The following is a 55,338-nucleotide window of genomic DNA, read 5'->3' on the forward strand; positions in this document are numbered from 1 at the left end:
TCATTCATAAGATCATAGATTAGAGACCAATACTCGTACGCGCCAACAACGTCATATTTTCCGTAACGATCAAAATAGATCGAATCATCACCTACGTGGTTAAACACCCCGTCCATGATCAGATGCATGTCGCGCTTCTCAAGCTCTTTTGTGAATGCCTCAAATTCTTCAGGTGTACCGAACAATGGGTCGATATCCTTCCAATCCGTTGCATCGTATTTATGGTTCGATGCAGCTTCTGCGATCGGATTGAGGTAAATCGTATTAACACCTAACGATTCGATGTAATCTAGCTTTTCATGAATCCCTTTCACGTCACCGCCAAAGAAATCATTGCTCCAGATTCCATCGCCTTCATATCCAGAACGATCAGCTAATCTCGGATTATCAGGTAGCTCATCCCATTCTTTATGTTCGATCGGCTCATCACCACGTGCATATTTCTTTGCATCATCGTTCTTCTCATTTCCGTTATAAAAACGATCAGGGAAAATTTGATATACGACTGCTTCCTTCATCCAATCAGGCGTTTTGAAGCCAGGGTCAAACACAGTTAGTTGATACAGTTCTGCGTTTGCATCGGTCGCTTTTCCTTTCGATCCCTGCTGTGTATCTTCACCATACTCAGCTTTTGCCGCACCATCACGTACAATAAACTTGTAGCCATAAAGACCTTTGACTTCTGGCTTTACGTCTGCCTCAAAAAAGTCCATTCCGTCAGAAGTCGCCGCTTTTTCCATCGGAACAAGCTTACTTGTACCCGTATTTTGATTCTTGATATACAATTCTGCTTTTGTTAGATCATCCTTTTTGGCTGAAAGACGAAGCGTAACGGTTTCGCCTTCCTTTACAGCACCAAACGGAGCTCGGTATGTTTCTTCCCAGGAGTTATGTAGAAGTTTTTCTTTGTTGATCGCTCCATCAGAACCCTCAGGGCTATAATCAGAACTAACATTTTTCGTTTCAGCGTTAAATTGGAACGTGATCGTTGCATCAGCAATAACGTTTAGTGCAACGTTATTCGAAGGATACTCTTCGCCCCAGTCGCTTCCTAACACAACTTTGTATTCATAGTTTCCTTTTGGAACATCTGCAGTGTATGTGTAAATGTTATCGAAATTATCATCGGTGAATAACGCAGTCGATGTTTTCGGACTCCACTCATCTCCAGCATCGATCGCAGGCTGGATAGAACCTACTAATCTCGGTTGTTTTTCATCGGAAATCTTACTGTAAAAAGTGGAATCTGCTATTGCATGCGTACCATCATGGTAATAGAACGTTACTTTCGATGCTTCAGAAAGCTCTAGCGGAATGTTTCCTCCATCTTTCCCATAGCTCTCCCCCCAAGATTGATTGATCGCAATCTTGTATTCATACTTACCAGCAGGAAGCTCTGCCGTAAATTCATAGAATCCATCCCCTTTGTCTTCCATGATCGTTTCAGATGCATCAGGCTTCCAATCCGCTTCTACACCTAGCTCATCTTGGAGATCACCGACTAGTGTAACGGTACGTTTCGCATCCACATCGCCGATTTGAAATTCGCTGTTCTCTCCTCCATTAGAATTGAGAGGATCCTTCATCCATTCGCCATCGACGATAAACTTGTACTGGTGCATTCCGTTCGATAGATCATCGACTTTAAGGCTCCAGACATCTCCCTCACCTTTCGTCATCTCAAGAGCGCCGTTTTCCCAATCTGTAAAATCACCAGCGACTTTGACAGACGTCTTGCTACCGTCTCCCTGATAGTTGAACGTTGCGCTCGATCCTTCGATTACCGGACTCGTAAGCGTTGCAGCTTCGACACCCGGCATTGCTCCGGCCAGCAACTGCAACACGAGTACGATTGCTAGCGACAAAGAAAGCCGTTTTCGATTACGCCGTTTCATCGATATCCCCCTTTAATTTGAATATACAGTTTGTGAAACCGTTTGCACAAAAACGTTAGTGAAATCGATTGCGCAAAGTTGCACAAAAACCATCTCACTAAATAAGCAAACGCTTTCAAACTTATGATGCCACAGGTTTGGCAGGTAATCAACTCCTTTTGGTTAAATGTGCTAATTTTCATACATTTCGATAGGTAATTCGTCTGGATCTTGAAAAAAGGTGAACCGCTTCCCTGTTAACTCGTCTACTCTAATTTCTTCAACGCTAGTGACACCTTTCCTTCTAAGCTCCTGTGCAGCCCATTCGATGTCGTCCACTTCAAATGCAATATGCCGAAGTCCACGTGCTTCCGGATAGCTTGGGCGCAGAGGAGCGGAATTGAAGGAGAACAGTTCGATTCGCGTATGCTCTCCAACCGCTAGATCAAGTTTGTATGACTCTCTTTCGTTCCGGTACGTTTCTTCTAATACCGTTAATCCCAGTACATTCACATAAAAATCTTTCGAGCGTTGATAATCTGAACATATGATGGCAACATGGTGTACCTTTTTAAACATCTTCGATCACCTCTATACTAACTTAGCGACGGTTCGTTCTTACGTCAAGCTACAGAAGTGACTCCGCTCCATCAACGTACATCGCTGTTCCCGTCACATGACTGGATGCATCTGAAATGAGAAAATAAACGACATCAGCGACTTGTTCAGGCTTTCCTGCTTTTTCTTCTAACGGGTGGCTACCTTCTGGATACTCTACAGGTATTTCAATTTCTTTAACACTTTCCTTTTGATCCGTATTTTCATCGATATTGGTTTCGATCGCTCCAGGACAAATCGCGTTCACTCTTATGTTATAGTTCGCTAGTTCAAGCGCAGCCATCTTCATAAACGCAACTTGCCCTGCCTTCGATGTGCTGTATGCAGACATCCCGAAGTTCGAGAACGTTCGATTTCCATTGATCGAACTTGTGATGACCATACTCCCTCCGTGCTTCTTCATATATGGAACAGTATGCTTCACCATGAGAAACGTACTTCTCAAGTTCGTTTGAATCGTTTGATCCCAATTGTCTACACTCATTTCTTCAATCGGTTGAAGCGTCCCGTTGATTCCAGCATTGTTAAAGAGATAATCGATCGCACCAGTTTTTTCGCTTACTTCTTGAAGCTTACTGACAACCTGGTCTTCATCAGACACATCGACTTCATATGCGAACGCCTCACCGCCTAGGGAGATGATCTCCTCTTTTACTTCTTCTGCACGACTTTCTTCTACATCGAACAAACAAACTGTGATGCCTTCCTTTGCGAACCGCTTTGCAGCTGCTGCTCCAATACCAGATCCGCCACCTGTAATCACCGCAATTTTCTTCATGAATTTCCCTCCTCGTCTTCCTTCTATACCCATTCTTTCGGTGGGTCAGTCTAAAAACATCACTAGTGTTCTTTCGTGTTTCAACGGTACTTTTTAAGAAATGACAAAAAAAGTTGTTTTAGCTTTCAAAAAACAACAAATTTCTTACCATTTTCGGACTATGATAGATGTATAACATCATTCGTTTACATAGGTCTAAAGTATCAGGTATCCTCCAGAAAAAAGGCACCCTACTTTGAAAGAAGTAGATCGCAAAGTTATCAGATCTAAGGGAGGCGTAAGATGTTTCCTAAGATGGCTGAACTACCTGGGAACATAGAGGAGGAGTGAGGATGGAAACAAGTGAAAAAGTGAGGCTCGATGAGGAATGGGTATTTCTAATTCTTACTGCGAAGGAATTAGGATTATCAGTGGAAGAGGTGAAAGCGTTTATTAAAAAGGAGGAAATAGTCAGGGATTCGAAGGAATGAGTGGAGGGCGATTAACGCTTTTGTTCTATTTACGGAACATACCCATACTGATATAATATTTAGTAACTGAGTATGATGTTGACGTATGGGAGGGTAAGACATGATAGGAGAGCAAGTAAAGAAGTATCGATTACGTAAAGGCCTCTCACTTTCAGAATTAGCTGAACGCGCTAGTGTAGCAAAATCCTATTTGAGTTCAATCGAACGAAACATACAATCTAACCCTTCTATTCAATTTTTGGAGAAGATTTCAGGAGTATTAGATGTTTCCGTAGAGGTACTTCTTCAAGGAGATAACCTCATCCATCAAAGCGAGTTGGATTCAGAGTGGAAAAAGCTTGTTAAAGAAGCGATGAATTCGGGAGTTAGTAAAGAACAATTCAAAGAATTTCTAGAGTTTAACAAGTGGCGTGCAAAGCAAGGAAGCGACAAATAATCGATCTGACACGGGAGCCTTAGGTGAAGGCTCTTTTTATTATGATTTACAGTAAAAAGAGCCAGTAGGCATGATAGAGTAATATCGCAGTATAAAGAACAATTGCGACGTTCAACAGCCATCTTATTAACCGCGTTTGAAAGTCATTCTTTATGCTTCCCATAAACACAAGTAAGATCGACATTATGATCTTAAAACATAGAAAGACAGATGGATGGATACTAAATAATAGGTTCATCAGTGGATTCGCTTCTTCTATCACGTTGTTCTGTACGCCCCAGTATGTAATGACGCCATCGATGAAATTACAGCATGCCAAATAGTACATGATGGATTGAAGGGAAGACCGTGTATCCCTACTCATTCTGAGTTCGAGGAAATGATCTGATTCTTAATAATTTCACTTAATTCGTTATAAAGTTTCCGCTCGTCCTCAAAAAGCCACCTTCTATTTTCCTCCTGCAATTCGAGCTCCTTAATCTTATTAAGAATAAAGTCTAAGTCACAGCGCCCTTTGTATTCATCGTTAATATAAAGTTTGCCGGTCCTTTCATCGAGTGCAACGACTTTGACTCTCTTCTCTGTGATGTACGATACAAACGTGCGATCTCCAAGCTTGATCATCTAAATTCCCCCTTATTTTTTTGAGGAATTATCGAGGAATTGTCTAATCTCTTCCTTACTTAGCCCTAACTTCTTCGCTTTCGAAATAAGGTTGATCCACTCTAAGTCCAATTTTTCTCCACCATACGCTCTCATTTTCAACCTCCTTACTTTTTTCTCCATAATCCGACATTATAAAGAACGTTTTGTTCTTTATTTAGAATATAACTCTAATATAATCCTATCAGATCGATTGTAAAAGACTGAAAATTCTTTATTTTATTTGTGTTTAGGTGGAAAACCTAGCCTTTTCTAACCTATGCTTTATTTTTCTTATAATTCCATATATTAACGTTTTTAACTTAAGACTTTTGTTCTGTTTACAGAACATGATGTTCTTGATAAAATTGAATTATCAAATACTAACAAAGTTGAGGTATTGGGGATGATAGGTGAAAAGATTAAGCTTTACCGAAATCGCATGGGACTGTCATTAACTGAATTAGCGAAGCGAGCTGGGGTAGCAAAATCATACCTCAGTTCAATCGAGCGCAATCAACAGGCCAACCCCTCCATACAATTCCTCGAAAAAATCGCGGCTGTATTAAAGGTGCCTATGGATGTGTTCATTCATGAAGATGAATTCGAAGAAAGAGAACCCAATCTAGATCCTGAATGGCAGTCGTTGATCGAAGAAGCGATGCGGTCTGGCATCACGAAAGAAGACTTTGAGGAATTTCTCGAGTTTAGGAAGTGGCAATTAAACAAGAAAGGCTAATGAAAAACTCCCGCCTGGAGTGGACGGGAGTTTAACAACTTATTCAGCAGAATTCTCAGAGTTAGTGGATCCGTTGTTCGAAGCAGGTTCTTCCGTATTACTTCCGTTAGTGGTCGTATTATTGTTTCCTTCTTCTTCTCCACCGCTACAAGCAGTGATGAGCATAACAGCTAGAAACGAAGTTGCAATTTTGGCCATGAATTTCTTATTCATTATCAAAATTCCTCCCTAACCAAGTTTGACCGCGGCTACTGAATAAGCGGTTGACCAAATCATAACAACAAAATTCTCCCATGTGTGGCAATTAACAGAGTCTCAATAAAGCCTTTAAATGCTTAACAAAATCGCACAACGTTTTTACAATTGAACTAAAAAAAGCACCTCGAAATTCGAGATGCTTGAAAGATCGTTATTTGAGGGCAAACATGATTTCCGCTTCCGCAGCAACTTCACCATCGACCGTCGCTGTCGCTTTTCCTTTGCCCATAGGTCCTTTAATACGGATGATCTCAACTTCTAAGCGGAGCTGATCACCTGGCTTAACTTGTCTCTTAAAGCGGCATTTATCGATGCCTGTAAAGAAAGCAAGCTTCCCTTGGTTCTCTTCCTTCTTAAGCATAGCAACCGCACCGACCTGCGCAAGTGCTTCTACAATTAAAACACCTGGCATGACAGGGTAATCAGGAAAGTGACCGTTGAAAAATTCTTCGTTGGCTGTAACGTTCTTAATTCCGATCGCTCTCACTTCTTCCTCTACTTCAACGATCTTGTCGACAAGTAGAAAAGGATAGCGATGTGGAATGATCGATTTGATATCTTGAATGTCCATCATCACGAGTGCTCCCTTCTTTTACTCCGTTTCTTTCTTAACAATATCAGAGATCTTCACCCAGGTCTCTTTTTTGAAGACGTCTCCCGGGCTTCCTTCTCCGATCACCCCGTATCCAATCATAGCTCCTGCAGCCAGTGAAAAGGCAAGAAGGAGTACAACGAGAATAAGGCGCAGCCAAATCGGGATCAACCGAATTCTAGGCATACGCTCTTTTATTTTCTTATTCTTTGTCTTTTTCTCCTCATCATTCATGTTGATTTCTGAGGTTTCATTTACGTTTTCATGGTTGTTCGCCATCATGATAACACCCTTACGAATAGTTTCCGTTACCTAAGAACTTCCGATAAGTTAGACTAGTTTCTTTTTAGCGATTTTGTCCATATGTTCTAGCATTAAGCCTGTCCCTTTTGCAACGCAGCTCATTGGTTCTTCAGCAACTAATACAGGAACCATCAATTCTTCAGCAAACAATTGATCGATTCCATGAAGAAGCGCGCCTCCACCTGTCATGATCACGCCGCGATCGATGATATCTGCCGAAAGTTCAGGAGGAGTACGTTCAAGAACGCTTTTCGCTGCCATCACCATATGAGAGATCGGTTCTTGTAACGCCTGCTGAATTTCATCAGATTTCACTGTAATGGTTCTAGGAAGTCCAGTAACCATGTCACGTCCGCGTATGTCGAGCTCTTCTTTCCGACCACCTGGAAATACCGTTGCAACATTGATCTTGATCTGTTCTGCCGTTCGTTCACCGATCAATAGCTTGTACTCTTTCTTGATATAGTCTAAGATCTCGTAATCGAACTTGTCCCCTGCCATCTTAATGGAAGAGGCGGTGACGATATCGCCCATCGATAGTACTGCGATATCAGTCGTCCCACCGCCTATATCCACTACCATATTTCCGCTCGGTTGGAAGATATCCATTCCAGCACCAATTGCGGCAACCTTTGGCTCTTCTTCTAGGAAAATTTGTTTCCCACCGCTTTTTTCAGCAGCTTCTTTGATCGCTTTTTTCTCAACCGATGTGATGTTCGTCGGTGTACAAATTAAAATACGCGGCTTCGATAAAAAGCTTTTCACATTGATCTTGTTCAAGAAATGTCTAAGCATCACTTCTGTAATATCGAAGTCAGCGATGACCCCATCCTTCAATGGACGGGTAGGAACGATGTTTCCAGGCGTCCGGCCTACCATCTGCCTTGCTTCTTCACCTACGGCAAGTGCTTTACCCGTTGTGGTGTCGATCGCTACAACAGAAGGCTCATCAAGGACAATCCCTTTTCCCTTTAAATAAATCAGTACGTTCGCAGTACCTAAGTCAATCCCTATATCACGTGATAACATGATCTATCCTCCCTGTGTTCAATCACTCATCTATAGTTCCATTCCTAGTATGTATAGAGTTCATATCCATTAGTATATTGTATCACAAAAGTGAACATGGAAGAAAAAGATTTAGAAAAAATTGTCGTTTTTCACCTATTTTACAGCTTCTTCCTTCTCAGTATCCTTTCTATATTTTATTCTAGTCGCTTCCCCGCCTCGAAGGTGTCGTATCGATTTATGATACTCAAGAATTTCTTTCACCTCGTTGGCCAGGTCAGGATTGATTTCTGGGAGTCTTTCAGTAAGGTCTTTATGGACGGTGCTTTTTGACACTCCAAATTCTTTGGCGATCACCCTCACCGTTTTCTTCGTCTCCACGATGTAATTTCCAATCTTGATGGTTCGCTCTTTGATGTAATCGTGCACACCACTCGCCTCCCTAAATTGGATGTGAGAGATGCGAAATGAGACTGATAAAGTGATCATGCTACGAAGCTCAAGTCATCAAGTCGATCTACATGATGTCAGGAGAATTGTGTACAAGAATACTTCGAAGCCTTACCACAACTTCTCACCTCTGCCCCTCATTTACTAAGTTTTGTAACATTTTATTAGGGGTTGGATAGTTATATACCAAAAAGTCAAGAGGGACAAGTGATTTTATTAAATTTTCTTTAAAATAATAGCCAATATCTGTTGAGTAGTGGTTGATATACGCTGCAGGTGCTCGCTTTAGCTGGGCGGGCGTTGAGCCACCTACGAAGACCTATGCGCCTCTGGGGTATCACCTGTCCCGCTAGTCCCGCAGAAGGCGAGCACCTTCCGCTCAAATCAACTTTGAAGTATCGTATTAACAAGTTTTCTTCAATCTTCTAAGCACATCTATAGAAAAGATAATAAAAATAAAAAGCCCCGGATACCATTGTATCCGGGGCTAGCACGTTAAATGACTTCATCATCTTTCCATACTTCGCCATCTTTGTACTTCAATTGTTCAGGGTATCTTAGGTCCAACACCTCTTCTTGCGTTTTCTGTGATGGTGGGGCTGTGCTTAGTGAAACAATGATATTCGTTAAGAAAGCAGCTACCGCGCCGAACACGCCTGCTCCTGTGTCAATGATTCCAAATACTGTAACTCCACCAAACTTCGCAAGGAAGATATACGTTAAGGTTACGAGAAGGCCCACAATCATTCCAGAAATAACTCCATATGCATTTGCACGTTTCCACCATACTCCTAATATGAGCGCAGGGAAGAACGTACCAGAAGCGAGCGCAAACGCCCAGGCAACGATTTGAGTGATTACCCCAGGTGGATTCAACGCTACAAGGCCTGCTACGATCGTTGCGATCAGAATCGACCAGCGTGCGACGGCCATACGCTTCTTCTCAGAGGCATTCGGATTAATAATACGGAAATAGATATCATGTGAAAAGGATGAAGAAATGGCCATCAGAAGGCCGCCTGCGGTTGAAAGAGCTGCAGCCATCGCCCCAGCAGCTACAAGGCCGATCACAAAGATTCCTAAATTTGCGATTTCCGGAGTAGCCATAACAACAATGTCATTACTGATGGCAATTTCTTGCCACTGAAGAATGCCATCAGAGTTTCCGTCTGCCATACTGAGTAAGCCTGTGTTGATCCATTTCTCAGTCCAGCCAGGTAAGTTATCGATCGGACTACCCGCTACTTGTTTCATCAAGATGAAGCGAGAAAAAGCAGCGTACGCTGGTGCTGAGAGATAGAGTAATCCGATGAACAACAGTGCCCATGCACCACTCCATCGAGCAGCTTTCATCGTCGATACAGTATAAAAACGGACGATGACGTGCGGTAATCCTGCTGTTCCGGCCATCAAACTAAACATCAGTGCGAGAAACTGCCACTTTGAACCGGTATCGAAAGGCGTAAAATATTCCGAAATTCCGAGCTCCCGATCGAGTTCTCCTAATTCAGATACGATGTTTCCGTAACTTAACCATGGTAGTGGATTGTTCGTGATTTGAAGAGACATGAAGATGATCGGAACAAGATAGGCAATGATCAAGATGATGTACTGAGCTACCTGAGTCCAGGTAATCCCTTTCATCCCGCCCATCGTTGCGTAGATTGCAATGATTACGACCCCGATCATAACGCCAATCTTCGCATCTACTTCAAAAAGTCTTCCGATAACAACGCCTGAACCTGCGAGCTGACCGATCGAGTATGTAAAACTGATGATAATTGTTGCGATCGCCGCAATAACGAGTGCTGTTTTACTTTGAAACCGATCTCCGATGAACTCTGGAACTGTGTATCGCCCAGATTTACGGAGTTGAGGTGCTAATAGAAATGTTAGAAGCAAATAGCCGCCTGTCCAGCCCATGATGTAAGCAAGTCCATCATAGCCGAGTACCATAACGGTTCCTGCTAAACCGATGAATGAAGCTGCACTCATCCAGTCAGCGCCGATCGCCATCCCATTATAGACCGATGGAACCCCACGACCCGCTACGAAAAATTCTGACGTTTGCTTAGCTCTATTGTAAACGGCTATTCCAATATACAATCCAAACGAGGCAATAATAAGTAGTAATGATACTAGAAACTGAGAATCCATTCATATCCTCCCTCTTATTGACTAAATGTTTGTCCCTTTACATTCTTACTCTTTTTCTCTACTAGATTGTATTTCTCATCGATACGGTCGCATATGTAAGCGTTAACAAATAATAGAATAATAAACACGACGATCGAACCTTGAGCACCCATGAAATAATGCAGTGGAAAGCCGTTGAACGTATACTGCGCTAGCGTTTCAGCAATCAAGACCATGCCGAACGAGACGGTCAACCAAATGATTAATAGAACAGTGGTCAGACGAAATATAGCTTTTATATAAGCATCTGCAGTCTTTTTATCAATCTTCTTCACTCTACTTCCACCTCCAATTATTTTAAGTTAAAAATAAGTTCCACAGTTTCTCCAAAACCTAGAGGAACTCTGGCAATCTCAACAATGAGATAAACACCCAATAGGCCGATGGGCATCAGTAAAAATAGAGGCTTTCTTTTCTGAACAGTAACGACGATACTGATCAATACCGCGACGATAAAAACGTATAAAATGGCAGTCTCTCCTTTCGTCTAAATTATCTGAATATTTAAATCATATTTTTCATTATCAAGTTATTACTCCTATAAGTCAAGATTAATTTTCCACAAATCTTCCAATCGTTCATGAATATCCTACATAAAACCACCTCCTATTTCCCGGGAAAGGTCGATTAATGTTGAAAATATTCATTGATAACAGAGAAAAAACCCCCGATCGCTCGGAGGCCTGTTTCTTATTGAGAGTCTTTTGACCCTTTTTCATTGTTGGTGTTTGAGTCTTTCGAACCTTTTTCATCTGCATCTTCTGTGTCTTTTGAACCTTTTTCTTCAGCTGCGTCTTTTTCAGCTTCCTCTTCAGCGTCTTTCTCAGAGTCTACTCCCTGATTTCCTTCTGAAGCAGAAGGATTTGTTACAGGGTTACCAGCTTTCTCTTCACTATCCTGTACTTCTACAGCAGAGGATGGTTGGTTGAATACATCAAGCGGGTTAACTGGTGTACCGTCTTTACGTACTTCAAAATGTACATGTACGCCAGCATCAGTGTCGAATGTGTTCGTTCCAGCTGTACCTAACTCATCACCTTGCTTCACTTTGTCGCCTTCAGCAACTTCAAGCTTATCAAGAGACTCATAAACAGTTACAACACCATCTGCATGTTCGATGTGTACAACGTTACCAAGCAACTGATCTTTTTCTGCTTTCACAACTTTACCACTCATTGCAGCAACGACTTCAAAACTTGCTCCATCTTCTTTCGCATAGTCGATTCCTGAATTCTGATAGTAGGTATTATTATAGAATACGAGAGCAGCTTTTTGTTCGTCAGTGCTAGCTTCAGCGTCGTAATATTGCTTTTGAACAAATACGCCACTATCTTCAGAAGCAGGTACTTTAAAGACTTCAGAATCTCCTAGAACCGGGACAGACTTTTCATCAGCATCATAGGCACTTCTGTCAGAATCAATACCACTCAAGTCACGGGGCTCTTCTGCATTTTCTTGACCGCCTTGCATCCAAAGCACTGCTGTTAGTACTAGTGCTGCGAATCCAAGGTATACTGCTGGATAAATCCAACGCTTTCTAGCTAGCTTTTGCCATTTAGAAGCGCTTTTTTCAATAGGATGAGATTTTTTGTTTTCATCTCCCATTTATCATCACCTCAGCAACCATTGTTGTCAGGTTACAAGGTTTCTATACACATTCCTGAAAAAATATCTATTTATTTTTCGACAAGTCCGTTATTTTTATGCATTTTCTTTTCATTTTCTCAAAATACGCCGTCCTGACAAGCAAAAAACCGCATTGCTGCGGCTTTTAACGGTGTGCTGTTAAGTTTTCAACATAGCGGCCCATCTCACTGATCGCCACACCTTTATAGTAGTGTTTCACGATTTCATCGTAGTCTCTTCCTTCTTCAGCCATTCCATTCGCACCATATTGACTCATTCCAACGCCGTGTCCATAGCCTTTCGTCGTGACAAAAATTCGATCTCCAGCCCGCTCCCAGGTGAAGTCAGAGGACCTTAAACCTAGTAGGTCTCGAATTTCTCTTCCAGTAAATGATTTACCAGCTACTTCAACCTCCCCAACCCGCTTCCCAGTCGTGAGGTTCTTTATCGTTCCGACCGATCCATCCGATGGAAGGGTAACACCAAGCTTTTGTTCGAACTCACTTTTCGAGAACGACATTTCGTCGGAGTACTTAGGCGACTGCTTATCCCAAGGACTTTCTACACTTCTAAGATATGGAGCAGCATTTTCCCAGTAGTCTTCCGAGTTCTCCGTGTATCCGTTGCTCGTTGAGAAAAATGAAGCGTAGATAGGATTGCCTTCATACGTTAAAATCTGACCGACTGTTTCTTCAACAGCCTTTTCGATCTTCGCATACTTACTTTCGAACTCTTTTCCCCATGCTTTCTTCAACTCATCGTTACTTTTATATACCTGGTGTTGGATCGTGTCAGTGACGATTGCGTTCCCAGGAAGTTCTTCTGTGGGGTTTGCGAGCCTTGTAACGACGAACGTTCTTGCTGTTAACGCCTGCGCCTTCAGAGCTTCTAGATTAAACTCTGCTGGCATCTCAGCTGCTACAACTCCTGTTACATACTCTTCGATCGGAACGTTCACCGTCTTCTCAAGCTGTGCTCGATAGACCGGTACATCGACATTCACGGCTTTTGCAGTTGGCATATTGTTATTTTCTATTTTCGAGTCAGTAGTCACTGGTGATCCCCCAGATGATCCATATGGTAGCACTAACATAGATGGCAAAAGAATTATGATGCCGGCAAATAAGATAAGGATTAGAAGGATCTTTTTCATTCGCATGCCCCCGTCATCTAAATTGTATCTCCACTAACACCTTATGGAAGTGGACAACCATTTAGAACAGAAACGAAACGAGGTATCGATGCAATCGTGAGGTACGTGAGGAAGGGTGTGTTACCGTTTTTACTCGATATTTTTCTTTAGTTGAAGCTTTTATCATAAAGCTCCTTACGTTTAACTCTTAATGAATACTTTATAGGGGAGAAGCTTCCGTTCATAACAAAAAAACCGTAGCTCATCGCTACGGTTTTCACTTACGCTAATTTTGGTTTAACGTCTGTTTCTTCAGCTACAGTTTCTGCTGTTTGCTCTGTTTCTTCAAGCTTGACGCGTTCAACGTCAGCTCCAAGAGCAGCAAGCTTCTCAGCAAAGTTCACATAGCCACGATCTAAGTGCTTAAGCTCATCTACACGCGTGTAGCCGTCAGCAACTAGACCAGCAAGGATCAGTGCAGCTCCAGCGCGAAGATCAGTAGCTGATACTTCAGCACCTTGTAACTCAGAAGGACCTTCAATGATTGCGGCACGACCCTCGATCTTGATGTTCCCATTCATGCGACGGAACTCTTCAACGTGCATGAAGCGATTTTCAAAGACTGTCTCAGTGATCACACTTGTACCCTTTGCCTGAAGCAACAGTGCCATCATCTGTGACTGCATATCTGTAGGGAAACCAGGGTGTGGCATCGTCTTAAGATCAACTGGTTTGAGTGTTTCAGGACCGATTACTCGTAGTCCGTTACCTTCTTCTGTAATCTCAACTCCCATTTCCTCCATCTTTGCAATAAGAGGGCGTAGGTGTTCAGAAACAGCGTTCTCTACAAGAACGTTTCCGCCTGTAATAGCAGATGCTACCATAAAAGTACCTGCTTCGATGCGGTCAGGAATAACAGTGTGTTCAGCACCGTATAGCTTCTCGACACCTTCGATTCGAATCGTACCTGTACCAGCTCCGCGTACTTTTGCACCCATCGCATTCAGGTAATTCGCTAGACAGACGATTTCCGGCTCTTGCGCAACGTTCTCAAGAATCGTTGTGCCTTCCGCAAGAACTGCTGCCATCATGATGTTCTCAGTTGCTCCAACACTTGGGAAATCAAGGTAAATCTTCGCTCCCTGAAGTCTTCCTTTAATTGAAGCTTCAATAAATCCATTACCGATTTGAACCTCTGCACCCATTGCTTCAAAGCCTTTAAGGTGCTGATCGATCGGCCTTGATCCAATTGCACAGCCACCAGGAAGTGCGATGCGGGCATGACCCACGCGGGCCAATAATGGTCCCATAACTAGAAACGAAGCTCTCATTTTACGTACTGCTTCGAAAGGTGCTTCTGTTTTTAGTGGTTTTGTTGCATCCACATGAATTGTATTTCCATTTATCTCTGACTCTACGTTCAAATAACTTAATACTTCGCTAATCGTGTGTACATCTGAAAGGGCCGGCACATCTTTTAACGTGCTCGTGCCTTCATGTGCTAATACAGATGCTGTGATGACGGGCAAGACTGCATTTTTAGCTCCCTCGACTCTTACAGAGCCAGTCAGTCTCCTGCCACCTCGGACGATGATTTTTTCCAACGTATTCCCCTCCGCGTCCAATTTGTATATTAATATTCAGTCGTAATTATCGGTGTGCCAATTGTGACGGTAGTTGCGCCGCCCATTCCTGTATCTCGTAATGCTATCTGTAAGTTCATTCTCTGGTTGTTCGTTGTAATTGTTTCTTTCCACTTCTTATGGTATGCGGAAAGTGATACAAACGTCTCTTCATTGACTTCTTCAACTTTCGAGGCTTCAAAATCGTTCAAAAGCTTGTCCGCCTCTTTGTACAAAACAATGTTCATTTTATCATCTTTTACCCCTTTAAAACAAGTGAAGACAGGGGCATCTTCATGGAAAAATTGTGACTTTTGTGACGTAAAGTGTTCGTAAGCTGTTCGCCATTCCTCCTGGTGGAATCCGGAGACTTCCATATTATAGATAAGATAAGAGCTATTACGATCATTCTCCGGATAAGTAATAAGGGTTACAGTGTCTTTGATGCCCAATTTCGAATCCAGTTTTGTGCCAATGAACTTCACAATGCCGTCACCGTCCACCTTTTCGATCCAGTTATATTCTGGCGAATCGGCTTGAAGCTCCGACGTAGTTAGTCTCTTCCCTGAGGAAATACTTTTAAAACCCATTTTTCCTTTTGTATGAAGTGACCAACTTTTTATTGTGACATCATTGTCTATTAAAATGTTCGCAATCTCGGCTGTCTTTGCTTCCGTATCATCTTCAAACGTTACTGATGTACCATGTGAAAAGCTTCCAAGAAGCATGACTGACAGTAATCCGATCATAAGCTTCATCTTAACCCTCTCCCCGTTCAGGTCTCTTACTTTCATTGTGACCATTGAGGGCTAGGGCATACATGGAATTTGTAGTCATTAACCGACAAATTCCAAATGTGACTTTTAAGTTAGAACAAGTATTTTAGGCGGATGGACCAGTTGTAGTAATCGAGAAAGAAGCTACTAGTGAGGGAACCGATGCTGATGGTCAGGAGTATCATGAGGACTTTGGCTTGTGGACTATTCGGCTTCTTAACAAACACATCGAAGCGAACAGTTTGTAGCGCCCACCAGGTGATCAATAAAAACACCAGGTGAATAAAAATCGAAAAAATCGACTGCTGCGCAAGTGCTTCCGTCATCTCTCTACCCCCTCTCATTTGCACACTTGTATCAATTTCTATTTGCTAATTATAAAAGATATTGTACGTAATGAATATCGGACTTTAACCCCATAAATATAAGTTCTAAATTACATTTTACCATCAATTTCGACAATATTTTTATTTTTTCCTAAATCTCAATAAAAAAACCGCAATCCCAATGAGACTGCGGTTCTTACTGATTAAACACTTCCATGAATTGAAAGTACTCTTGTATGAACGTTAATGCCGTTGACGGAAAAATTCCAATCACCAGTGTAGCTGTAGCTGTGATCGTCAATACAGCTGTCACCCCTGCTGAAATCGTTATCGGCTTCTTATCTGACGGTCTGAAGTACATTTGAACGAACAAACCGAAATAGTATACGTACGACAGAACGGTTCCTAGAAGCATCGCTGCCGTTAGAAAATAACGCTTTGGCTCTGTTCCCAGCGCACTCATGAATATTTCAAATTTCCCAATGAATCCCGCCGTAAACGGTATTCCAGCAAGAGACAATAGAAAGATCGTCATCGTGATCGCAATGAACGGTGAGCGTCTAAACATTCCTGCAAACGAAGCGATCGTCACGTCTTCTCTTTCCTTCGTTACAGCATGAATTACAGCAAATGCCCCAAGGTTCATCAGGAGATACGCCAATAAGTAGAACCATACGACTTCAAACACCATCTCCGATAATGCCGCAAAAGGAATAAGGATGTAACCTGCATGAGCGATACTCGAGTAAGCGAAGAGGCGTTTAGCATTCAACTGCCTAAGCGCAATAATATTACCGATGATGATAGTTAAGATCGCTATGATCGCTATGTAAGGGCGAACAGATACGAGTAGCGATTCAAAACTCATTCCCTCAGGCGTAATTACTTTTCCTGTCCCAGGTGCAAAGACGAACGGTACCATGAGGAGACGAAGGATAATGGCGAACCCAGCTGTTTTTGAAACGACGCTTAAAAAAGCGGTGACTGGAGTTTCAGCTCCCTGATAGACGTCAGGTGCCCACATATGAAACGGAGCTGCTGCTATCTTGAATATTAGTCCGATAAAGATCATTAGAAATGCAAACACGATGAGAAACCGATTATCTGACACGATGTCGCTTGCCATAGCAGACTGAATCGCATACAGATTCGTTTCACCTGAAAGTCCATATACATAGCTCATCCCAAACAGTGTGATCGCTGTAGCGATCCCTCCGTTGACGAGGTATTTAAAGGCAGCTTCGTTCGCAAAATGATTCGTTTTACGAATTCCAACAAGGATATAAGAAGATAAGCTCAATAACTCAAGACCGACGAATAATGTGATAAGGTCAGCGCTCGACGCCATCATCATCCCACCGAGAAGCGCTGTTAAGATGAGATAGTAGTATTCCCCTTTTACATCCTTTAGATCATCCTTAGATGGAAGGCCGAGTAATAGGACAAAACCTGTACCGATCAACATGAGCAGTTTGAACGCTTTCGCAAACGAATCGAGCCTGAACGTTTCACCTAATATCGAAACGACACCGTCGTCTAGCTGCAGGAAAAGAAAGATCGTAGCTAAACCAACACCCGCTAGTGCAAACCATACGAGCATGGTACGACTTTTTTTCGTCGTAAAAAGATCGATCAAGGAGATTGTGACGGCAGTAATGAGAATAATAAATTCAGGCATCATACTTCCCCAGTTGTATTGCATCAAAGTCGACATATTCATTACGCTAACCCCCTATCCCAATCGTTCTCAGCGTGTTAGACAAGATTGCTGGATAAACGCCGATCCAGATGATCAGGATCAGTAATACTGCTGATGAAGCGACTTCAGTTGCGGATAGATCCATTTTCCGATCAAAGGATGGTCGCCGTTCACCGAAGGTCACCGCTAGTACGGCTCGCAAGATGTAAACAGCAGTTAGTATGATACCTAAGACACCAATCGCACCGATCACAGGCATCGATTCAAATAATCCTAGAAACGCTAGAAATTCACTAATAAAGCCGCTCATGCCCGGTAACCCTAGAGATGCAAGTCCTGCCGCTAAAAAGAAACCAGCAAATAACGGGGTCTGACTAGCAATGCCTCCAAGTTCACTGATTCTCGTCGTCCCAAATCGGTCGAGGAGGACTCCGATCAGTAGAAAGAGGAGTGCTGCAATGAGACCATGTGAGATGGTTTGAAAGATTGCACCCTGAACACCAACTGAATTGAACGAAGCTAATCCGAGTAACACGATGCCCATATGGGATATAGACGAATAGGCAAGCAGCGCTCGAAGTTCAGTTTGAACGAACGCGATGAATGCACCATACAACAAGTTGATTAGTCCAAGAATGGCAAGGACAAGTGCGATGTCCTGCAGCTGTTCTGGAAAAAAACCTCCTCCGAAACGAATCAATCCATATGCTCCAATTTTTAATAACACTCCTGCATGAATCATCACAAGAGCGATCGGCGCTTCTACGTGTACGCGTACCATCCATGAATGAAGGGGTACGATTGGAAGTTTTGTCCCGAAAGCGAAGAGTAGAAGAACCAACATCCACATTCTCATGTTATATGAGAGAAACTCAAATGAATCCGTGTCTTTCAACATCGAAGTAATTTCCGTGATGTTCGTCGTATGCAGTTCGACGAAGAGAGTGATGATAACGATGAGAAGCAGCACCGATCCAATCCCGTTGTAGATTAAGAATGAAAAAGCAGCCCTTTCTTTATGAAAACCACCCCATCTCCCGAGAAGTAAGAACGTGGAGACGAGCGTTACTTCAAAAAACAAGAAAAAGAGGAACAGGTTCTCGCTCGAGAAAACACCAAGCATGCCGAGTTCAAGAGCCAGAAATAATATGAAGAACCCTTTTGTTCCACTAGTTATTCGATGGACGGCAAAGGAAGCAAGAAACGTAATGAGAGAGGTAAGAAACAAGAACAAAACCGATAGACCCGTGACGCCAAGCTCATATGAGATGATATAAGGCTCGTTCGGACTGATCGACGTCATCATTTCAAACCACGTAACCGTCTCTTGGAACTGAATCCCTTCAACGCCTCGTTCAAACAATGAGTACACGACAATGGCGAGAAGAAGCGGTAATGCCGTAGCGAGTGTACCTATCCGTTTTACCAAATGACTTTCAGGAGAGAGAATCGCAAGTAGAATGATTCCTAAGAGCGGCGAGAACACAAGAATTGAAAGCAAACCGGTCATTGGAAATACCCCCCTAACGCCGCGATGACTAGAAGAACGAGGACGAGTCCTGAAAACGCAACGGCACTGTAAGTCTGTACCTGACCAGACTGAACTTTCACACCCGTTTTACCAAGTTGTGAGACGAGTCCCTTTACTGCAGTGGCCCCTCCTTCAACGATGAATCGATCAAAATAGCTCCAGAAGTAGCTAAGCGCATAGAGCCCTTTTACAAATACAGTGCGGTAAAGTTCATCAACATAATACTTTCGATACAGTACGTGATGTACTTCTTTCATCGATCCATATAGCCAATTTCTTGGGATACTTTGTTTTGCATACATGAACCATGCGAGAGCGATTCCTCCGATCGACAACGCGCTAGCCAGAATCATTATCCAATAAGGCGCATCGATGGAACTGAACAGCACTGGATAAGGAGTAGTTTCAAGCCAATCACCGAGAAACGTTCCGAACCAGTGCGTGTGAATAAACCCTGAGAAAACGGCGAGCACGGCCAGAACCATCATGGGAATGAGCATCGTACGAGGAGATTCTTTGATTTCTTCATTACGCTCACGCTCTCCGCTAAAGACCAGAAAGTAAAGGCGGAACATGTAAAAAGCCGTGAGAAACGCTGTAAGAAGAGCTAATCCAAAGAGAATATAGCTTCCGTTCGAGAAGGCAGAAGCCAATATTTCATCCTTACTAAAGAAGCCGGAGAACAGCGGAAATCCAGCAATCGCTAAACTCCCTATTAGAAACAGGAGTGCCGTTCCTTTCAACTTTTTACCGAGTCCACCTAACTTGTGGATGTTTTGTTCATGGGCTGCATGGATCACACTTCCTGCAGCAAGGAACAGAAGTGCTTTAAAGAAAGCGTGCGTTGTGAGGTGAAAGACTGCTGCGGTATACCCCGCCGTACCTAAGGCAAGCATCATGTACCCAAGCTGACTGATCGTGGAGTATGCCAATATTCGTTTGATATCGTTCTGAACAAGAGCGATGGTCGCTGCAAAGACTGCCGTAACACCACCAGTGATTGCTACAGTCATCATCGCAACGTCAGATGCTGTGAAAAGTGGAAACATCACCGCTACAAGATAAACACCAGCCGCTACCATCGTAGCTGCATGAATGAGCGCGGATACTGGTGTAGGACCTTCCATCGCATCAGGAAGCCACGTATGAAGTGGAAATTGTCCCGATTTCCCGACTGCTCCTACGAAAATGAGGATCGCCGTTAACGTAATCATTGCTGGCGTTAGTTCACCCGCTTCTGCAGCGCTAAAGATTCCGTCTAGTTCAAGCGTTCCTGTCTGCCAGTACAGTAAGAATATCGCAACAAGTAATCCTACATCTCCAATCCTCGTTACGATGAACGCTTTCTTTGCTGCCGCCTTTGCTTCAGGTTTATAAAAGTAGAAACCTACTAAAAGGAACGAACACACTCCAACAAGCTCCCAGAAGAAATAGATTTGAAGAAGGTTCGGTGACAACACAAGAGCCGTCATCGAAAATGTAAAAAGCCCTAAATAACCGAAGAACGTTGCGAACCGTTCGTCATCTGCCATGTACCCCATCGAATACATATGTACAAGAAAGCTAACGAGGGTAACAATGACGAGCATGAGTGCGTTCAATGGATTCACTTCTAATCCGACCGTTAGAGTGAGTGCGTGGATCGATAGCCAATTTCCTTCTACTAGGAAATTACCGTTTTCGAGATGACTGAAAAGAACGATGAGTGCTCCAACAAAAGCAGCGCCGGAAAACAGGGTACCTACGATGCCAGCTTTTTTATAAATGACCGGCCTGGTAAACAAAATGATTAGAAAGGATAGAAGTGGTAGAACCGGAATCAGCCAGACATAATCCATTTATAACCCCCCTTTGCTACTTTTTTAATGTGTTCATTTCATCGACATTAACCGTTGCTCGATTGCGATACAGAGCGATCAGAATAGCAAGCCCGACCGCAGCTTCTGCGGCTGCTACCGTTATCGTGAACAACGAGAAGACTTGCCCACGAATCGAAGCACCTACGCCGTATTTAGCAAAAGCAACAAGGTTTACGTTCACAGCATTCAGCATGAGCTCGATCGATATCAGAACGATTACGGCATTTCGTTTCGTTAGTGCACCATAAAGTCCCATACAGAAAAGTAATAACGCCGTGACAAGGTAAGCAGAAAGCGGTATCGAACTCATGACTGCTCACCTTCTTTCTTGGTTTCCTCTTTCTTAGCGAGGATTACCGCTCCGACAAGAGCGACCAGTAGAACGACCGATACGAGCTCGAACGGGATGACATATTCGGTAAAAAGCATGATCCCGATTTGCTCCGTATTGTTTTCATGTAGCGTGGTGGCCTGACCGCCTAGTGATAGATCTTTAACAGCAAAAAACATGATTAAAAAGAAAGCGGTTATTCCAGATAGAACGATTCCTTTCTTAACGAAGCCTGTCTTCTTCTCTTCACCGGTATGCTTCGTGAGCATAATTCCGAAAAGCATGATGATCGTGATGGCACCGGAGTAGATTAAAATCTGAACAACAGCTACAAACTCCGCTGCGAGCATAACGTAAAGTCCGGCTATACCTAGAAACGTTAGAACGAGCGCCATCACCATGTGAACGACTTTTGAGAGATTTAGCATGAGCAAGGCACCGGTGATCGTGATCAGAAAAAGGATGACGAAGACGATTAGCTCTCCATTCATACCTTGTTTTCCTTTCTAAGATTCGTATCATTTTCGTCCAGCCACTCTAGGTTCTTGAACAGATCGTCTCTACTATAAGAAGCGAGTTCAAAGTTATTCGTCATAATAATCGCCTCCGTTGGACAAACCTCTGTGCAGAGATCACATAGAATGCAGATTTCAAAATTAATGTCGTACGTATCGATGATCTTCCCTTTTTTTGAAGGGTCAGGATGCTTCTTTCCCGTTAAGGTGATGCAATCTGTCGGACAAATCGCTGCACATTGATTACAAACGATGCATTTCTCAGGGTAGAATTTCTGTATGCCTCTAAATCGATCGGGCATTTCGAGCGGTTTCTCTGGATAGCCATACGTAACTTTTTCCTTCGTTAGGTTCTTAAGGGTGTAAGCTAACCCTTTCGCTAGTCCTCGCATGCTCTGCTTCCTCCCTTTTTAAACCGAATCTGATTTAAAACGACCGGAATAGTTCGATTAAAATCGTCGTAATAAAGATATTTGCTAGTGCGAGTGGAAGGAGTACCTTCCATCCAAATGACATTAATTGATCTGCTCGAAGACGTGGGAATGTCGCCCTGATCCAAATCATGACGAATACGATAGAGATGAATTTAAGTGCGAACCAGATAAATCCAGGTACAAAATCTAAAAACGGAATCGCTTGCCATCCCCCTAAAAAGAGAATGGTAGTTAACGATGCCATGGCAAAAAGATAGACGTACTCAGCGAGCATGAAGAATGCCCACCTGAACCCCGAATATTCAACGTGATAGCCTGCTACGAGCTCTGACTCGGCCTCTGGTAGATCGAATGGCGTTCGATTAAGTTCTGCTACAGATGCGATCAGAAAGATGAAAAATGCGAGCGGCTGCTTGAAGATGAATGCGACGTTTTCCTGCGCCATAATAATTTCGTTCAGATTAAGAGTGCCTGTTAATAGAATGATTCCGATGACACTCATGACGAGTGGGATTTCATAAGAGATCATTTGAGCAGCTGATCGCATACTCCCTAACAACGCATATTTATTGTTCGATGCCCACCCTCCAGCAAGAATGCCGATCGTTGTTATTCCTGATATCGCAATGTAAAAAAGCAATCCTACTCCGATATCTGCAAACGAAATCCGTTCGGTGAACGGTAATACGGCAATTATGATGAAGGCAGGAGCAAACGCAATGACAGGTGCGATGATAAAAAGCGGACGATCGGCGTCTCTAGGAATGGTATCTTCTTTCAATAATAGTTTCAGAACATCTGCAACCGTCTGAAGAAGACCAAACCTGCCACCGACTCTGTTCGGACCGTGTCTGAGCTGCATGAAGCCGAGCACTTTCCGCTCCGCTAAGATGGCATACGTTACAAATCCAAGAACGACCATCAGCATTGCTGTACCAGCAAGGAAAAACCCTCCCGTTTGCCAGTATCCTGGTGTGGAAGTGAGCCATTCACTCATCAACCATCCACCTCCCCGAGAACGATATCGATCCCTCCTAAGATTGCGATCAAGTTGGATATATTTTCTCCTTCAAGTAATTCAGGGAGAATCTGAAGGTTATAAAAGGACGGCCTTCTAAACTTGAGGCGGTACGGCTCTTTTTTCCCTTTGGATGCTATGTAACAGCCGATCTCACCACGTGGAGATTCGATCCTTACATACGTTTCACCAGCAGGAGGTTTAATAATTCTCGGCACTTTCGCCATGATGGCTCCTTCCTCAGGAATTTGATCAGCAGCCTGTTCAACGATTTTCAACGCTTCTTCAATTTCCCCCATCCGGCAGTAGTAACGTGAAAGGGCATCTCCTTCATGAAAGACTGGCACATCAAAGTTGAATCTTTCATAGATGGAGTAAGGTTCATTTTTTCTCAGATCCCAGTCTACCCCTGTACAGCGCAAGTTCGCTCCGCTAAGAGAGTAAGAGAGTGCCGTTTCTCTCGAATAGGTTCCGACCCCTTTTAACCTAGCCATAAAGATTTCATTTCCTGTAACGAGATCGTGGTAGCCTGCTAGCTGCTCTCTCATATATGGCACAAATTCACGCACCTTAGTAAGCCATCCTTCTGGTGCATCCCACTTCACACCGCCCACCCTCATATAGTTGAATGTGAGACGTCCTCCAGATATCTCATTTAGTAGATTAATAATGACTTCCCGCTCTCGAAACGCGTAAAGAAAGGGGCTCATGGCTCCAATATCTAAGAGATACGTACCGAACCAGACAAGGTGGCTCGCTATTCTTCCAAGTTCCATGACGATCACTCTCAAATATTCTGCTCGTTCTGGTAGTTCCATCGCCATCATCGTTTCTACAGCATGACAAAGGATATAATTATTTGTCATCGCAGCGAGATAATCCATTCGATCTGTATATGGAATAATCTGCGTATACTGTAGGTTTTCAGCAATCTTCTCAGTTCCTCTGTGGAGGTAACCGATAACAGGTGTTGCCTCTTTGATCACTTCACCATCAATCTTGAGGACGATGCGAAACACGCCATGTGTACTGGGGTGCTGCGGCCCTACATTCAAAAGCATTTCCTCAGTACGAATCATCGTTACACCTCCACATCGTATGGCTCGTAATCTTTTCTAAGAGGATGCCCTACCCAATCATCAGGCATCATGATTCTAGACAGATTTGGATGACCTTCGAACACGATGCCAAGGAGGTCGTATGCCTCACGCTCTGGCCAGTTTGCTCCTGACCAAAGTGGTGTGATCGACTGTATCACAGGGTTTTCACGATCGATTTTCACTTTAAGTGCAACACTCTGTTTATTTATATAAGAATAGAAGTGATTGTAGATTTCCATATGTGTTTCAAAGTCTGTGCCGTGCGTTTCGGATAGGTAGTCAAAAGCGAGAAGTTCGTTAAATTTCAGGAACTCTGCTAATCGATAATACGACTCTTTCTTTGCTACGAGCGTCGGCACATCTTTCGCAAGGCGGTTAATATAAGCATCCTCCACCAAATCATCACCTAAGTTTTCTTTTATTATTTCGAGGTAGCGATCTAAGAGAGGTTGATTTGGAGAGGGCTTGACCTCTTCTGCCTCCTCTTCCTTTGCCTTTCCTTTCGCTTTTGCCGCTGCGGCGGCTTTTGCTTTTGCCTTGGCAGCTGCGACTGCTTTTGCTTTCTCATCGTCACCAGATCCAGACTTTTTCTTCAGAGCAGCTGCCTTCGCTTTCGCCGCTGCAACTGCCTTTTTCTTTGCAAGATCTGGGTCTTCTTCCGTCTCTGACGCTTCACCCTCCTGCTCTTTTTTCTTTCTTAAGGCAGCTGCCTTTGCTTTTGCTGCTGCGACTGCCTTTTTCTTTGCAAGATCTGGGTCTTCTTCCGTTTCTTTCGCTTCACCCTCCTGCTCTTTTTTCTTTCTTAAGGCAGCTGCCTTTGCTTTTGCCGCTGCGACTGCCTTCTTCTTCGCAAGATCTGCGTCTTCTTCCGTTTCTGACGCTTCACCCTCCTGCTCTTTTTTCTTCCTTAAGGCAGCTGCCTTTGCTTTTGCTGCTGCGACTGCCTTTTTCTTTGCAAGATCTGGGTCTTCTTCCGGCTCTGACGCTTCACCCTCCTGCTCTTTTTTCTTCCTTAACGCTGCCGCCTTTGCTTTCGCTGCTGCAGCGGCTTTCTTTTTCGCTAGCTCAGAATCTTCTTCCTGTGATGCTTCTACTCTATCCTCTGAATCCTCTGCTTTCTTTTCCTCTCGAGCTTTCCGTAATTCAGCTGCTTTTCGTTTCGCTTCTTCTACAGCTTTTCGCTTCTGTTCAGCAAGGTCTTCACGTGAATCATCCGTCATTTATTCGTCACCCGCTTTCCGGTCTTTGCTTCGTAACGAATCTTTTCCTGTAATTTATTTATTCCATAGATGAGTGCTGCAGGGTTCGGTGGACATCCCGGTATGTACACATCGACCGGTACGATTTGATCGACTCCTTTCACAACGGCATATGAGTTGATATACGGTCCTCCTGCAGTTGCACATGAACCCATCGCAATTACCCATTTAGGTTCTGGCATTTGATCATAGAGACGCTTCAATACAGGTGCCATTTTCTTTGTCACCGTACCTGATACGATCATCACATCTGATTGTCTTGGAGACGTTCGAAAAAACGTCCCAAATCGATCTAAGTCATAATGCGAAGCTCCGGACCCCATCATCTCGATTGCGCAGCACGCAAGGCCGAACGTAAGCGGCCAAAGCGAATTACTACGTGCCCAGGATTTTACTTGTTCTAGTGTTGCGAGAAAGACATTCTGCTTCATTTCCTCGAATTCTTCGGGCGTGATATCTTCTATTCTTATATCCATTTCAACACCTTCTTTTTCCAAGCATAAATTAACCCGATTAGAAGCATGACGATGAAAATCATCATCTCAATAAACGCAAAGAAACCGAGTTTCTGATAAGCGACTGCCCATGGGTATAAGAAAACGGTTTCTACATCGAATATGACAAATAGAAGCCCGAATAAATAATATCGGACATTATACTGTATCCAGCTTTGATGGAACGGCTCGATGCCGCTTTCGTAAGTTGTTTGTTTTTCTGCGGTAGGCTTATGGGGGCGGAGGATTTTCCCGGCTGTGAGTGCGACAATAGGTAGTAATAAGCCAAGAAGAAGGAACATCAGCACCAGGAGGTAACTATTTTGGTACACGTTAAGCGATTCACCCAAACAGGATCTCTCCTCTCATCATGCGGTTTACTACTCTCGTATACTAATTCAACATTTTTACCATTATTCTTGCTTTTCTGGAAAAGTTTTTTTAAAATTTCGAACAGAGGTGATCAGTATTTCGTATAAAGAAATGAGAAAAGTAACAGAAAAACTTTGGGCAAGAAATAAATATAGTGTGATGGCGAAAGGATATGAGCACTACAAACGAATCGGTGCTGCTTTTAAAGAGGCGCATTCGATCGATGATTTGTTTAATGTATATACGTTGATTGGAGAAGCTGAACAGTTGCCTCATACTAAAAAAGGTATGCGGACGACCCTCGAGCATATGTGGGGTTATTTTAAAAAACGTGCAGATGAGGAAGAAAAGCAAGCGTTCTTCAGGACAATGAATACCGTTTTAGAGAGTGAACAAAACCTTTCGAAAGAAAATATTGCTCAGCTAAAAACTCTAGTTGAAAATTTATTAGAAAAATACCCTTCAGACTATTTATCTCAAAGTCATTTTATAAAAGTAGATTCTGGGTGGAACGTTGTGTTTCATGAAGATAATATTGAGGGTATAACAAAAGAAGATTATAAAAAAGCATCAGAGAATAAACTCTGATGCTTTTAGCGTATCTGTATTATTTCTTTGCAAGATCTAGACGGTTTACTGCACGCTTAAGTGCTAGCTCAGCACGTCTAAAGTCAACATTATCCTGCTTTGCCTGGTTCAGGCGCTGCTCTGCTCTTTCCTTTGCTGCACGAGCGCGTTCAACGTCGATTTCAGAAGGGTTTTCAGCAGATTCTGCAAGGATTGTTACTTGCTTAGGTCTTACTTCAACAAACCCACCGCTAACGGCCAGTACATGAGTATCAGCTCCATTTTTGAAGCGAACTGCATTGATGGTAAGAGGGGCAACAAGCGGAATGTGACCAGGTAAAATGCCGAGCTCTCCGCTCTGCGCTTTTACACTGACTAATTCAGCTTCCCCTTGGTATACCGGGCCGTCAGGGGTGACTACACTGACTTCCAATGTATTCATCGTACCCCTCCCTGGGTGTGGTAATGATTGAAAAGCGTAAGCGCCTTGGTCACCCCCGACGAGCTTAAGGCGAGCATCAATGTGGCGTTCTTTGCCGCAATGATGATTGACTTAAGACCTAGAGGGGGTAGGCGGTCGCCTTCGCTTTTCTTTAATGTCTAGCTGCATGAGCCAAATCCTTCGGCTGTTTCGCCCCTTCGGTTGAGACACAAATCGTCTCATCCTCACGGGCTCCAACATCCTACGGATTTAAACGGCTCATTCCGCTTTTCTTTACGCCATTTGTTCTGCTTTTTCTACTACTTCTTCGATGCGGCCTACTAGACGGAATGCATCCTCAGGGATGTCGTCGTGTTTGCCGTCAAGGATTTCTTTGAATCCTTTGATCGTTTCTTTAACCGGTACGTAAGATCCTGGCTGACCAGTGAACTGTTCAGCAACGTGGAAGTTCTGAGAAAGGAAGAACTGAATGCGACGAGCACGTGCAACAGTTAGCTTATCTTCGTCAGAAAGCTCATCCATACCAAGGATTGCGATGATATCTTGAAGCTCTTTATAACGCTGTAGCGTTTGCTGAACTTCACGAGCAACAGTATAGTGTTCTTCACCAACAACTTCTGGAGAAAGTGCACGAGAAGTTGATGCAAGTGGATCCACCGCTGGGTAGATACCTTGCTCAGATAGCTTACGCTCAAGGTTCGTCGTAGCATCAAGGTGAGCGAACGTTGTCGCTGGAGCCGGGTCAGTATAGTCATCGGCTGGTACGTAAATTGCCTGAATGGAAGTTACGGAACCTTTGTTAGTCGATGTGATACGTTCCTGAAGTTGGCCCATCTCAGTTGCAAGTGTCGGCTGGTAACCTACTGCTGATGGCATACGGCCAAGCAATGCGGATACCTCAGAACCTGCCTGAGTAAAGCGGTAAATGTTATCGATGAAGAGTAGAACGTCTTGTCCTTGCTCATCACGGAAGTATTCTGCCATTGTCAGACCAGAAAGGGCAACACGCATACGTGCACCTGGTGGTTCGTTCATCTGACCGAATACCATTGCAGTTTTCTTAATAACTCCGGAATCTGTCATCTCGTAGTAAAGGTCGTTACCTTCACGAGTACGCTCACCAACACCTGCGAATACGGAGATACCGCCGTGTTCCTGTGCGATGTTGTTGATCAGTTCCTGGATAAGTACTGTTTTACCTACACCTGCACCACCAAACAGACCGATCTTACCACCTTTTACGTATGGAGCAAGAAGGTCTACTACTTTGATTCCTGTTTCAAGGATCTCAGTAGATGTTGCAAGGTTTTCAAATGTAGGAGCTTGACGGTGAATAGGGTCACGACGAACGTCAGCACTTAGTGCTTCGTCAAGGTCAATGTTTTCTCCTAGTACGTTAAATACACGTCCTAGTGTAATATCTCCAACTGGAACGGAGATCGGTGCACCTGTATCAATCGTTTCAACTCCACGTACAAGACCATCTGTTGAACCCATCGCTACGGTACGAACAGAGTCATCGCCAAGGTGAAGCGCGACTTCAAGCGTAAGATCCATGCTCTTCTCGTCACCGGATTCCGCTTTATAGTTAACTGTAAGGGCGTTGTAGATTTCTGGAAGCTTTCCGCTATCGAACTTTACGTCTACAACCGGACCCATAACCTGGGTAATGTATCCCTTGTTCATCCTGTTCCCTCCTAACTTGCTTTAAGTGCTTTTGAAATAAAGCATTTATCTCAGATAAGTGTCTAGCTACAGTGGCCAGTCCCTCGATCGCTTCACCTTTTAACCTGAACACAAAATCGTGTTCATTTTAAAAGCTTCCAGCGCTTTTCGGGCCTTAACGGCCACTTTCGCTTTTCGTTATTATTCTAATGCCGCCGCACCACTAACAATCTCAGTAAGCTCCTGAGTGATCGCTGCCTGACGCGCACGGTTGTAAGAAAGTGTAAGGCTGCCGATGAGGTCGTCTGCATTGTCAGTCGCACTTCTCATCGCTGTCATACGGGAAGCGTGCTCTGCTGCTTTTGCATCGAGAAGCGCACCGTAGATCAAGCTTTCAGCATATTGAGGAAGCAGGACTTCAAGAATTTCTTCTTCAGAAGGCTCGTACTCATAGCTAGCGAGTGACTTACTTTCACCTGTCTCAATATCCGTTAACGGAAGAAGCTTCTTCTCCGTTAAATCTTGCTGAATGGCACTTACATAGTGGTTATAGTACATATAAAGCTCATCGAAGGCACCATCTTCAAACATCTTAACCGTTCTAGATGCAATGTCTTTAATGTCTGCAAAGGAAGGCTGGTCAGCAAGACCAACGATGCTTTCCACTACAGGCATATCGCGTTTTTTAAAGAAGGATAGTCCTACTTTACCAACTACGATGATGGCATACTCGTCTTTTGAGCTATGACGTTCATTGATCGTTCGATATACATGGCGTAGAACCGAGCTGTTGTATGCGCCCGCTAGACCACGGTCAGATGTGATAACAACATAACCTGTCTTCTTGACGTCACGACTTTCAAGCATCGGATGACTAGCGCCGCTTGACCCAGTAGCGATACTAGCTACAACATCTTGAATCTTTTCCATGTAAGGAACGAATGACTTTGCATTCATTTCTGCACGGTTGAGCTTCGCTGCTGAAACCATCTGCATCGCTTTTGTAATCTGCTTTGTCTTCTTAGTCGAAGTAATTCTCGACTTAATATCGCGTAAAGATGCCACTCATTTTCACCACCTTTTAAGCTGGCCGCGGCGTTTCCGCCGCATCCCTCTTATTCAGAAACTGCGAAGCTCTTTTTGAATTCTTCGATTGCTGCGTTGAATTCTTTTTCGTCTGGAAGAGCTTTTGTTTCGCGAATTGTATTGAAAAGATCTTTCTTATTGTGTTCGATCCAAGTCATCATTTCTGATTCAAAACGCTGAATGTCTTCAACAGGAATATCATCAAGGAATCCGCGAGTCAATGCGTAAAGGATCGCAACCTGCTTCTCTACTGCTAGCGGCTTGTTAAGTCCCTGCTTCAGTACTTCAACTGTACGTGCACCACGGTTTAGCTTAGCCTGAGTCGCTTTATCAAGGTCAGAACCAAACTGAGCAAATGCTTCTAGTTCACGATAAGATGCAAGGTCAAGACGGAGTGTACCCGCAACCTTCTTCATCGCTTTAATCTGAGCGGATCCACCTACACGGGATACGGAAAGACCTGCGTTAACCGCCGGACGTACACCCGAGAAGAAGAGGTCAGATTGAAGGAAGATCTGTCCATCCGTGATGGAAATAACGTTTGTTGGGATATAAGCTGATACGTCACCAGCTTGCGTTTCAATAAATGGAAGGGCTGTTAGTGAGCCGCCTCCTTTTGCATCACTAAGCTTCGCTGCACGCTCAAGTAAGCGGGAGTGAAGATAGAATACATCCCCTGGATATGCTTCACGACCTGGAGGACGACGTAGCAATAGGGAAAGTTCACGGTATGCAGAAGCCTGCTTTGTTAAGTCATCGTATACAACAAGAACGTGCTTGCCGTTATACATGAAGTCTTCACCCATCGTTACACCAGCATATGGTGCTAGGAAAAGAAGTGGAGCCGGCTGAGATGCAGATGCCGTTACAACGATTGTGTAATCAAGTGCACCCTGCTTACGAAGTGTTTCAACAACACCACGAACCGTAGATTCTTTTTGCCCGATCGCAACATAGATACAGATCATGTCTTCTTCTTTTTGGTTAAGAATTGTATCGATCGCAATTGATGTCTTACCAGTCTGACGGTCACCGATGATCAACTCACGCTGTCCACGTCCGATTGGAATAAGAGAGTCAATCGCTTTGATTCCTGTTTGAAGAGGCTCGTGTACGGATTTACGATCCATAACACCTGGAGCCGGACTTTCGATTGGGCGTGTTTTTGAAGTACCAAGTGGACCCTGTCCATCAACAGGCTGTCCAAGAGGGTTAACAACACGGCCAAGAAGCTCTTCACCAACTGGAACCTCCATAATACGGCCAGTACGACGAACTTCGTCACCTTCACGAATATCCGTGTAAGGTCCAAGAATAATGATACCTACGTTATTTTCTTCCAGGTTCTGAGCCATACCCATTACACCATTTGAAAATTCAACAAGTTCTCCTGCCATCACGTTATCAAGACCGTGGGCACGAGCGATACCGTCACCGATTTGGATTACGGTACCTACATCATCAACTTTAATATCAGCTTGATAATCTGAGATCTGTTGCTTTATCAGAGTACTGATTTCTTCAGCATTGATGCTCATGCATATTCACCCCTATCTTCTAGCCTTTCGCTGAAACTAATTGACGTTCCATGCGTTTAAGTTTACCGCTGATACTTCCATCAAAAATGCGATTTCCGACACGTACTTTGATACCACCGATCAAAGTTGGGTCGATCACGTTTTCGATTTGAAGTGTTTTCTTGCCTACTCGTTCTGCAAAAACTGCAGAGATCTTGTTCTGCTCTTCCTCTGAAAGAGGCATTACAGAATACACTTTAGCTGCAGCTGTTTGCTGCTGCTCATTTGCGAACATATGATAGTGGTTGATGAGATCGAAAACGATCGCGATACGATCACGTTCAACCAATGTGAGAAGCGTATTTAAAACTGGCGCTGAAAGTGACTTTCCAAAGCTGTTTTGGATGACTTCTTTCTTTTGCGCATTTGTAAACTTAGGATGTGCGAACACTTCCATCAAGTCGTCAGTTTCATTGAATACATCGTTAACGACTGCAAGCTCTTGCTTCACTTGCTCAACGGTTCCTTGCTCATGAGCAATTTCAAAAAGAGCGTTAGCATAACGTTTTGCGATTACTTCAAGGTCCCTGCTCATTTCTGACCGCCTGCCTGATAAAGGTAGTCATCGATCAGCTTCTGCTGTGAACGCTCGTCCAGTTCCTTCTCAACAACTTTGGAAGCGATCATTACAGATAGAGATGCAACCTGCTCGCGCAGTGCTGCTACAGCAGTTTCACGTTCACGAGCGATGTCAGCTGTTGCTGCTTCTTTCAAGCGTTCAGCCTCAAGACGTGCTGCTTCAATCATTTCCTGACCTTTTTGGTCAGCCATTTTCTTTTGGTTCTCAAGCATAGTTTGCGCTTCTTGACGAACACGCTTCATTTCTTCGCGCTGTTCATTTAAGTAAGCTTCAGCTTCTTTACGGTTCTTTTCAGCAGATTCGATTTCATTAGCGATATGCTGCTCTCGTTCTTTCATGATACCCATCAACGGGCCCCAAGCGAACTTTTTCAATAGAGCAAGAAGCACGATAAATGCGAAAAGCTGATAAAGGATATCACCAGCGTGAATCCCTGTGCCAGCTCCAAGAATTAGACTGTTGAACAACGTGTTCACTCCCTTCAGAGATCATACAAAACGAATGGCGAAGGTTTCATTTCGAAACTTTCTCCGCCATCATGAAACGTTACGATTTTTCTATAAAGTTTCGTAAGTAATTATTGACCCATTACGATAAATGCGATTACTACACCGATGATCGGAAGTGCCTCAACTAGTGCGATACCGATGAACATTGTAGTTTGAAGAGTACCTCTAAGTTCTGGTTGACGAGCGATTCCCTCTACTGTACGTCCTACGATAAGACCGTTACCAATACCGGCACCTACTGCCGCTAGACCTACTGCAATTGCAGCTGCGATTAAACCCATGCTAAATTTCCTCCTTAATATTCATAAAAATAGATTTTTTATATAATGAAAAGTTCATTAATACTGTTCTTTAGTGGTCGTCTGCCACTTTGTGTGCCATGTAAACCATGGTTAGCATTACAAAGATAAACGCCTGAATTGTACCGACAAAGATACTGAATCCTTGCCATGCGAGCATAGGAAGAAAGGCTCCAAGCGCTCCGCCGATTCCTGCAGCTCCAAGTCCAGCTAGGAGTCCAAGCAAGATCTCACCGGCAAAAATGTTTCCGTAAAGACGAAGACCAAGCGTCAATGTGTTTGAAAATTCCTCGATTAACTTGAAAGGAAATAGGAATTTCATTGGGGTAAAGAATCCTTTACCGTATTCCTTTGCACCTTTCATTTTCACACCGTAATAGTGTGTGAGCACCACGACCATCGTTGCTAGTGTCAGCGTGATCGTCGGGTCTGCAGTTGGAGACTTCCACCATAGTTCGTCATTAAACGAAATGGCGAATGGAAGACCAAGCATGTTTGAGACGAAGATATACATGAGTAGCGTCATCCCAAGAAACAAGAATCGTCCTCCTGTTTGCCAGTCCATGGTGCTTGAGATCAGACCTTTCACAAAGTCCATCACCCACTCGATAAAGTTCTGCAAACCAGTTGGTCGCATTGCTAGTGAGCGAGTTGCTACAACTGCAAGGATGAAAACGATAGCGGATGCGATCGTGATCATGAGTACATTGGAAAGATTAAAAGTAATGCCTAATATTTCGCCAGTTGTAGGTGCATTATGTTCCAACAGCTTTTCACCTCTCTTCCTACTTAAAGCGTATTTGAAGTATTGAATCTATGAGAATGATAATGTAGGTCACCATCAACCCAATTACCACACCTAGCAAGTTGAACAGTTCCGGATATCGAGTCGCGATTGCAACAGCTAGTCCAGCCACAGCTAACCTTGTTAAGAAGCCTAGAGATTTTGCTTTCTTCCCTTCTTCAGCAGCTTGTCCAAGTCGATTTATTTTACGGAACATGTTGAATAGGTTATAAATACTAAATATGGTTCCTAGTATTAACCCGAGGAATAATGCTTTGCTTGAGGTAACTCCCCAACCTAGAACGAAGATTGCGAGCAGATACAGGGTGTATTGTAAGTAGCGGCGGAAATGTTGTTTATATTCTGTCATTTAATCTTCCCCTGTAAACTTATGTAGAAGACGAACTAGTCCATATATTCCTCCACCGAGCCCTAACAGGAGTCCGATGACAAGAAAAAGTGGAAAAGTGTCGAAAAGGCTGTCCATCCATTTTCCAAGGAAGATCCCTGTGAGTATCGATCCGACAAGGTAAGACAGGATGGTTGAGTAAAGTGCCATCGCCTTCAAATGAAGCGCCCCTTTTCTGTTGAGGTTAGTTTAGGGAGAGATCGTCTCTCCTGTGCGGATGAAAACCTTATCACTATACCCTTTGTAAGGATACAATAGGCATCCAACCATGTCAATGTGTTTCAAGCAAATGGTGTGATGAACTTCACAAATTGAAATGTGTCCCAAAATCCCCATATACACAAGGATTATAACGCTTTCAAGTCTTCTGCGAAACCTTATATAGAAAAGAGGTAAAATTTAGCGGATAAACTCGAACAATATTGTCACTTTTTTTTCACATTTTATGTGAGTGGGACAGTTTTTAATACAAAAACCGTTCTAATTAGAAGAGGGTTAGCTTGTAAGATTTTTTATGATTTTTTCAGTTTTTGAATAGTACAGACCCCAACAAGATAAAGCGAAGCTAAACTTTCCTTCAACGTTAAAGTAACTACTTTTTTACTTCTGTCACTAATTTGCTTTTAAAAGGATCGGGTTTGAGTGAAGTTTAGTGCGGAGCGGAAGTCACTACATATCTGATAGCAAAAGAAAAACCTCTCCATGTTGGAGAGGTTCTCGATTACTTCGTTCCATAAAGACGATCACCAGCGTCGCCTAGTCCAGGAACAATATATCCTTTTTCGTTCAGTTTTTCATCGAGACCAGCGATGAAAATGTCTACATCTGGATGAGCTTCTTGAAGAAGTTCAACACCTTCTGGAGCTGCGATCAAGCACATCATCTTGATGTTTTGTGCACCGCGCTTCTTGATCGAGTTAATCGCTTCAACAGCGGATCCGCCAGTAGCAAGCATCGGGTCGATCACGATGAATTCACGTTCCTCAATGTCTGCAGGGAGCTTTACATAGTATTCAACCGGCTGAAGTGTTTCAGGGTCACGGTAAAGTCCAACGTGTCCTACTTTTGCAGCAGGAATAAGCTTAAGGATTCCGTCTGTCATACCGAGTCCAGCTCTTAGAATCGGAACAAGTCCGAGTTTTTTACCTGAAAGGACTTTCGATTTCGCTTCAGTTACAGGAGTCTTCACAATGACTTCCTCAGTTGGAAGTTCTCTCGTAATTTCATAAGCCATCAGAGCTGCAACTTCATCGACCAATTCACGAAATTCCTTAGTGCCTGTTTTCTCGTCTCGAATGTATGTAAGCTTATGCTGAATCAATGGATGATCGAACACGTATACTTTACCCATTTGTACAATCTCCCCTTCTCATTTTAGTATCGTTCCACAATCTTCTTCGCAATTTTACAGAAAAACGAGGACTTATTCAAGGTTTTCTAAGATGATAAAATATTCGCACTCATTGATCGAAAATAGGTCATATGCATTGCGAAGACAGTAAAAAAAGGCTATCGAATGTACTCGATAGCCCCTGGGTGTTTTCAATCTTTACTATTAATAGGAAAGATCTTCATACATTGGAAATTTATTTGTTAGATCAATGACACGCTGCTCCGCTTTCTTAAGCACAGCTTCGTCTTCAATGTTGTGAAGAACGTCGCTCATGATACTTGCGATTTCTTCCATTTCTTGCTCACCGAAGCCACGTGACGTAACTGCAGCCGTTCCGATACGGAGTCCGCTCGTTACGAAAGGACTTTGTGGATCGAACGGAATTGTATTTTTATTCGTAGTAATACCGATATCATCAAGCGCTTTTTCAGCAACTTTTCCAGTAATGTCTAGGCTTTGAAGGTCTAATAGTACAAGATGGTTATCCGTTCCATTTGAGACTAGGTTAACGCCTTCCTTTTCAAGAGAAGAAGCTAGTTTTCTAGCATTGTTGATGATGTTCTCAGAGTATTGCTTGAAGTCATCAGATAGTGCTTCTCCAAAAGCCACTGCCTTTGCAGCGATCACGTGCATGAGAGGACCGCCTTGAAGACCTGGGAACATAGACTTATCGATCTTCTTCGCGAACTCTTCTTTACAAAGAATCATTCCACCGCGTGGACCGCGAAGCGTCTTGTGAGTCGTTGTTGTTACGAAATCTGCATATGGAACTGGATTAGGATGGTGTCCAGTTGCGACAAGGCCAGCAATGTGTGCCATATCGACCATCAAATAAGCATCTACTTCATCAGCGATCTCTTTAAAACGCTTGAAGTCGATCTCACGAGGGTATGCACTCGCACCTGCAACGATCAATTTCGGACGATGTTCTTTTGCTTTCTCAAGCACATCATCGTAATCGATGCGATGTGTCTCTTTATCTACACCGTATTCCACAAAATTATATTGAACACCACTGAAGTTTACAGGGCTTCCATGTGTGAGATGACCTCCGTGTGAAAGGTTCATACCAAGAACCGTATCTCCATGATTTAGAACAGTGAAGTACACGCCCATGTTTGCTTGTGCGCCAGAGTGAGGCTGCACGTTAACATGGTCTGCTCCAAATAACTGCTTCGCGCGATCTCTTGCGATGTTTTCAGCTACGTCTACATATTCACAACCACCGTAGTAACGGCGACCTGGGTAGCCTTCTGCATATTTGTTCGTTAGGACAGATCCTTGCGCTTTCATTACAGCTTCAGAAACAAAGTTCTCTGATGCAATTAGTTCAATTTTGCTACGTTGTCTACCTAGCTCGTCCTGAATTGCCTGAAATAACTCTTGATCATGCTTTGCTACTTGTTGCATTGATATCCCCTTTCTATCTCACACATATTTCTATCCTTATAATTTGAATAGTCGTGAATCAATCTCGCTTGCATTGTATCACAGATTTTGAAGACCGTACATTAAATCTCAAAATGTTTCGAATGTTCGCCTTTTCACTTACTGCTTTTGTACCTATAGCCGCTATAAGAAGGGTATAACCTTCTCCTGACCACTATTAATTCTTCTTAGAAACAATGTTCATTCTTACTTGGATAAGATGCTCGTTCTCCTCCGATCAGCTTAGGACGAGATCTTGCCATCGTTAAGTGAGCATGTCCGATCGCCTTGTGTCTGCCTCTGACTGGGACGGCCACGTGCCTAATATGCATGCCGATAAACGTATCACCGATGTCGATCCCTGCATCTGCTGAGATAAATTCAACGAGGACAGGGTCAGTCATTCTTTGAAAAGCATACGTCGCCATCGAGCCACCCGCTTTTACAGTCGGTACAGCGGCTACAATTTCGTATCCTCTTGCTTCGGCTGTTTCACGTTCTACAACGAGGGCACGATTTAAATGTTCACAGCATTGAAAGGCGATGCTAACACCAGTCTCATTCTGAAATGACCCAATGCTTTCATAAACAGCTTCAGCAGCAAAAGTAGTGCCTGCTGTTCCGATTCTTTCTCCCATCACTTCACTCGAACTCATCCCTACCACTAACAGATGCTGTTTAGACAAGCGTGCATCAACTTGTAAATCATCTAGTGCTTCACGGGTATGCAGAGAAATCTGCTGAGCCATTTTCTCATCCATAGCTCATTCCTCCTTTAATTCGTTTCGTAAGCAGTGATCTTACCAACGCGCTTTGCGTGACGACCGCCTTCATAATCTGTTTCAAGCCACACTTTGGCGATTTCTTTCGCGAGTCCTGGTCCAATGATTCGTTCGCCCATCGCAAGTACATTCGAATCATTATGCTGGCGCGTTGCTTTTGCACTGAAAAGGTCATGAACGAGCGCACATCGAATGCCTTCAACTTTATTGGCTGCGATCGACATGCCGATGCCTGTACCACAAATGAGGATACCGCGGTCCGCTGTCCCATTCGCAACATTCTCTGCTACTGGAATCGCATAGTCAGGATAATCCACCGATTCTTTACAATCACACCCAAGATCGATGACCTCCATTCCTAATTCTTTTATCACTCCAATAATGTCATCCTTAATCATAACTCCTGCGTGATCCGCTCCGATTGCTACTCTCACCGTTCATCCTCCTCATTATCTTCCTCTTTTAATCGTTCGATTAATCGTTCGATCGCATCTTCAATTTCATTATACGTTTCATGATAGTGCTCTAACGATCCACCGAAGGGATCTGAAATATCGATCGAAGGTAGGCTACTCTCTAACTTTTCCAATTCCTTTATTTCTTTTATAAGCTCTTGTTCAAATTCTTTTCTTTTCTTCTCTTCTTCTTCACCACTCAGTCCATTCAATTCATGTACAAAAGTGGCACGCTTCGTTTCGAGTTCTGCTGCTTTTTTTTGATAAGGATCATACATCTCTTCTCCAAACGCATACTCTTTTAACGTACTTACTTTATGCGATAGCTCTGGGAAATCTCTCAAAACTAATGCTTTATGACTTTCTGTCATCGTAAGGAGCAGGTCCCCCCATTCCGCAAGCTCCCGGTCTAGTAAACGAGCACTATGAGAAAAGGAAATGTTCTTATCTTTTAATAAGGTTTCAACCTGTTGGCTCGCTGGGGACCCATTTGCAGCGAAGACGCCTGCAGATTTAACTTCTATATTTCTGTTTTTATGTTTTACGATCGCTTCCGCCATCGGACTTCGACATGTATTCCCTGTGCAGATAAATACTACTTTCAACATAGCCACTCTCCTTCTACCTTTATTATGAGAGATGTCAGGCGATAAATCCACCCTGTTCAACTACGTCCAATCTGTGAAATAATTTTTAATGTAAATGAAACTTTTTGTAACAAGTAAACGTAATACTTGTTACAAGCAAAACCAAGGGGGGAAAGTCAATGTCACAAAGAAGAATAGCAGTGATCGCCGGATCTATCGTCCTATTTCTAGTGCTTGGACTCGTTCTCGTTACGAGCTGGTATACGGTCGATGAATCCGAACAAGCTGTAATCATGACATTTGGGAAAGTAGATGAAGAGATTAGCGATGCTGGCCTTCATTTTAAGTTGCCATGGCCAATACAAAAAGTTGATATATTACCGAGAGAAACGTTTAGTTTAACGTTCGGATATGATGAAAAAGATGGAGAGATCGTAGATTTTCCAAAAGAAACGAAAATGGTAACTGGAGACGAAAACATCGTTCTCGCTGACCTCGTCGTACAATGGCGAATCACGAATCCTAAGAAATACCTTTATTATTCTGATCAGCCTAAAGAAATCCTTTATAACGCAACATCTGCTTCACTGCGAGGAGTTATCGGAAGCTCAGAAATCGATGAAGCGCTCACATCTGGTAAAGCCGAAATTGAAGGAAGCGTTCGTGAAATTCTCACGAAGCTTATCGATGACTACGAAATCGGCATCTCGATCCTGGACGTAAAGCTACAGGATGTTGAGTTACCAAACGACGAAGTTCGAAAAGCATTCACAAACGTCGTTGACGCTCGTGAGCAAAAGGAAACGACGATATACGGTGCAAGAAAATACAAAAACCAGGAACTAAGCGTTGTAGAAGGACAGAAAGATGCGCGTATTTCTAAAGCACAAGGTAAAAAGGCGCAGCGTATCGAGCAAGCTCGTGGTGACGTTGCAACATTTAACGCACTATACAACGAGTATAAGAATAACCCTGACGTAACGAAAAAACGTCTCATCCTAGAGACGCTAGAAGAAGTTCTACCGGATACGAAGATCTACATTACCGATGAAGGCGGAGACACTGTGAAATACCTTCCGATCCAGCCTGGTAAAACTGAAACAAAGACTGAAACGAAGCCGAAAGGAAGTGAATCGAATGAGTGATAACAACGTTTTTAATATGGATGAGCACCGAAAGAACATCAACCCATCTAAACTGATTAAAAGCGCACTCCTCATCATCGCACTTCTTCTTATTATCGGCGGAATCTTCAGCTCCATCTTCGTCGTGAAAGAGGGCGAATACAAGGTTGTCCGTCAATTCGGTGATGTAGTTCGAATTGAAACGAGCCCTGGCTTAAACTTTAAGATTCCTTTTATTCAATCGATTACGACACTACCAAAATATCAAATGCTGTATGATGTGAATCCAGAGGAAATCACGACCAAAGATAAAAAACGGATGACTGTTGATAACTATGCGGTGTGGTCTGTCAAAGATCCACAGAGTATGATCAGTAATGCTCGAACGATTGAAAATGCTGAAGCGAAGATGGGAGAATTCATCTTCTCCGTTATTCGATCAGAGCTTGGTCAGTTAACATACGATGAAATTATTAATGAAGAAAAATCTAGCCGAGGTAGTTTTAACAACCGTGTACGCGACCGCGTAAACGAATTACTCGATCGAGACGCGTATGGAATTAGCGTTACTGACGTCAGAATGAAACGGACCGACCTTCCGGATGCGAACGAAAAGTCCGTTTTCCAGAGAATGATTTCTGAGCGTGAATCGAAAGCGCAAGAATACCTGTCTCAAGGGGACGCTGAATCAGACCGAATCAAAGCCGAGACAGATAAAGAAGTAGCTACGATCCTTGCGAAAGCCGATGCTGATGCGCAAGAAATCGTCGCAGAAGGGGAAGCTGAAGCAGCTAAGATCTATAACGAAGCGTTCAGTCAAGACCCAGAGTTTTATGAGCTTTATCGAACGCTGAAGTCTTATCGTACAACACTAAATGATGAAACAGTCATCATGCTACCTTCCGATTCTCCTTATGCTCAACTTTTACAGGGAATCTCAGAATAACACTATGATGTCGCCTTAGGGCGGCATCATCTTCTATATAACGAGAAGCTTTAATCCAAACCCGAACAAGATACATCCACCGAATAACTCACTATATGATCCTATTACGTTCTGAAACTTTTTTCCTATGATTAACCCAGCCCACGTCAACATCATACTGATCAGACCGAACAAGACGATCGTAACGACTACTCTTGCACCATAAATACCTAGACTCAATCCAACCGAGAAACTATCCAAGCTCACACTAAGAGAAAACAATAGTAACCCGATGCCGAGCGGTTTTACAAAAGGCTTATCATTCGATGTAAACGAAGAGAGACACATCTGCAATCCTAAGATGAGCAGCAAACCTCCTCCAATCATCGATGCGATACTGCCGAAATGAACGGAGATCACTTTTCCGATCAACAAACCAGCAAGGGGCATCCCCATATGGAACAACCCGATTACGATACCGATCTTAACAATCTGACGAATACGAAGCGGAATCATTCCCATACCTAGTCCAACTGAAAAAGCATCCATTCCGAGAGCCAATGCCATGATACTCAATGTCGCGAGCTCTCCAATAAGCGCCGTGGAAATCATACTCTCCCCTCCCGGGACGTGCTATTCCACTTTTATGCACGTCCACTTGAAAATAGAAGAGAAAGGCGCAATAATAGGTTAAGAGTCGTAGGATAAGGGAAATGATTCTAGGATAAGTCAAACTTTTGGAGGCTATACTCAATGAGCGTACACAGAGACATTTCATCACAGCTTGGAAGAAAAAATCGTGAAATCAACCTATTTATACAATTAGATAAAGAACGAGAAGCAGCAATCGAAAAGGCAATCGAACATTGTCATGCTAATGAACCTTATTCACTCGACCGAATCAACGAATTAACTTCCGAAATAAACGAACTCGCTAAACAAGGATCGATTCCAACACGTTCTTACGTAACTAAAATGATGATTGAAGAATTTGTTCAGAAAAAGCGAAAATAGGACTAGCACCCAAAATCACCCGGCGTTCGGGTGATTTTTATGTTGAGAATAAGAAAAGCGAGCACCCTAGTTGGATGCTCGCACTTTACTATTCTTTTATTACGTTTCCGCTAGCAGCTTTTGATAACCGGTTCATTACTGCAGCACCAACGCCCTCTTCTGTGAAAACTTCACTGTAGATCTCATCTACTTCAGCTTCGTCGAAGTTCCGAAGAACATCGTACAAGCGATTAGCGACTGTGACGAGATCACTTCTTGATCCACAAGGTATCACGACATCTGCTAGATATCCAGATTCTGATTCTTCCGTTGCTAATATGCCTACTTTCAAACCCTGTTTCCTCCGTTTATCAACAATCGCTTGGAGAAAAGAGCTCGTCCCATCCACAAGTGTTACTGGTGCAGACGGTGCATAATGTTTATATTTCACACCTGGAGATTTAGGTTTATGACTTTCATCTGTTAGCGCCGGATCGATTTCAACATGACCGACCACTTCTTCTAACTGTTCTTTCGTAATTCCGCCTGGTCTCAGGATTGTAATCGTATCACCAGAACAATCAACTACCGTGGATTCGAGTCCTACTCCTGTTGCTCCACCATCCACAACACCAGCAACCCTTCCAGTTAAGTCATGAATAACGTGCGCTGCAGTCGTAGGACTCGGTTTACCGGAAAGGTTCGCGCTAGGCGCAGCTAACGGGATATCTGCTGCTTCTAGTAAAGCAAGCGCGACCGGATGATCAGGCATGCGAATAGCCACTGTATCAAGCCCAGCGGTAACGTTCGTCGCAACCCCTTTTCCTCCACGTAGGACGATCGTTAATGGACCTGGCCAGAAAGCATCCATCAACTGAGCCGCTTCGCTCGGAATTTCAGGTACTAACTTTTCCACATGTGGACGACTTGCAACGTGAACGATGAGCGGATTGTCGGCTGGTCTTCCCTTCGCTTCAAAAATCTTAGCGACTGCCTGCTCTGAGAGTGCATTCCCGCCAAGCCCGTATACCGTTTCAGTTGGAAACGCAACAACTTCATTTTGTTTCAACACTTCTGCTGCTTCTGCAATCTGTGGATAATGTTTATCTATATCCACATCACCATCCACATACCAAACATTTGTGTGGATACCTCCCACGTTATTCACCCTCTTATACACATATTGCCGATAAACCCATTGGTTTCGGGATAAAGAGAGGTTATTCAGCAGGATTCTACATGATTTGCAGAAGCACTTTCTTCATTCTCAACAAATTAGTCCACATAATGTGGATAAAACACGATCGATCTGTGTATAAATCTGTTGATGGGGAAGTTAGAAGTTCAACTGGCGCCTCATGATCACCCTGTTCGAAGAATTCTCTCTGAATAACCTATTTTGTTTTATGTCTACAGATAGTTCTTCGCGACTAATTGTCGAAAAACCAAAAACTTGAAAGAAAAATGATTCCTCATTCGAGGTTAGATAAAGCTCTTCTAGCTTACATTTCTTCGCATATGCAATCACTTGATCGAAGAAACGTAAAAGTCGTTCAGAAGTGGACTCAGCACTATTCAATACAAGTGCACGAAGCAGACCCGATCGCCCGTGTTTCTCAAGTCCAATGACCCCGAACAATTCTTTCGATTCCGTTTCTGCGATCAAAAATGATTCTATATCAGGAAGCAAGTCCACTTCAAGCCCTGATCGTTTCACAATATTTTTCACTGCTTCTTCATCTTTGGAAGTCGCCTCTCTTACAAGAAACAAATCTATCATCCTCCTTTTCGATGCATAAAAGTTGTTCTGTTAACGTTTTATGCGAAAAAGAAGGATAATAGAACAGTTAAGCGAACAATCCTTTGATCCAATCTATCAAATCCTGAATCACTTGTACTAGAAAGAACTCTACTTCTACTTCCTCAGCCTCTTCTACAGGCTCAGCTGTTTCAGCCTGTACTGCATCACCATTTGAAAAATCTAGAAAACAAAGTGGAGGAAACAATACACACCACCAGTTATCGCCAAGACCCTCACCAATCGTGATCAGTACCGCTTCGTATGTTCCAGCTGGGTATACCATATCTCCATAAAGCTTAGTAGGAAAAGCGATTTCTCCGAATTCCACCTTAAACGTATCGTTACTGCCAATCGCCTCTAGCTCTTTCTTAACGATCGCTTCAATTTCGTTCAAGTGTCCCTTGATCACCGTTCTAGAAGCTTCGATCGACGTTAAGTTTGCAACCCACGTATTGATAGAATCGTTCACTTCATCGCGGATACGGCGCTTTACATTTTGATCCGCTTCACTGTTGCTATTTGCTAATATACGAAGACGAATCGCTTCGTCTGGAATGATCTGCTGCTCTGTTGCAAGACTAGTTGACCCTTGAAGACTTGAAAAAAGAATAAAAGATGAGATTAATAGATTTATAAGTCCGCTTTTCATTTGTATCCCCGTCCCTTCTAGCACTCATTCTGGCCAGAATACAATGTTTTAAACATTGAACTCTTCACCAGATTGCGAGCCGATTCGACGGGGCTATTTTATCGTGCCGAACACCATGCGTTCTTTACCGCTTATATCGTTTACAACGTCTACTTCTATGCGATCTCCGAATGAAACACGAAGCATTTCAGCAACCGTACGTGCCTGTTTCTCCCCTACTTCAAATCCAATTAGACCAGGACTTGCCATTACGTCTGGCAGGTCTTTTGCAAGGCGGCGGTATAAATCATATCCATCTTCACCACCCACAAGGGCAAGAATTGGCTCATGATCTTTCACAAGGGAATCTAGCTCTTCATACTCCTCTTGTGAAATGTATGGTGGGTTCGAAACCACAATATCGAACTGCTTTCCTTTAAGAGGATCTACTAAATCGCCGTGTAAAAAGGAAACCGGTGCTTTCAGTATCTTCGCGTTTTCTTTCGCTACAGTCAGCGCTTCTTCAGAAATATCGACTGCCGTTACAGAAGCACGGTCAAGCTCGAGCGCTAAACTGATTGCAATCGCTCCGCTCCCCGTTCCGATATCAGCGATAGAGAGCGACTTTTCACCAAATAACGCTTGTCCGCGAGAGACGATTCCTTCTACTAACTCCTCCGTTTCAGGTCTAGGTACTAACACATGCTTGTTCACCCGAAACGTTCGCCCATAGAATTCCTCTCGCTCCACAAGATGCTGAATTGGTACTCCTGATGCATGAACGCGTATTTTTTGTGCAAAGCCCTCAAAGTCAGGCATTTCCTCTCTCATTCTAAGCAGCAACTCTGTTCGTGATACATTTAACTCTTGCTTCAGCAGCCACTCAGCTGAAGAAGCTTCTCGTCCATGGTCTTCTAAAAAAGAAGAAGCCCACGTAAGGGCTTCGAATACTGTCTTCATAAGGTCACTCTCCAGCTTCAGCCATCAAGCGAGTTTGTTCTTCTGTAATCAAAGCATCGATAAATTCATCCATCTTACCTTGCAGAATTTGATCAAGCTTTTGAATCGTCAAGTTGATACGGTGATCCGTAACTCTGTTCTGTGGGAAGTTATACGTACGGATTCGCTCAGAGCGATCCCCTGTACCTACAGCTGATTTACGATTCTCATCGTACTCTTTCTGAGCTTCTTGTTGGAACTTATCATATACACGTGCTCTAAGAACTTTCATTGCTTTCTCTTTGTTCTTGATCTGTGACTTTTCGTCCTGACAAGATACAACGACACCAGTCGGTTCGTGTGTTAAACGGACAGCTGACATCGTCGTATTAACACTCTGTCCTCCTGGTCCGCTCGAAGTGAACGTATCCACGCGGATATCTTTCTCATGGATATCAACTTCCACTTCTTCTGCTTCAGGAAGTACCGCAACCGTTGCAGTAGATGTGTGAATACGCCCTCCTGATTCAGTAGAAGGCACACGTTGCACACGGTGAGCACCGTTTTCGTACTTCATTTTAGAATAAGCACCTTCACCGTTTACCATGAAGATGATTTCCTTAAATCCACCTAGCTCTGTGTAACTTGCTTCGATCACTTCAGATTTCCAGCCCTGTGCTTCTGCATAACGGCTGTACATGCGATAAAGGTCACCAGCAAATAAAGCAGCTTCATCTCCACCAGCTGCTCCACGAACCTCGATGATAACGTTCTTATCATCGTTCGGATCCTTAGGCAATAGGAGAATGCGAAGTCTTTCAGCGAGCTCTTCTTCCTGCGGCGTAAGTTCAGCAAGTTCAGCCTTCACCATTTCGCGCATTTCAGGATCTTTCTCATCTTCAAGCATCGCTTTCGCATCCTTGATTCCTTGAAGCACTTCCTTATACTCACGATACACCTGTACCGTTTCCTCAAGACTTGATTGTTCTTTGGAATATTCACGTAACTTCTGGGTATCACTGATCACTTCAGGATCACTCAATAGCCCGTTCAATTTGTCATAACGTTCTTCTACAGCTTCTAACCGTTCTAACAAGATCTTTCACCTCGTTTTCGTTGCATAACATTCTAATTATAGTATAGGATAAATGGCTCGTCAAAAGCAAAAATAGCTTGAACTTTCTATGAATAGGGTAAACTAACTACAGTATTTTTTACTTAAAAGGAGTTGTTTCCATGAAAGTCGTGATTATAGGTGGAGATGCTGCAGGTATGAGCGCAGCGATGCAAATCGTAAGAAACGATGAAGAAGCAGAGGTCGTGACACTTGAAAAAGGAAATATTTATTCATACGGCCAATGTGGGCTACCTTATGTGATTAGTGGAAAAATTGAATCCACAGAAAAACTGATCGCGCGAACTGTCGATACGTTCCGTGAGAAGTACGGTATCGATGCAAGAGTCTATCATGAAGCAACAGAGGTCGATACGGAAAACAAGATTGTGAAGGGAAAGAACCTTCAATCGGGTGAGAACTTCCAAGAAAGCTACGATAAATTACTGATCGCAACAGGCGTTAGTCCCATCAAGCCAGACTGGAAAGGAATTGACCTCGAAGGTGTACATACACTAAAAACGATCCCAGACGCAGAAAAGGTGATGGAAGATACAACAGAATCGATAAAGAACGTTGCCATCATCGGCGGCGGGTATATCGGTCTCGAGATGGCAGAAACATTTCGCGAGATTGGTAAAGAAGTACGCATCATCGAACGAGGTCCCTATCTCGGCGGCATCTTTGATGAAGATATGGCTGAACACATTCACGAAGAAGCAGAACGAAATAACGTTTCTGTTCACACGAATGAGTCTGTCGAGGAACTGAAAGGTGATTCACGGGTCAGAAAAATTGTCACAGATAAAGGGGAGTATGATGCTGACCTCGTTCTCGTTTCGATCGGAGTAAAACCGAACACAGCTTTCGCTCAAGAATGCGGGCTTCATACTGCTAAGAATGGCGCCATCCAAGTAAATCGTTATATGGAGACGAGCATAGAAGATATTTATGCTGCAGGTGATTGTGCAACACACTACCATCGTGTTAAAGAGCGCGATGACTTCATCCCTCTCGGCACAACAGCCAATAAACAAGGCCGTATCGCAGGACTCAATATGATCGGACACTCAAACACGTTTAAAGGAATCGTAGGCACGTCCGTTATTAAATTCTTCGACTTAACATTAGGACGAACTGGATTATCTTCTAAAGAAGCAGAAGAGCTAAATCTACCGTTCACAAGTTGCTCAACTCGGGCAACTGATATTGCTGGATACTACCCAGACGCGAGAGAGCTTAATGTAAAGCTCATTTACCGCGATGACAACGAACGCATTATAGGAGGTCAGTTTATCGGAAAGCATGGCGTGGATAAACGCGTCGACGTTCTCGCCACTGCCCTTTTCCACCAAATGACGCTTCATGATATCGAAGACCTTGACCTCGCATACGCTCCTCCATATAACAGCGTATGGGACCCGATTCAACAAGGAGCAAGAAGAGCACAACATTAAAATGACCCTCTCCCACATAGTTGGGAGAGGGCTTTTATCTAGCTCGAACGTGCACTTTGTATCTTGGCACCGCTTGATAAATTTTCTTAGCTAATCTTCGTCGCTGCTCATTCAAATCCATCGCTTCTACGGATTCAAACTTCACATTCACCCACACGTGATTTCCATTGATCGAAACAGCGCCAGCATCTAGCCCTTCTGCTTCTACAACTTCACGTATTTTGTTCTGGTCATCACTGATCGTCGGCTTTTCTACACCCATATTTCGGTACGAATTTGGGTTCAGATTGATATCCGTGTTCAATTGTTGACCTTCACCAGCTGCACCATTTGATTCAGGTGGCTTAAGAGGGGAACATGCCGAAGTGAAAAGCATTAGTGATGAGAGTAAAACTGCGCAAACCACTTTCATTCTAAAACACCTCCTGTTCTTAAGGTGTCCGATTTTATAGGAGGGTAAAGCAGTTAAATTATGTTAGTTAGAGGGCGATTTCGAGTTGGTGTGAGGGGTTTTGTGCGGGAATGGGGGGTCTTGGGCCGGAGTGGGCAGTGTTTATTGTCCAAAATCGTGATTTATTGTCTAAAATGACATTTTATTAGCCAAATCGGGGGTTTTATTGTCCAGAATGAGTTTTTATTAGCTAATTAGAGTGATTATCGTTTTGGAGCGGGTCTAAGCGGACGCTTCCGCTTTTATTGGCTAGCTGCAGTTCGCAGAAACTCCTATATTTCACTCTCTCAATAGAACACAAAGAACGTGTTCCTTTTCGAGAGCTCCAATATATCCGTTTCTAAACGCTCACTTCCGCTTTTCTTGGGCTAGCTGCAGCGTCCAGACCCTCGTGGCGCTTCACCTTTTCAATTGAACACACAAATCGTGTTCCCTTGAAAAGCTTCCACCGCCTTCGGGTCTAAGCGGACGCTTCCGCTTTTCTAACTTCTAACTAAAAAAACCCGGTTCCCCGGGTTTTTCTTCTAACTATCTTGTAACTTCTTCTTGTTGTAAATCTCTAGCCGTTGGTTTGCCTGGAACCTTGTGGCAGTGGCGGCACCGTGGCTCATATGACTCTGAAGCTCCAACTAGAATGATCGGGTCGTCGTAGTGAGCTGGCTTGCCGTCGATCAGGCGCTGTGTTCTGCTTGCTGGTGAGCCGCAGACTACACAAATGGCTTGAAGCTTTGTAACGGACTCAGCTACTGTGAGAAGCTCTGGAACCTGTCCAAATGCTTTACCACGGAAATCCTGGTCAAGACCTGCCACGATGACGCGCACGCCTTCGTCAGCAAGCTGCTGGGCAACTTCCACAATTCCATCATCAAAAAATTGCACTTCATCGATTGCGACCATATCTGTATCTTCAGCCACACGATCAAGTATCGCTGTTGAGTCGTTTACCGGCACAGCAATAACCGATGTGCCATTATGAGACACAACGGACTCTTCACTATATCTGTTATCAACTTTTGGTTTGAAGACCTGAACTTTCTGTTTCGCATAAGTTGCTCTTCTTACACGGCGGATCAATTCTTCTGATTTTCCAGAAAACATGCTACCGCAAATGACCTCAATCCAGCCGTTGTGTTTCATGACATGCATGCAACCGCTTCTCCTTTCTCCCTATCCCGAAAAGACATCGTCTAATCTATATATTCCCCTTTTAAAGGTTTAAAACTCCTTGAAGTGTTAAAAAAACAGGCAAGAAGGATACTTGCCTGTTCTTATCATTAACCGTTAAGGTTGTATTTTTTTCTAAACTTATCTACACGTCCACCAGCGTCAGCAAACTTCTGACGTCCTGTGTAATACGGGTGACACTCTGAGCAAACCTCAACGTTGACCCCGTCTTGTTTTGTAGATCCTGTTTCGAATTCGTTACCGCAAGCACACTTAACCATTACTTTCTCATAACCTGGGTGAATTGCTTGTTTCATGAATTTCATCTCCTTCCGCCCTGATTCCTTAGGAAACAGAGTTATCTAAAACCGACAAACGAAGCTGACGGTTTTCTGCACATACAGAAGTATTATAGCAGGGAGCATACCACAATGCAATCGATCATAAGAAAGCCATTTTCAGTTGTCTTTCCGCTGGGGATCTAGCTAAACAGGCTATACCCTCGTGTTTCGTGTTCCTTCGAAAAGCTTCCACCGCTTGTCGAAGTCCAGCTACACAAGCCAAATCCTTCGGCCGTTTCACCCCCTCGGGCGAGACAAAAAACGTCTCATCCTCGCGGGCTCCAACGACCTACGGATTTAAACGGGCTCGTTTCGCTTTTCAGGTCTTAACGGCCAGCTCCGCTTTTCTTGATCCAGCTGCGCTTGCCAGACCCTCGTGGCGCTTCACCTTTTCGATTGAACACACAAATCGTGTTCCTTCGAAAAGCTTCCACCGCCTTCGGGTCTTAACGGCCAGCTCCGCTTTTCTCTTTCTCAAACAAGTTGAACATTTCTTCGTTTGTCTTTGTTTTTCTTAGACGTTTCAGGAAGTTATCGACAAATTCAAACGAGTCGTCCATGCTCTTTCTGATCGTCCAGAGCATTTCAAGCTGTTCTTTTGGAAGAAGAAGTTCTTCTTTTCTTGTTCCGGATCTGCGAATATCGATTGCCGGGAACATGCGGCGCTCAGCCAGTTTGCGATCGAGGTGGAGCTCCATGTTACCTGTTCCTTTGAACTCTTCATAGATGACGTCATCCATACGAGAGCCTGTATCCACAAGTGCAGTTGCAAGGATCGTTAAGCTTCCGCCTTCTTCGATGTTACGGGCAGCACCAAAGAATCGTTTTGGTCTATGGAATGCTGCTGGATCGATACCACCAGAAAGTGTTCTTCCACTTGGTGGAATCACAAGATTATAAGCACGAGCAAGACGTGTAATACTATCGAGAAGGATGACAACGTCTTTTTTATGTTCAACAAGACGCATCGCACGTTCAAGGACGAGCTCGGCTACTTTAATATGGTTATCTGGCGTCTCATCGAACGTCGAGTGAACAACGTCTCCATCTACGGAACGTTCGATGTCCGTTACTTCCTCAGGTCGTTCGTCGATCAGAAGAACGATGAGCTCCGTGTCAGGGTGGTTCGTTGTAATACTATTTGCGATTTCTTTTAGAAGCATCGTTTTACCAGCCTTAGGAGGTGCAACGATTAAACCACGCTGACCGTATCCTACAGGAGCGATCATATCGATGATACGAGTCGAAAGGTTATTGGACTTGTTTTCAAATTCCATGCGCTTCTCAGGGTAGAGAGGCGTTAGAGCCGGAAAATGAACGCGTTCTTTTGATGAATCTGGGTCATCCCCATTAACTGCTTCTACATGGAGAAGACCATAGTAACGTTCGTTTTCTTTCGGTGGACGCACTTTACCAGATACGCGATCACCGTTTCGAAGGTCGAATCGACGAATTTGAGATGCAGATATATAAATATCTTCGGCACTCGGTGAATAGTTGATCGGACGTAAGAAGCCAAATCCTTCAGATGAAATAATCTCAAGAATTCCTTCCATGAAAAGGAGACCAGACTGCTCTGCCTGTGCTTTTAGTATCGCAAATACAAGTTCCTTTTTGTTCAGCTTACTGTAGTAGGAGACTTTGTATTTCCTAGCCTGCTCATACAGTTCTTTTAAATTCATTTGTTCTAAATCAGATAAATTTACTGCCATGTTGACACCACACTTTTAATTTATAATAATGCTAGTTTTTCCTAGAAAAAAGGATTAAAGGAGAAGAGAGTACTACGGATATGAATAGCTGTTATTGCTTTCTAACTAAAGTTACGTACGAAAAAAGAAAGAGTTTGTGAGATCCCATGAGAGGCTAGTATTCTTTTCCATGCAGGTATCTCTTATGTGAGAGTAGAGGAAGTGCACAACGAAGGTATTGCTAAACGATCGTTTCTCTTGTGCTCAATTAAACATAGTTTAAAATTTTATAGGTTAAACCTCATGATAGGGTTAAATCTTCTTAAAGTACAGCAAAATAATGTAGCACCTTATAGTTTTACCAGATTCTTTAAGAATATTCAACATGAAATGAGCGATGCTGCTATCACAGCACCACTCTTTCCAAAAATTAAGGCTTTATCACTAAGTCGGGTTTCTTTTTCAAGCTATGTTTGCCATCGATGAAGCGAACGGTTCCAGATTTTGCTCGCATAACGACAGATTGAGTCGTTCCAGCCGTTCCTTTGAAGCGAACGCCTTTCAATAGCTCACCGTCAGTCACGCCTGTTGCAGCAAAAATGGCGTCTTCTCCTCTAACGAGGTCTTCCATGCGCAATACGCGAGAAACGTCTACGATTCCCATCTCACGGCAGCGGCGCATCTCTTCTTCGTTCTGTGGAAGCAGTTTACCTTGGATCTCACCACCGAGACACTTGAGTGCAACTGCAGCTAAGACACCTTCAGGGGCTCCCCCTGAACCAAACAGGATGTCGACTCCAGTATCTTCAAAAGCCGTATTGATCGCAGCTGCTACATCTCCATCTGTGATGAGCTTGATTCTTGCACCAGCAGAACGTACCTCTTCTATAATCTGTTCGTGACGTTTGCGATCCAATATGACCGCCACGCAGTCTTCGATGTCTTTATTTTTTGCTTTTGCTACTGCTTTTAGATTATCTAGAACAGAAGCATTAATATCGACTTTTCCAACAGCTTCTGGTCCTACCGCAATCTTATCCATGTACATGTCTGGTGCATGAAGTAAGTTTCCATGATCCGCAACAGCAAGGACAGCGAGAGCATTCCATGTACCGGCAGCTACAATGTTTGTTCCTTCGAGTGGATCGACAGCAACGTCCACACGTGGACCATAACCTGTACCTAGCTTTTCACCGATATAAAGCATCGGTGCTTCGTCCATCTCTCCTTCTCCGATCACGACGGTTCCTTTCATCGGAACGGTATCAAACACATCGCGCATAGCAGACGTAGCAGCATCATCTGCCTCTTCTTTTTTCCCACGACCCATCCAACGAGCAGAAGCAAGTGCGGCAGCTTCTGTTACTCGAACGAGTTCCATCGACAAACTTCTTTCCATTATGCTCTCCTCCCCAAAGTACCCAGCAGTAAAACGCTTTCATTTTTATTAAAAACAGAAAAGCGGCTCAAACCGCTTCTTCTGTTTCTTACGTATTCTCTACTTCTTTTAGCTCTTCTTGATCCAACTTCTCACGCCAAACGCGTGCGCCAAGGTCACTGAGCTTCTCCACAAGTCGTTCATAACCACGATCGATGTGTTCAAGCCCAGATACTTCCGTTACGCCTTCAGCCATCAATCCAGCTACGACGAGGGCAGCTCCTGCGCGAAGGTCTGATGCACGAACCTTTGCACCTTGAAGTCTCGTTGCTCCGTTGATAATGGCAGAACGACCTTCAACTTTAACATTCGCTCCCATTCTACGAAGCTCATCAATGTGCTTAAATCTCGCTCCGTAGATCGTATCGGTTACAACACTACTACCCTCTGCGTTTGTGAGGAGTGAGGTGAACGGCTGTTGAAGATCAGTTGGAAAACCAGGATATACAAGCGTTTTGACATCGACGCTCTTCCACCCTTGACGTGGTGAACTGATGTACACTTGATCTTCATTCGTTTCGACCGTTACGCCCATTTCACGAAGCTTCGCGATGAGTGACTCTAAGTGTTGCGAGATCACGTTGTCGATTACGACCTCGTCCCCCATTGCTGCTGCCATGATCATGTAGGTGCCCGCTTCGATACGGTCAGGAATTATAGAATGATAGCAACCGTTAAGTTCGTCGACTCCATCGATTCGAATAACGTCCGTTCCAGCACCCTTGATCTTTGCACCCATGCTAGAAAGCAATGTGGCAACGTCGATGATCTCGGGTTCTTTTGCAGCATTTTCAATCACTGTTCGTCCTTTTGCACGAACGGCAGCGAGCATGATATTGATCGTTGCGCCAACGCTAACTACGTCAAGGTAAATACGCGCGCCTTTCAATTCGTCGGCACGAAGGTAGATCGCACCTTGTTCATTCGTCACCTTCGCACCGAGGGCTTCAAAGCCTTTAATATGCTGATCGATTGGACGTGGCCCTAGGTTACATCCACCAGGCAGGCCTATTACTGCTTTTTTAAATCGTCCGAGCATCGCACCCATTAAATAATAAGAGGCACGTAGTTTCTTAACCTTTCCGTTAGGCAACGGCATTGCAATCATTTCTTGAGGGTTTACCGTAAGCGTATTGCCATCCAGCTCAGCTTGTCCCCCAATTTCTTCTAAAAGATCACGTAGGATTCCAACGTCTGATATGTTAGGCAGGTGGTCGATCGTGACAGTGGATTCGGCTAATATAGCCGCCGGGATGAGTGCTACCGCACTATTCTTGGCCCCGCTCACCTGAACGGTTCCACTTAAGCGATGGCCTCCGGCGATCATCAACTTTTCCATAATGGTCTCCCTTCTTCGTCCGCATCTTATTCCTGGCAATGGATTTGTCGAAATGTGAAACTCCATAAGAATAGTATGGGCAAAAACAGGAAGTTCATGCCAATTCCATCTCGATTAATCCAAGTCTTTTTGTACTTCGTTCCAATCAGAAAGAAACTTATCGATACCTTTGTCTGTAAGAGGGTGCTCTAGCATTTGTAGAACAACTTTCAGTGGCATCGTACCAATGTCTGCTCCTCTTAATGCTGCTTCAGATACGTGAAGCGGGTGGCGAATCGATGCGGCAATAATTTCAGTCTCAATTCCATGTACAGCAAATAGATCAGAAATCTCAGAGATTAAATCTAACCCGTTGTGTCCGATGTCGTCTAGTCTTCCAAGAAACGGTGATACATAAGAAGCACCGGCACGAGCTGCAAGTAGCGCTTGATTTGAAGAAAAGACTAGCGTTACGTTTGTTTTTATTCCTAACTCAGAAAATGCCTTAACTGCTTTAAGACCTTCCTGGTTCATCGGTACTTTTACAGTGATGTTCGGAGCGATGTTTGCAAGCTGTTTGCCTTCTTCGATCATATCCTCAGCTTTCATGGATACGACTTCAGCGCTGACTGAGCCTTTCACCAAGTCTGTTATTTCTCTCAAACGATCATGAAAGTCTACGTTTTCCTTAACAACAAGTGATGGATTAGTCGTTACTCCAGCTACAACTCCCATATCATAAGCTTGTTTGATATCATCTAAATTAGCAGAATCTATAAAAATTTTCATTGTGTACGTCCTCCTCTGTTGTTTAGAAAGCGTTTACTAAAAAATTTTAACATAAATTTCTATCTGATTTACGGGTTTGCCTAAAATTAGTTGAAAAATAGTCGTCAAGTAGGTGGAAGGGGAAGTTTATGGAAATTATAAACC

Annotated in this window: 65 protein-coding genes and 1 riboswitch (1 of these 66 cut by a window edge); of the genes, 8 read left to right on the forward strand and 57 right to left on the reverse strand. The window is 43.5% G+C overall.

All coding sequences use genetic code 11. The features are described 5' to 3' along the window. From PFZ69_RS07275 to PFZ69_RS07285, 3 genes are all read right to left on the reverse strand, one after another. Window positions 1-1,895: the 5' portion of an alpha amylase N-terminal ig-like domain-containing protein gene (locus PFZ69_RS07275; protein ID WP_270180343.1), read on the reverse strand. The gene continues 3,631 nt to the left of window position 1, outside the view; 1,895 of the gene's 5,526 nt are visible here — the first part of the coding sequence; it begins with the start codon at window positions 1,893-1,895; the stop codon falls past the left edge of the window. A gap of 171 nt (window positions 1,896-2,066) precedes the next feature. Next, window positions 2,067-2,453 (reverse strand): SMU1112c/YaeR family gloxylase I-like metalloprotein, encoded by a 387-nt coding sequence (gloA2, locus tag PFZ69_RS07280; RefSeq protein WP_270180344.1) that lies wholly within the window; start codon window positions 2,451-2,453, stop codon window positions 2,067-2,069. A gap of 49 nt (window positions 2,454-2,502) precedes the next feature. Next, window positions 2,503-3,270, reverse strand: coding sequence for an SDR family oxidoreductase (locus tag PFZ69_RS07285; protein WP_270180345.1), 768 nt, complete (start codon window positions 3,268-3,270; stop codon window positions 2,503-2,505). A gap of 214 nt (window positions 3,271-3,484) precedes the next feature. Then, window positions 3,485-3,581, forward strand: a riboswitch (cyclic di-GMP riboswitch). A 21-nt stretch (window positions 3,582-3,602) separates the two neighbouring features. Here PFZ69_RS07285 and sinI point away from each other — a divergent pair. Together sinI and PFZ69_RS07295 are read left to right on the forward strand one after the other, a co-directional pair. Continuing rightward, window positions 3,603-3,740 (forward strand): DNA-binding anti-repressor SinI, encoded by a 138-nt coding sequence (sinI, locus tag PFZ69_RS07290; protein ID WP_270180346.1) that lies wholly within the window; start codon window positions 3,603-3,605, stop codon window positions 3,738-3,740. A 100-nt stretch (window positions 3,741-3,840) separates the two neighbouring features. Then, window positions 3,841-4,176, forward strand: coding sequence for a helix-turn-helix domain-containing protein (locus tag PFZ69_RS07295; RefSeq protein ID WP_270180347.1), 336 nt, complete (start codon window positions 3,841-3,843; stop codon window positions 4,174-4,176). A gap of 46 nt (window positions 4,177-4,222) precedes the next feature. On the opposite strand, the gene PFZ69_RS07300 is transcribed toward PFZ69_RS07295, so the two are convergent. From PFZ69_RS07300 to PFZ69_RS07310, 3 genes are read right to left on the reverse strand one after another with little or no spacing between them, the layout of a single operon-like run. Beyond that, window positions 4,223-4,540 carry a DUF5658 family protein gene (locus PFZ69_RS07300; RefSeq protein WP_270180348.1) on the reverse strand — a complete coding sequence of 106 codons (318 nt, stop codon included), beginning with the start codon at window positions 4,538-4,540 and terminating at the stop codon, window positions 4,223-4,225. After that, complete coding sequence (locus PFZ69_RS07305) at window positions 4,537-4,800, reverse strand: hypothetical protein (protein WP_270180349.1); 264 nt, start codon at window positions 4,798-4,800, stop codon at window positions 4,537-4,539. The genes PFZ69_RS07300 and PFZ69_RS07305 overlap by 4 nt, the downstream gene beginning before the upstream one ends. 12 nt (window positions 4,801-4,812) lie before the next feature. Continuing rightward, window positions 4,813-4,935 (reverse strand): anti-repressor SinI family protein, encoded by a 123-nt coding sequence (locus PFZ69_RS07310; protein WP_270180350.1) that lies wholly within the window; start codon window positions 4,933-4,935, stop codon window positions 4,813-4,815. Between the two features lie 289 nt (window positions 4,936-5,224). Between PFZ69_RS07310 and PFZ69_RS07315 the strand changes: the two genes are divergently transcribed. Beyond that, on the forward strand, window positions 5,225-5,557 hold the full coding sequence (locus PFZ69_RS07315) for a helix-turn-helix domain-containing protein (protein ID WP_270180351.1): 333 nt from the start codon (window positions 5,225-5,227) through the stop codon (window positions 5,555-5,557). A 39-nt stretch (window positions 5,558-5,596) separates the two neighbouring features. Here PFZ69_RS07315 and PFZ69_RS07320 read toward each other — a convergent pair whose 3' ends face one another. From PFZ69_RS07320 to PFZ69_RS07430, 23 genes are all read right to left on the reverse strand, one after another. Next, window positions 5,597-5,770 carry a hypothetical protein gene (locus PFZ69_RS07320; protein ID WP_270180352.1) on the reverse strand — a complete coding sequence of 58 codons (174 nt, stop codon included), beginning with the start codon at window positions 5,768-5,770 and terminating at the stop codon, window positions 5,597-5,599. 196 nt (window positions 5,771-5,966) lie between these two features. Beyond that, complete coding sequence (gene fabZ / locus PFZ69_RS07325) at window positions 5,967-6,389, reverse strand: 3-hydroxyacyl-ACP dehydratase FabZ (RefSeq protein ID WP_224880227.1); 423 nt, start codon at window positions 6,387-6,389, stop codon at window positions 5,967-5,969. A gap of 18 nt (window positions 6,390-6,407) precedes the next feature. Further along, window positions 6,408-6,689 (reverse strand): DNA-directed RNA polymerase subunit beta, encoded by a 282-nt coding sequence (locus PFZ69_RS07330; protein WP_270180353.1) that lies wholly within the window; start codon window positions 6,687-6,689, stop codon window positions 6,408-6,410. A gap of 48 nt (window positions 6,690-6,737) precedes the next feature. Further along, window positions 6,738-7,739 carry a rod shape-determining protein gene (locus PFZ69_RS07335; RefSeq protein ID WP_270180354.1) on the reverse strand — a complete coding sequence of 334 codons (1,002 nt, stop codon included), beginning with the start codon at window positions 7,737-7,739 and terminating at the stop codon, window positions 6,738-6,740. Window positions 7,740-7,874: 135 nt separating this feature from the next. Beyond that, entirely contained in the window at window positions 7,875-8,147 is a 273-nt protein-coding gene (gene spoIIID, locus PFZ69_RS07340) for a sporulation transcriptional regulator SpoIIID (RefSeq protein ID WP_224880233.1), read from the reverse strand. A gap of 516 nt (window positions 8,148-8,663) precedes the next feature. Next, complete coding sequence (locus PFZ69_RS07345; protein ID WP_270180355.1) at window positions 8,664-10,325, reverse strand: sodium:solute symporter family protein; 1,662 nt, start codon at window positions 10,323-10,325, stop codon at window positions 8,664-8,666. Window positions 10,326-10,339: 14 nt separating this feature from the next. Continuing rightward, window positions 10,340-10,639, reverse strand: coding sequence for a DUF4212 domain-containing protein (locus PFZ69_RS07350; RefSeq protein ID WP_270180356.1), 300 nt, complete (start codon window positions 10,637-10,639; stop codon window positions 10,340-10,342). Between the two features lie 415 nt (window positions 10,640-11,054). Then, the gene (locus PFZ69_RS07355; protein ID WP_270180357.1) at window positions 11,055-11,969 is read right to left on the reverse strand and encodes a M23 family metallopeptidase; all 915 of its coding nucleotides are present in this window, start codon (window positions 11,967-11,969) and stop codon (window positions 11,055-11,057) included. Window positions 11,970-12,135: 166 nt separating this feature from the next. Next, the gene (gene spoIID, locus PFZ69_RS07360; RefSeq protein WP_442865115.1) at window positions 12,136-13,143 is read right to left on the reverse strand and encodes a stage II sporulation protein D; all 1,008 of its coding nucleotides are present in this window, start codon (window positions 13,141-13,143) and stop codon (window positions 12,136-12,138) included. Between the two features lie 260 nt (window positions 13,144-13,403). Beyond that, entirely contained in the window at window positions 13,404-14,726 is a 1,323-nt protein-coding gene (murA, locus tag PFZ69_RS07365; protein WP_270180359.1) for a UDP-N-acetylglucosamine 1-carboxyvinyltransferase, read from the reverse strand. A gap of 29 nt (window positions 14,727-14,755) precedes the next feature. Beyond that, on the reverse strand, window positions 14,756-15,502 hold the full coding sequence (locus PFZ69_RS07370; RefSeq protein WP_270180360.1) for a YwmB family TATA-box binding protein: 747 nt from the start codon (window positions 15,500-15,502) through the stop codon (window positions 14,756-14,758). A gap of 110 nt (window positions 15,503-15,612) precedes the next feature. Continuing rightward, window positions 15,613-15,846 (reverse strand): DUF1146 family protein, encoded by a 234-nt coding sequence (locus PFZ69_RS07375; RefSeq protein ID WP_270180361.1) that lies wholly within the window; start codon window positions 15,844-15,846, stop codon window positions 15,613-15,615. A gap of 196 nt (window positions 15,847-16,042) precedes the next feature. Beyond that, on the reverse strand, window positions 16,043-17,566 hold the full coding sequence (nuoN, locus tag PFZ69_RS07380) for an NADH-quinone oxidoreductase subunit NuoN (RefSeq protein ID WP_270180362.1): 1,524 nt from the start codon (window positions 17,564-17,566) through the stop codon (window positions 16,043-16,045). Window positions 17,567-17,570: 4 nt separating this feature from the next. Beyond that, entirely contained in the window at window positions 17,571-19,055 is a 1,485-nt protein-coding gene (locus PFZ69_RS07385; protein WP_270180363.1) for a complex I subunit 4 family protein, read from the reverse strand. Further along, window positions 19,052-20,914, reverse strand: coding sequence for an NADH-quinone oxidoreductase subunit L (gene nuoL, locus PFZ69_RS07390; protein ID WP_270180364.1), 1,863 nt, complete (start codon window positions 20,912-20,914; stop codon window positions 19,052-19,054). Before nuoL ends, PFZ69_RS07385 begins: the two co-directional genes overlap by 4 nt. Before the next feature lie 16 nt (window positions 20,915-20,930). Further along, complete coding sequence (gene nuoK, locus PFZ69_RS07395) at window positions 20,931-21,245, reverse strand: NADH-quinone oxidoreductase subunit NuoK (RefSeq protein ID WP_270180365.1); 315 nt, start codon at window positions 21,243-21,245, stop codon at window positions 20,931-20,933. Continuing rightward, complete coding sequence (locus PFZ69_RS07400; protein WP_270180366.1) at window positions 21,242-21,757, reverse strand: NADH-quinone oxidoreductase subunit J; 516 nt, start codon at window positions 21,755-21,757, stop codon at window positions 21,242-21,244. The genes nuoK and PFZ69_RS07400 overlap by 4 nt, the downstream gene beginning before the upstream one ends. Continuing rightward, window positions 21,754-22,173 (reverse strand): NADH-quinone oxidoreductase subunit NuoI, encoded by a 420-nt coding sequence (nuoI, locus tag PFZ69_RS07405; RefSeq protein ID WP_270180367.1) that lies wholly within the window; start codon window positions 22,171-22,173, stop codon window positions 21,754-21,756. Before nuoI ends, PFZ69_RS07400 begins: the two co-directional genes overlap by 4 nt. A gap of 34 nt (window positions 22,174-22,207) precedes the next feature. After that, window positions 22,208-23,212, reverse strand: coding sequence for an NADH-quinone oxidoreductase subunit NuoH (gene nuoH, locus PFZ69_RS07410; protein WP_270180368.1), 1,005 nt, complete (start codon window positions 23,210-23,212; stop codon window positions 22,208-22,210). Continuing rightward, window positions 23,212-24,312 (reverse strand): NADH-quinone oxidoreductase subunit D, encoded by a 1,101-nt coding sequence (locus PFZ69_RS07415; protein WP_270180369.1) that lies wholly within the window; start codon window positions 24,310-24,312, stop codon window positions 23,212-23,214. The genes nuoH and PFZ69_RS07415 overlap by 1 nt, the downstream gene beginning before the upstream one ends. A gap of 2 nt (window positions 24,313-24,314) precedes the next feature. Beyond that, a complete protein-coding gene (locus PFZ69_RS07420) occupies window positions 24,315-25,553 on the reverse strand; it encodes an NADH-quinone oxidoreductase subunit C (RefSeq protein WP_270180370.1) in 1,239 nt (412 codons plus the stop codon). After that, window positions 25,550-26,068, reverse strand: a complete 519-nt coding sequence (locus PFZ69_RS07425; protein WP_270180371.1) for a NuoB/complex I 20 kDa subunit family protein — start codon at window positions 26,066-26,068, stop codon at window positions 25,550-25,552. Before PFZ69_RS07425 ends, PFZ69_RS07420 begins: the two co-directional genes overlap by 4 nt. Further along, complete coding sequence (locus PFZ69_RS07430; RefSeq protein WP_270180637.1) at window positions 26,059-26,388, reverse strand: NADH-quinone oxidoreductase subunit A; 330 nt, start codon at window positions 26,386-26,388, stop codon at window positions 26,059-26,061. Before PFZ69_RS07430 ends, PFZ69_RS07425 begins: the two co-directional genes overlap by 10 nt. A gap of 181 nt (window positions 26,389-26,569) precedes the next feature. Between PFZ69_RS07430 and PFZ69_RS07435 the strand changes: the two genes are divergently transcribed. Next, window positions 26,570-27,046: a YbgA family protein gene (locus PFZ69_RS07435; RefSeq protein WP_270180372.1), complete on the forward strand. Its 477-nt coding sequence runs from the start codon at window positions 26,570-26,572 to the stop codon at window positions 27,044-27,046. A gap of 19 nt (window positions 27,047-27,065) precedes the next feature. Here PFZ69_RS07435 and PFZ69_RS07440 read toward each other — a convergent pair whose 3' ends face one another. The 15 genes from PFZ69_RS07440 to PFZ69_RS07510 all read right to left on the reverse strand — a co-directional run bounded on the left by PFZ69_RS07440 (window position 27,066) and on the right by PFZ69_RS07510 (window position 39,042). Continuing rightward, a complete protein-coding gene (locus tag PFZ69_RS07440) occupies window positions 27,066-27,467 on the reverse strand; it encodes a F0F1 ATP synthase subunit epsilon (protein WP_270180373.1) in 402 nt (133 codons plus the stop codon). Window positions 27,468-27,740: 273 nt separating this feature from the next. After that, window positions 27,741-29,153, reverse strand: coding sequence for a F0F1 ATP synthase subunit beta (gene atpD / locus PFZ69_RS07445; RefSeq protein WP_270180374.1), 1,413 nt, complete (start codon window positions 29,151-29,153; stop codon window positions 27,741-27,743). 180 nt (window positions 29,154-29,333) lie between these two features. Then, window positions 29,334-30,197 (reverse strand): F0F1 ATP synthase subunit gamma, encoded by an 864-nt coding sequence (locus tag PFZ69_RS07450; RefSeq protein WP_270180375.1) that lies wholly within the window; start codon window positions 30,195-30,197, stop codon window positions 29,334-29,336. A 50-nt stretch (window positions 30,198-30,247) separates the two neighbouring features. Further along, window positions 30,248-31,756 carry a F0F1 ATP synthase subunit alpha gene (gene atpA, locus PFZ69_RS07455; protein ID WP_270180376.1) on the reverse strand — a complete coding sequence of 503 codons (1,509 nt, stop codon included), beginning with the start codon at window positions 31,754-31,756 and terminating at the stop codon, window positions 30,248-30,250. A 19-nt stretch (window positions 31,757-31,775) separates the two neighbouring features. Next, on the reverse strand, window positions 31,776-32,330 hold the full coding sequence (locus PFZ69_RS07460) for a F0F1 ATP synthase subunit delta (protein ID WP_270180377.1): 555 nt from the start codon (window positions 32,328-32,330) through the stop codon (window positions 31,776-31,778). Then, window positions 32,327-32,842, reverse strand: a complete 516-nt coding sequence (gene atpF / locus PFZ69_RS07465; RefSeq protein WP_270180378.1) for a F0F1 ATP synthase subunit B — start codon at window positions 32,840-32,842, stop codon at window positions 32,327-32,329. Before atpF ends, PFZ69_RS07460 begins: the two co-directional genes overlap by 4 nt. Window positions 32,843-32,952: 110 nt before the next feature. Next, on the reverse strand, window positions 32,953-33,165 hold the full coding sequence (gene atpE, locus PFZ69_RS07470) for a F0F1 ATP synthase subunit C (protein ID WP_224884350.1): 213 nt from the start codon (window positions 33,163-33,165) through the stop codon (window positions 32,953-32,955). Between the two features lie 70 nt (window positions 33,166-33,235). Further along, window positions 33,236-33,949, reverse strand: coding sequence for a F0F1 ATP synthase subunit A (gene atpB, locus PFZ69_RS07475; protein WP_270180379.1), 714 nt, complete (start codon window positions 33,947-33,949; stop codon window positions 33,236-33,238). A gap of 19 nt (window positions 33,950-33,968) precedes the next feature. Next, window positions 33,969-34,337 (reverse strand): ATP synthase subunit I, encoded by a 369-nt coding sequence (locus PFZ69_RS07480; protein ID WP_270180380.1) that lies wholly within the window; start codon window positions 34,335-34,337, stop codon window positions 33,969-33,971. After that, window positions 34,338-34,526 (reverse strand): AtpZ/AtpI family protein, encoded by a 189-nt coding sequence (locus tag PFZ69_RS07485; protein WP_270180638.1) that lies wholly within the window; start codon window positions 34,524-34,526, stop codon window positions 34,338-34,340. Window positions 34,527-35,097: 571 nt separating this feature from the next. Then, complete coding sequence (upp, locus tag PFZ69_RS07490) at window positions 35,098-35,727, reverse strand: uracil phosphoribosyltransferase (RefSeq protein WP_270180381.1); 630 nt, start codon at window positions 35,725-35,727, stop codon at window positions 35,098-35,100. Window positions 35,728-35,931: 204 nt separating this feature from the next. Beyond that, window positions 35,932-37,179 (reverse strand): serine hydroxymethyltransferase, encoded by a 1,248-nt coding sequence (gene glyA, locus PFZ69_RS07495; protein WP_270180382.1) that lies wholly within the window; start codon window positions 37,177-37,179, stop codon window positions 35,932-35,934. Between the two features lie 206 nt (window positions 37,180-37,385). Further along, on the reverse strand, window positions 37,386-37,958 hold the full coding sequence (locus tag PFZ69_RS07500; RefSeq protein WP_270180383.1) for a TIGR01440 family protein: 573 nt from the start codon (window positions 37,956-37,958) through the stop codon (window positions 37,386-37,388). Between the two features lie 14 nt (window positions 37,959-37,972). After that, window positions 37,973-38,413 (reverse strand): ribose 5-phosphate isomerase B, encoded by a 441-nt coding sequence (rpiB, locus tag PFZ69_RS07505; RefSeq protein WP_270180384.1) that lies wholly within the window; start codon window positions 38,411-38,413, stop codon window positions 37,973-37,975. Then, entirely contained in the window at window positions 38,410-39,042 is a 633-nt protein-coding gene (locus tag PFZ69_RS07510) for a low molecular weight protein arginine phosphatase (RefSeq protein ID WP_270180385.1), read from the reverse strand. Before PFZ69_RS07510 ends, rpiB begins: the two co-directional genes overlap by 4 nt. A gap of 158 nt (window positions 39,043-39,200) precedes the next feature. On the opposite strand from PFZ69_RS07510, the gene hflK reads away from it, so the two are divergent. Together hflK and hflC are read left to right on the forward strand one after the other, a co-directional pair. Further along, window positions 39,201-40,166 (forward strand): FtsH protease activity modulator HflK, encoded by a 966-nt coding sequence (gene hflK / locus PFZ69_RS07515; protein WP_270180386.1) that lies wholly within the window; start codon window positions 39,201-39,203, stop codon window positions 40,164-40,166. Then, the gene (gene hflC / locus PFZ69_RS07520) at window positions 40,159-41,091 is read left to right on the forward strand and encodes a protease modulator HflC (protein WP_270180387.1); all 933 of its coding nucleotides are present in this window, start codon (window positions 40,159-40,161) and stop codon (window positions 41,089-41,091) included. Before hflK ends, hflC begins: the two co-directional genes overlap by 8 nt. A gap of 33 nt (window positions 41,092-41,124) precedes the next feature. Here the strand turns inward: hflC and PFZ69_RS07525 are convergent, their stop codons facing one another. Further along, window positions 41,125-41,682, reverse strand: coding sequence for a manganese efflux pump MntP (locus PFZ69_RS07525; RefSeq protein WP_270180388.1), 558 nt, complete (start codon window positions 41,680-41,682; stop codon window positions 41,125-41,127). 141 nt (window positions 41,683-41,823) lie between these two features. Here PFZ69_RS07525 and PFZ69_RS07530 point away from each other — a divergent pair, with 141 nt between their 5' ends. Then, entirely contained in the window at window positions 41,824-42,084 is a 261-nt protein-coding gene (locus PFZ69_RS07530; protein WP_270180389.1) for a DUF2533 family protein, read from the forward strand. Window positions 42,085-42,172: 88 nt separating this feature from the next. Here PFZ69_RS07530 and PFZ69_RS07535 read toward each other — a convergent pair whose 3' ends face one another. The 5 genes from PFZ69_RS07535 to prfA all read right to left on the reverse strand — a co-directional run bounded on the left by PFZ69_RS07535 (window position 42,173) and on the right by prfA (window position 46,527). Beyond that, the gene (locus PFZ69_RS07535; RefSeq protein WP_270180639.1) at window positions 42,173-43,213 is read right to left on the reverse strand and encodes an L-threonylcarbamoyladenylate synthase; all 1,041 of its coding nucleotides are present in this window, start codon (window positions 43,211-43,213) and stop codon (window positions 42,173-42,175) included. A 186-nt stretch (window positions 43,214-43,399) separates the two neighbouring features. Then, on the reverse strand, window positions 43,400-43,843 hold the full coding sequence (locus tag PFZ69_RS07540; protein ID WP_270180390.1) for a GNAT family N-acetyltransferase: 444 nt from the start codon (window positions 43,841-43,843) through the stop codon (window positions 43,400-43,402). A 67-nt stretch (window positions 43,844-43,910) separates the two neighbouring features. Beyond that, a complete protein-coding gene (spoIIR, locus tag PFZ69_RS07545; RefSeq protein ID WP_270180391.1) occupies window positions 43,911-44,513 on the reverse strand; it encodes a stage II sporulation protein R in 603 nt (200 codons plus the stop codon). A 93-nt stretch (window positions 44,514-44,606) separates the two neighbouring features. After that, window positions 44,607-45,452 (reverse strand): peptide chain release factor N(5)-glutamine methyltransferase, encoded by an 846-nt coding sequence (gene prmC / locus PFZ69_RS07550; protein WP_270180392.1) that lies wholly within the window; start codon window positions 45,450-45,452, stop codon window positions 44,607-44,609. 4 nt (window positions 45,453-45,456) lie between these two features. Then, window positions 45,457-46,527, reverse strand: coding sequence for a peptide chain release factor 1 (gene prfA, locus PFZ69_RS07555; protein WP_270180393.1), 1,071 nt, complete (start codon window positions 46,525-46,527; stop codon window positions 45,457-45,459). 140 nt (window positions 46,528-46,667) lie between these two features. On the opposite strand from prfA, the gene PFZ69_RS07560 reads away from it, so the two are divergent. Then, window positions 46,668-48,002, forward strand: a complete 1,335-nt coding sequence (locus tag PFZ69_RS07560; protein ID WP_270180394.1) for a CoA-disulfide reductase — start codon at window positions 46,668-46,670, stop codon at window positions 48,000-48,002. 34 nt (window positions 48,003-48,036) lie between these two features. Here PFZ69_RS07560 and PFZ69_RS07565 read toward each other — a convergent pair whose 3' ends face one another. The 7 genes from PFZ69_RS07565 to fsa form a co-directional block, all read right to left on the reverse strand. After that, the gene (locus PFZ69_RS07565) at window positions 48,037-48,414 is read right to left on the reverse strand and encodes a hypothetical protein (RefSeq protein ID WP_270180395.1); all 378 of its coding nucleotides are present in this window, start codon (window positions 48,412-48,414) and stop codon (window positions 48,037-48,039) included. A 567-nt stretch (window positions 48,415-48,981) separates the two neighbouring features. After that, window positions 48,982-49,599 carry a thymidine kinase gene (locus PFZ69_RS07570; RefSeq protein WP_270180396.1) on the reverse strand — a complete coding sequence of 206 codons (618 nt, stop codon included), beginning with the start codon at window positions 49,597-49,599 and terminating at the stop codon, window positions 48,982-48,984. A 128-nt stretch (window positions 49,600-49,727) separates the two neighbouring features. Next, on the reverse strand, window positions 49,728-49,934 hold the full coding sequence (gene rpmE / locus PFZ69_RS07575; RefSeq protein ID WP_270180397.1) for a 50S ribosomal protein L31: 207 nt from the start codon (window positions 49,932-49,934) through the stop codon (window positions 49,728-49,730). A 470-nt stretch (window positions 49,935-50,404) separates the two neighbouring features. Next, window positions 50,405-51,670, reverse strand: coding sequence for a transcription termination factor Rho (gene rho, locus PFZ69_RS07580; protein ID WP_270180398.1), 1,266 nt, complete (start codon window positions 51,668-51,670; stop codon window positions 50,405-50,407). Between the two features lie 409 nt (window positions 51,671-52,079). Continuing rightward, entirely contained in the window at window positions 52,080-53,048 is a 969-nt protein-coding gene (gene glpX / locus PFZ69_RS07585; RefSeq protein ID WP_270180399.1) for a class II fructose-bisphosphatase, read from the reverse strand. An 88-nt stretch (window positions 53,049-53,136) separates the two neighbouring features. Beyond that, entirely contained in the window at window positions 53,137-54,426 is a 1,290-nt protein-coding gene (locus PFZ69_RS07590) for a UDP-N-acetylglucosamine 1-carboxyvinyltransferase (protein ID WP_270180400.1), read from the reverse strand. A gap of 114 nt (window positions 54,427-54,540) precedes the next feature. Continuing rightward, the gene (fsa, locus tag PFZ69_RS07595; protein ID WP_270180401.1) at window positions 54,541-55,194 is read right to left on the reverse strand and encodes a fructose-6-phosphate aldolase; all 654 of its coding nucleotides are present in this window, start codon (window positions 55,192-55,194) and stop codon (window positions 54,541-54,543) included. Between the last annotated feature and the right edge of the window lie 144 nt (window positions 55,195-55,338).

The organism is Alkalihalobacillus sp. CinArs1, assembly GCF_947387515.1.
Lineage (GTDB): Bacteria > Bacillota > Bacilli > Bacillales > Guptibacillaceae > Guptibacillus.

What these genes read in the sequence shown, in the direction of transcription:
- nuoH (WP_270180368.1), bottom strand. Translation starts at nt 23,212, where the DNA reads ATGAGTGAATGGCTCACTTCCACACCAGGATACTGGCAAACGGGAGGG.
- fabZ (WP_224880227.1), bottom strand. Translation starts at nt 6,389, where the DNA reads ATGATGGACATTCAAGATATCAAATCGATCATTCCACATCGCTATCCT.
- PFZ69_RS07570 (WP_270180396.1), bottom strand. Translation starts at nt 49,599, where the DNA reads ATGCATGTCATGAAACACAACGGCTGGATTGAGGTCATTTGCGGTAGC.
- spoIIR (WP_270180391.1), bottom strand. Translation starts at nt 44,513, where the DNA reads ATGAAAAGCGGACTTATAAATCTATTAATCTCATCTTTTATTCTTTTT.
- glpX (WP_270180399.1), bottom strand. Translation starts at nt 53,048, where the DNA reads ATGGAAAGAAGTTTGTCGATGGAACTCGTTCGAGTAACAGAAGCTGCC.
- PFZ69_RS07415 (WP_270180369.1), bottom strand. Translation starts at nt 24,312, where the DNA reads ATGATTCGTACTGAGGAAATGCTTTTGAATGTAGGGCCGCAGCACCCC.
- PFZ69_RS07480 (WP_270180380.1), bottom strand. Translation starts at nt 34,337, where the DNA reads ATGACAGAATATAAACAACATTTCCGCCGCTACTTACAATACACCCTG.
- PFZ69_RS07285 (WP_270180345.1), bottom strand. Translation starts at nt 3,270, where the DNA reads ATGAAGAAAATTGCGGTGATTACAGGTGGCGGATCTGGTATTGGAGCA.
- PFZ69_RS07590 (WP_270180400.1), bottom strand. Translation starts at nt 54,426, where the DNA reads ATGGAAAAGTTGATGATCGCCGGAGGCCATCGCTTAAGTGGAACCGTT.
- PFZ69_RS07305 (WP_270180349.1), bottom strand. Translation starts at nt 4,800, where the DNA reads ATGATCAAGCTTGGAGATCGCACGTTTGTATCGTACATCACAGAGAAG.
- atpE (WP_224884350.1), bottom strand. Translation starts at nt 33,165, where the DNA reads ATGGGTTTAATCGCAGCTGCAATTGCAGTAGGTCTAGCGGCAGTAGGT.
- atpA (WP_270180376.1), bottom strand. Translation starts at nt 31,756, where the DNA reads ATGAGCATCAATGCTGAAGAAATCAGTACTCTGATAAAGCAACAGATC.
- PFZ69_RS07385 (WP_270180363.1), bottom strand. Translation starts at nt 19,055, where the DNA reads ATGACCGGTTTGCTTTCAATTCTTGTGTTCTCGCCGCTCTTAGGAATC.
- PFZ69_RS07425 (WP_270180371.1), bottom strand. Translation starts at nt 26,068, where the DNA reads ATGGATATAAGAATAGAAGATATCACGCCCGAAGAATTCGAGGAAATG.
- spoIID (WP_442865115.1), bottom strand. Translation starts at nt 13,143, where the DNA reads ATGAAAAAGATCCTTCTAATCCTTATCTTATTTGCCGGCATCATAATT.
- rpmE (WP_270180397.1), bottom strand. Translation starts at nt 49,934, where the DNA reads ATGAAACAAGCAATTCACCCAGGTTATGAGAAAGTAATGGTTAAGTGT.
- fsa (WP_270180401.1), bottom strand. Translation starts at nt 55,194, where the DNA reads ATGAAAATTTTTATAGATTCTGCTAATTTAGATGATATCAAACAAGCT.
- nuoI (WP_270180367.1), bottom strand. Translation starts at nt 22,173, where the DNA reads ATGCGAGGACTAGCGAAAGGGTTAGCTTACACCCTTAAGAACCTAACG.
- atpD (WP_270180374.1), bottom strand. Translation starts at nt 29,153, where the DNA reads ATGAACAAGGGATACATTACCCAGGTTATGGGTCCGGTTGTAGACGTA.
- PFZ69_RS07460 (WP_270180377.1), bottom strand. Translation starts at nt 32,330, where the DNA reads ATGAGCAGGGACCTTGAAGTAATCGCAAAACGTTATGCTAACGCTCTT.
- PFZ69_RS07300 (WP_270180348.1), bottom strand. Translation starts at nt 4,540, where the DNA reads ATGAGTAGGGATACACGGTCTTCCCTTCAATCCATCATGTACTATTTG.
- PFZ69_RS07430 (WP_270180637.1), bottom strand. Translation starts at nt 26,388, where the DNA reads ATGTTCCTTCTTCTTGGCTTATTACTACCTATTGTCGCACTCACAGCC.
- PFZ69_RS07375 (WP_270180361.1), bottom strand. Translation starts at nt 15,846, where the DNA reads ATGACGGAAGCACTTGCGCAGCAGTCGATTTTTTCGATTTTTATTCAC.
- PFZ69_RS07330 (WP_270180353.1), bottom strand. Translation starts at nt 6,689, where the DNA reads ATGATGGCGAACAACCATGAAAACGTAAATGAAACCTCAGAAATCAAC.
- PFZ69_RS07320 (WP_270180352.1), bottom strand. Translation starts at nt 5,770, where the DNA reads ATGAATAAGAAATTCATGGCCAAAATTGCAACTTCGTTTCTAGCTGTT.
- PFZ69_RS07565 (WP_270180395.1), bottom strand. Translation starts at nt 48,414, where the DNA reads ATGAAAGTGGTTTGCGCAGTTTTACTCTCATCACTAATGCTTTTCACT.
- PFZ69_RS07295 (WP_270180347.1), top strand. Translation starts at nt 3,841, where the DNA reads ATGATAGGAGAGCAAGTAAAGAAGTATCGATTACGTAAAGGCCTCTCA.
- nuoL (WP_270180364.1), bottom strand. Translation starts at nt 20,914, where the DNA reads ATGGATTATGTCTGGCTGATTCCGGTTCTACCACTTCTATCCTTTCTA.
- nuoN (WP_270180362.1), bottom strand. Translation starts at nt 17,566, where the DNA reads ATGAATATGTCGACTTTGATGCAATACAACTGGGGAAGTATGATGCCT.
- PFZ69_RS07525 (WP_270180388.1), bottom strand. Translation starts at nt 41,682, where the DNA reads ATGATTTCCACGGCGCTTATTGGAGAGCTCGCGACATTGAGTATCATG.
- hflC (WP_270180387.1), top strand. Translation starts at nt 40,159, where the DNA reads ATGAGTGATAACAACGTTTTTAATATGGATGAGCACCGAAAGAACATC.
- hflK (WP_270180386.1), top strand. Translation starts at nt 39,201, where the DNA reads ATGTCACAAAGAAGAATAGCAGTGATCGCCGGATCTATCGTCCTATTT.
- PFZ69_RS07530 (WP_270180389.1), top strand. Translation starts at nt 41,824, where the DNA reads ATGAGCGTACACAGAGACATTTCATCACAGCTTGGAAGAAAAAATCGT.
- PFZ69_RS07420 (WP_270180370.1), bottom strand. Translation starts at nt 25,553, where the DNA reads ATGACGGATGATTCACGTGAAGACCTTGCTGAACAGAAGCGAAAAGCT.
- sinI (WP_270180346.1), top strand. Translation starts at nt 3,603, where the DNA reads ATGGAAACAAGTGAAAAAGTGAGGCTCGATGAGGAATGGGTATTTCTA.
- PFZ69_RS07315 (WP_270180351.1), top strand. Translation starts at nt 5,225, where the DNA reads ATGATAGGTGAAAAGATTAAGCTTTACCGAAATCGCATGGGACTGTCA.
- nuoK (WP_270180365.1), bottom strand. Translation starts at nt 21,245, where the DNA reads ATGAGTTCGATACCGCTTTCTGCTTACCTTGTCACGGCGTTATTACTT.
- upp (WP_270180381.1), bottom strand. Translation starts at nt 35,727, where the DNA reads ATGGGTAAAGTATACGTGTTCGATCATCCATTGATTCAGCATAAGCTT.
- PFZ69_RS07485 (WP_270180638.1), bottom strand. Translation starts at nt 34,526, where the DNA reads ATGGCACTTTACTCAACCATCCTGTCTTACCTTGTCGGATCGATACTC.
- PFZ69_RS07345 (WP_270180355.1), bottom strand. Translation starts at nt 10,325, where the DNA reads ATGGATTCTCAGTTTCTAGTATCATTACTACTTATTATTGCCTCGTTT.
- PFZ69_RS07310 (WP_270180350.1), bottom strand. Translation starts at nt 4,935, where the DNA reads ATGAGAGCGTATGGTGGAGAAAAATTGGACTTAGAGTGGATCAACCTT.
- PFZ69_RS07335 (WP_270180354.1), bottom strand. Translation starts at nt 7,739, where the DNA reads ATGTTATCACGTGATATAGGGATTGACTTAGGTACTGCGAACGTACTG.
- PFZ69_RS07500 (WP_270180383.1), bottom strand. Translation starts at nt 37,958, where the DNA reads ATGGATGAGAAAATGGCTCAGCAGATTTCTCTGCATACCCGTGAAGCA.
- prmC (WP_270180392.1), bottom strand. Translation starts at nt 45,452, where the DNA reads ATGAAGACAGTATTCGAAGCCCTTACGTGGGCTTCTTCTTTTTTAGAA.
- PFZ69_RS07440 (WP_270180373.1), bottom strand. Translation starts at nt 27,467, where the DNA reads ATGAATACATTGGAAGTCAGTGTAGTCACCCCTGACGGCCCGGTATAC.
- PFZ69_RS07560 (WP_270180394.1), top strand. Translation starts at nt 46,668, where the DNA reads ATGAAAGTCGTGATTATAGGTGGAGATGCTGCAGGTATGAGCGCAGCG.
- PFZ69_RS07510 (WP_270180385.1), bottom strand. Translation starts at nt 39,042, where the DNA reads ATGTTGAAAGTAGTATTTATCTGCACAGGGAATACATGTCGAAGTCCG.
- rho (WP_270180398.1), bottom strand. Translation starts at nt 51,670, where the DNA reads ATGGCAGTAAATTTATCTGATTTAGAACAAATGAATTTAAAAGAACTG.
- PFZ69_RS07540 (WP_270180390.1), bottom strand. Translation starts at nt 43,843, where the DNA reads ATGATAGATTTGTTTCTTGTAAGAGAGGCGACTTCCAAAGATGAAGAA.
- gloA2 (WP_270180344.1), bottom strand. Translation starts at nt 2,453, where the DNA reads ATGTTTAAAAAGGTACACCATGTTGCCATCATATGTTCAGATTATCAA.
- PFZ69_RS07370 (WP_270180360.1), bottom strand. Translation starts at nt 15,502, where the DNA reads ATGAAGCTTATGATCGGATTACTGTCAGTCATGCTTCTTGGAAGCTTT.
- PFZ69_RS07435 (WP_270180372.1), top strand. Translation starts at nt 26,570, where the DNA reads ATGAGAAAAGTAACAGAAAAACTTTGGGCAAGAAATAAATATAGTGTG.
- PFZ69_RS07355 (WP_270180357.1), bottom strand. Translation starts at nt 11,969, where the DNA reads ATGGGAGATGAAAACAAAAAATCTCATCCTATTGAAAAAAGCGCTTCT.
- PFZ69_RS07400 (WP_270180366.1), bottom strand. Translation starts at nt 21,757, where the DNA reads ATGAATGGAGAGCTAATCGTCTTCGTCATCCTTTTTCTGATCACGATC.
- glyA (WP_270180382.1), bottom strand. Translation starts at nt 37,179, where the DNA reads ATGCAACAAGTAGCAAAGCATGATCAAGAGTTATTTCAGGCAATTCAG.